General features: G+C 71.3%; 59 protein-coding genes, 1 tRNA gene and 1 pseudogene (1 of these 61 running past the window's edge). 26 read left to right on the top strand and 35 right to left on the bottom strand.

Features of this window, described 5'->3' with window-relative positions; translation table 11 throughout:
- The 3 genes and pseudogenes from LRF89_RS07675 to LRF89_RS13500 form a co-directional block, all read right to left on the bottom strand.
- Positions 1-201, bottom strand: a pseudogene (locus LRF89_RS07675) (ankyrin repeat domain-containing protein); the annotation flags it as partial.
- 330 nt (positions 202-531) lie between these two features.
- The gene (locus tag LRF89_RS07680) at positions 532-786 is read right to left on the bottom strand and encodes a hypothetical protein (RefSeq protein ID WP_238636858.1); all 255 of its coding nucleotides are present in this window, start codon (positions 784-786) and stop codon (positions 532-534) included.
- Complete coding sequence (locus tag LRF89_RS13500; RefSeq protein WP_274522105.1) at positions 783-911, bottom strand: hypothetical protein; 129 nt, start codon at positions 909-911, stop codon at positions 783-785. The genes LRF89_RS07680 and LRF89_RS13500 overlap by 4 nt, the downstream gene beginning before the upstream one ends.
- 146 nt (positions 912-1057) lie before the next feature.
- Here LRF89_RS13500 and LRF89_RS07685 point away from each other — a divergent pair.
- The 4 genes from LRF89_RS07685 to LRF89_RS07700 all read left to right on the top strand — a co-directional run bounded on the left by LRF89_RS07685 (position 1058) and on the right by LRF89_RS07700 (position 5313).
- Positions 1058-1141, top strand: a tRNA-Ser gene (locus LRF89_RS07685).
- Positions 1142-1346: 205 nt separating this feature from the next.
- A complete protein-coding gene (locus tag LRF89_RS07690; RefSeq protein ID WP_201169633.1) occupies positions 1347-2252 on the top strand; it encodes a class I SAM-dependent methyltransferase in 906 nt (301 codons plus the stop codon).
- A gap of 76 nt (positions 2253-2328) precedes the next feature.
- A complete protein-coding gene (dxs, locus tag LRF89_RS07695) occupies positions 2329-4197 on the top strand; it encodes a 1-deoxy-D-xylulose-5-phosphate synthase (RefSeq protein ID WP_370641495.1) in 1869 nt (622 codons plus the stop codon).
- Between the two features lie 12 nt (positions 4198-4209).
- Positions 4210-5313: an RNA ligase gene (locus tag LRF89_RS07700; protein ID WP_238636859.1), complete on the top strand. Its 1104-nt coding sequence runs from the start codon at positions 4210-4212 to the stop codon at positions 5311-5313.
- Here LRF89_RS07700 and LRF89_RS07705 read toward each other — a convergent pair.
- The 4 genes from LRF89_RS07705 to LRF89_RS07720 form a co-directional block, all read right to left on the bottom strand.
- Positions 5310-5546: a hypothetical protein gene (locus tag LRF89_RS07705; protein WP_201241890.1), complete on the bottom strand. Its 237-nt coding sequence runs from the start codon at positions 5544-5546 to the stop codon at positions 5310-5312. The two genes, LRF89_RS07700 and LRF89_RS07705, sit on opposite strands and share 4 nt — an antisense overlap.
- 107 nt (positions 5547-5653) lie before the next feature.
- On the bottom strand, positions 5654-6517 hold the full coding sequence (locus LRF89_RS07710; RefSeq protein WP_238633326.1) for an MlaA family lipoprotein: 864 nt from the start codon (positions 6515-6517) through the stop codon (positions 5654-5656).
- Positions 6514-7974, bottom strand: coding sequence for an FAD-binding oxidoreductase (locus LRF89_RS07715; RefSeq protein ID WP_238634763.1), 1461 nt, complete (start codon positions 7972-7974; stop codon positions 6514-6516). Before LRF89_RS07715 ends, LRF89_RS07710 begins: the two co-directional genes overlap by 4 nt.
- A 16-nt stretch (positions 7975-7990) precedes the next feature.
- A complete protein-coding gene (locus tag LRF89_RS07720) occupies positions 7991-9409 on the bottom strand; it encodes a phospholipase D-like domain-containing protein (RefSeq protein WP_201169624.1) in 1419 nt (472 codons plus the stop codon).
- Between the two features lie 126 nt (positions 9410-9535).
- Here LRF89_RS07720 and irrA point away from each other — a divergent pair, with 126 nt between their 5' ends.
- Positions 9536-9979, top strand: a complete 444-nt coding sequence (irrA, locus tag LRF89_RS07725; RefSeq protein ID WP_201169622.1) for an iron response transcriptional regulator IrrA — start codon at positions 9536-9538, stop codon at positions 9977-9979.
- A 47-nt stretch (positions 9980-10026) separates the two neighbouring features.
- On the opposite strand, the gene gmk is transcribed toward irrA, so the two are convergent.
- The 3 genes from gmk to LRF89_RS07740 form a co-directional block, all read right to left on the bottom strand.
- Positions 10027-10662, bottom strand: a complete 636-nt coding sequence (gene gmk / locus LRF89_RS07730) for a guanylate kinase (protein ID WP_201169620.1) — start codon at positions 10660-10662, stop codon at positions 10027-10029.
- Positions 10652-11533: a YicC/YloC family endoribonuclease gene (locus LRF89_RS07735; protein WP_201169619.1), complete on the bottom strand. Its 882-nt coding sequence runs from the start codon at positions 11531-11533 to the stop codon at positions 10652-10654. Before LRF89_RS07735 ends, gmk begins: the two co-directional genes overlap by 11 nt.
- A gap of 79 nt (positions 11534-11612) precedes the next feature.
- Positions 11613-13211 carry a methyl-accepting chemotaxis protein gene (locus tag LRF89_RS07740; protein ID WP_201169617.1) on the bottom strand — a complete coding sequence of 533 codons (1599 nt, stop codon included), beginning with the start codon at positions 13209-13211 and terminating at the stop codon, positions 11613-11615.
- A 192-nt stretch (positions 13212-13403) separates the two neighbouring features.
- Here LRF89_RS07740 and rph point away from each other — a divergent pair, with 192 nt between their 5' ends.
- From rph to ubiA, 9 genes are all read left to right on the top strand, one after another.
- Positions 13404-14120: a ribonuclease PH gene (gene rph, locus LRF89_RS07745; RefSeq protein WP_238636860.1), complete on the top strand. Its 717-nt coding sequence runs from the start codon at positions 13404-13406 to the stop codon at positions 14118-14120.
- On the top strand, positions 14117-14716 hold the full coding sequence (gene rdgB, locus LRF89_RS07750) for an RdgB/HAM1 family non-canonical purine NTP pyrophosphatase (protein WP_201169612.1): 600 nt from the start codon (positions 14117-14119) through the stop codon (positions 14714-14716). The genes rph and rdgB overlap by 4 nt, the downstream gene beginning before the upstream one ends.
- A gap of 13 nt (positions 14717-14729) precedes the next feature.
- Positions 14730-15956: a radical SAM family heme chaperone HemW gene (hemW, locus tag LRF89_RS07755; protein WP_201169611.1), complete on the top strand. Its 1227-nt coding sequence runs from the start codon at positions 14730-14732 to the stop codon at positions 15954-15956.
- A gap of 36 nt (positions 15957-15992) precedes the next feature.
- A complete protein-coding gene (rpoZ, locus tag LRF89_RS07760; RefSeq protein WP_201169610.1) occupies positions 15993-16364 on the top strand; it encodes a DNA-directed RNA polymerase subunit omega in 372 nt (123 codons plus the stop codon).
- 20 nt (positions 16365-16384) lie between these two features.
- Positions 16385-18574, top strand: coding sequence for a bifunctional GTP diphosphokinase/guanosine-3',5'-bis pyrophosphate 3'-pyrophosphohydrolase (gene spoT / locus LRF89_RS07765; RefSeq protein WP_201169609.1), 2190 nt, complete (start codon positions 16385-16387; stop codon positions 18572-18574).
- A gap of 17 nt (positions 18575-18591) precedes the next feature.
- A complete protein-coding gene (locus LRF89_RS07770; protein ID WP_201169608.1) occupies positions 18592-18984 on the top strand; it encodes a RidA family protein in 393 nt (130 codons plus the stop codon).
- A 9-nt stretch (positions 18985-18993) separates the two neighbouring features.
- On the top strand, positions 18994-21069 hold the full coding sequence (gene recG / locus LRF89_RS07775; protein ID WP_238634765.1) for an ATP-dependent DNA helicase RecG: 2076 nt from the start codon (positions 18994-18996) through the stop codon (positions 21067-21069).
- A 74-nt stretch (positions 21070-21143) separates the two neighbouring features.
- Positions 21144-21686, top strand: a complete 543-nt coding sequence (locus LRF89_RS07780; RefSeq protein WP_201169604.1) for a chorismate lyase — start codon at positions 21144-21146, stop codon at positions 21684-21686.
- A 25-nt stretch (positions 21687-21711) separates the two neighbouring features.
- Complete coding sequence (gene ubiA, locus LRF89_RS07785) at positions 21712-22566, top strand: 4-hydroxybenzoate octaprenyltransferase (RefSeq protein ID WP_201169601.1); 855 nt, start codon at positions 21712-21714, stop codon at positions 22564-22566.
- Positions 22567-22587: 21 nt separating this feature from the next.
- On the opposite strand, the gene LRF89_RS07790 is transcribed toward ubiA, so the two are convergent.
- Positions 22588-23304 (bottom strand): ComF family protein, encoded by a 717-nt coding sequence (locus tag LRF89_RS07790; RefSeq protein ID WP_238636861.1) that lies wholly within the window; start codon positions 23302-23304, stop codon positions 22588-22590.
- A gap of 70 nt (positions 23305-23374) precedes the next feature.
- Between LRF89_RS07790 and bioB the strand changes: the two genes are divergently transcribed.
- Genes bioB through bioD form a run of 5 tightly spaced genes read left to right on the top strand, consistent with a single transcriptional unit; the run spans position 23375 to position 27843 of the window.
- Entirely contained in the window at positions 23375-24355 is a 981-nt protein-coding gene (gene bioB / locus LRF89_RS07795; RefSeq protein WP_201241878.1) for a biotin synthase BioB, read from the top strand.
- Positions 24352-25560, top strand: a complete 1209-nt coding sequence (gene bioF / locus LRF89_RS07800; protein WP_238634766.1) for an 8-amino-7-oxononanoate synthase — start codon at positions 24352-24354, stop codon at positions 25558-25560. Before bioB ends, bioF begins: the two co-directional genes overlap by 4 nt.
- Complete coding sequence (locus LRF89_RS07805) at positions 25557-26276, top strand: alpha/beta fold hydrolase (RefSeq protein ID WP_238633337.1); 720 nt, start codon at positions 25557-25559, stop codon at positions 26274-26276. The genes bioF and LRF89_RS07805 overlap by 4 nt, the downstream gene beginning before the upstream one ends.
- Entirely contained in the window at positions 26273-27160 is an 888-nt protein-coding gene (bioC, locus tag LRF89_RS07810) for a malonyl-ACP O-methyltransferase BioC (RefSeq protein ID WP_201169592.1), read from the top strand. Before LRF89_RS07805 ends, bioC begins: the two co-directional genes overlap by 4 nt.
- Positions 27157-27843 (top strand): dethiobiotin synthase, encoded by a 687-nt coding sequence (gene bioD / locus LRF89_RS07815; protein WP_201169591.1) that lies wholly within the window; start codon positions 27157-27159, stop codon positions 27841-27843. The genes bioC and bioD overlap by 4 nt, the downstream gene beginning before the upstream one ends.
- On the opposite strand, the gene LRF89_RS07820 is transcribed toward bioD, so the two are convergent.
- Entirely contained in the window at positions 27844-28299 is a 456-nt protein-coding gene (locus LRF89_RS07820) for a gamma-glutamylcyclotransferase family protein (RefSeq protein ID WP_201241876.1), read from the bottom strand.
- Between the two features lie 67 nt (positions 28300-28366).
- Between LRF89_RS07820 and LRF89_RS07825 the strand changes: the two genes are divergently transcribed.
- Entirely contained in the window at positions 28367-28996 is a 630-nt protein-coding gene (locus LRF89_RS07825; protein ID WP_201169589.1) for a YbhB/YbcL family Raf kinase inhibitor-like protein, read from the top strand.
- A gap of 49 nt (positions 28997-29045) precedes the next feature.
- Here LRF89_RS07825 and LRF89_RS07830 read toward each other — a convergent pair whose 3' ends face one another.
- The 12 genes from LRF89_RS07830 to LRF89_RS07885 all read right to left on the bottom strand — a co-directional run bounded on the left by LRF89_RS07830 (position 29046) and on the right by LRF89_RS07885 (position 37208).
- Positions 29046-29216, bottom strand: a complete 171-nt coding sequence (locus tag LRF89_RS07830) for a hypothetical protein (RefSeq protein ID WP_201169588.1) — start codon at positions 29214-29216, stop codon at positions 29046-29048.
- Positions 29213-29641 carry a PilZ domain-containing protein gene (locus LRF89_RS07835; RefSeq protein WP_201169587.1) on the bottom strand — a complete coding sequence of 143 codons (429 nt, stop codon included), beginning with the start codon at positions 29639-29641 and terminating at the stop codon, positions 29213-29215. Before LRF89_RS07835 ends, LRF89_RS07830 begins: the two co-directional genes overlap by 4 nt.
- A gap of 18 nt (positions 29642-29659) precedes the next feature.
- Positions 29660-30742 (bottom strand): cell division protein ZapE, encoded by a 1083-nt coding sequence (gene zapE / locus LRF89_RS07840; protein WP_201169585.1) that lies wholly within the window; start codon positions 30740-30742, stop codon positions 29660-29662.
- 7 nt (positions 30743-30749) lie between these two features.
- The gene (locus LRF89_RS07845) at positions 30750-31187 is read right to left on the bottom strand and encodes a hypothetical protein (RefSeq protein ID WP_238634768.1); all 438 of its coding nucleotides are present in this window, start codon (positions 31185-31187) and stop codon (positions 30750-30752) included.
- 10 nt (positions 31188-31197) lie between these two features.
- Positions 31198-32124: a histone deacetylase family protein gene (locus tag LRF89_RS07850; RefSeq protein ID WP_370641497.1), complete on the bottom strand. Its 927-nt coding sequence runs from the start codon at positions 32122-32124 to the stop codon at positions 31198-31200.
- Positions 32118-32804 carry a spermidine synthase gene (locus LRF89_RS07855; RefSeq protein WP_201169579.1) on the bottom strand — a complete coding sequence of 229 codons (687 nt, stop codon included), beginning with the start codon at positions 32802-32804 and terminating at the stop codon, positions 32118-32120. The genes LRF89_RS07850 and LRF89_RS07855 overlap by 7 nt, the downstream gene beginning before the upstream one ends.
- 75 nt (positions 32805-32879) lie before the next feature.
- The gene (metW, locus tag LRF89_RS07860; protein ID WP_425307179.1) at positions 32880-33494 is read right to left on the bottom strand and encodes a methionine biosynthesis protein MetW; all 615 of its coding nucleotides are present in this window, start codon (positions 33492-33494) and stop codon (positions 32880-32882) included.
- Complete coding sequence (gene metX, locus LRF89_RS07865) at positions 33491-34639, bottom strand: homoserine O-succinyltransferase MetX (protein ID WP_201169577.1); 1149 nt, start codon at positions 34637-34639, stop codon at positions 33491-33493. The genes metW and metX overlap by 4 nt, the downstream gene beginning before the upstream one ends.
- 67 nt (positions 34640-34706) lie before the next feature.
- Complete coding sequence (locus LRF89_RS07870) at positions 34707-35012, bottom strand: DUF167 domain-containing protein (RefSeq protein WP_238636862.1); 306 nt, start codon at positions 35010-35012, stop codon at positions 34707-34709.
- Between the two features lie 87 nt (positions 35013-35099).
- Positions 35100-35678 (bottom strand): YggT family protein, encoded by a 579-nt coding sequence (locus tag LRF89_RS07875; protein ID WP_201169573.1) that lies wholly within the window; start codon positions 35676-35678, stop codon positions 35100-35102.
- Positions 35678-36508, bottom strand: a complete 831-nt coding sequence (gene proC / locus LRF89_RS07880; RefSeq protein WP_201169570.1) for a pyrroline-5-carboxylate reductase — start codon at positions 36506-36508, stop codon at positions 35678-35680. Before proC ends, LRF89_RS07875 begins: the two co-directional genes overlap by 1 nt.
- Positions 36509-36521: 13 nt before the next feature.
- Positions 36522-37208, bottom strand: coding sequence for a YggS family pyridoxal phosphate-dependent enzyme (locus tag LRF89_RS07885; RefSeq protein WP_201169567.1), 687 nt, complete (start codon positions 37206-37208; stop codon positions 36522-36524).
- A 160-nt stretch (positions 37209-37368) separates the two neighbouring features.
- Between LRF89_RS07885 and LRF89_RS07890 the strand changes: the two genes are divergently transcribed.
- Complete coding sequence (locus LRF89_RS07890; RefSeq protein WP_201241870.1) at positions 37369-38142, top strand: lytic transglycosylase domain-containing protein; 774 nt, start codon at positions 37369-37371, stop codon at positions 38140-38142.
- Positions 38143-38178: 36 nt separating this feature from the next.
- On the opposite strand, the gene trxA is transcribed toward LRF89_RS07890, so the two are convergent.
- From trxA to gshB, 9 genes are read right to left on the bottom strand one after another with little or no spacing between them, the layout of a single operon-like run.
- Positions 38179-39039 (bottom strand): thioredoxin, encoded by an 861-nt coding sequence (gene trxA / locus LRF89_RS13580; RefSeq protein WP_201241869.1) that lies wholly within the window; start codon positions 39037-39039, stop codon positions 38179-38181.
- A gap of 23 nt (positions 39040-39062) precedes the next feature.
- Positions 39063-40346: a dihydroorotase gene (locus LRF89_RS07900; protein WP_201169558.1), complete on the bottom strand. Its 1284-nt coding sequence runs from the start codon at positions 40344-40346 to the stop codon at positions 39063-39065.
- Entirely contained in the window at positions 40343-41329 is a 987-nt protein-coding gene (locus LRF89_RS07905; RefSeq protein ID WP_201241867.1) for an aspartate carbamoyltransferase catalytic subunit, read from the bottom strand. Before LRF89_RS07905 ends, LRF89_RS07900 begins: the two co-directional genes overlap by 4 nt.
- Entirely contained in the window at positions 41326-41838 is a 513-nt protein-coding gene (gene pyrR / locus LRF89_RS07910) for a bifunctional pyr operon transcriptional regulator/uracil phosphoribosyltransferase PyrR (protein ID WP_201169552.1), read from the bottom strand. The genes LRF89_RS07905 and pyrR overlap by 4 nt, the downstream gene beginning before the upstream one ends.
- The gene (ruvX, locus tag LRF89_RS07915) at positions 41835-42263 is read right to left on the bottom strand and encodes a Holliday junction resolvase RuvX (RefSeq protein WP_201169549.1); all 429 of its coding nucleotides are present in this window, start codon (positions 42261-42263) and stop codon (positions 41835-41837) included. Before ruvX ends, pyrR begins: the two co-directional genes overlap by 4 nt.
- Positions 42256-42834, bottom strand: coding sequence for a YqgE/AlgH family protein (locus tag LRF89_RS07920; protein ID WP_201169546.1), 579 nt, complete (start codon positions 42832-42834; stop codon positions 42256-42258). Before LRF89_RS07920 ends, ruvX begins: the two co-directional genes overlap by 8 nt.
- A 51-nt stretch (positions 42835-42885) precedes the next feature.
- Complete coding sequence (locus LRF89_RS13585; protein ID WP_238636863.1) at positions 42886-43752, bottom strand: energy transducer TonB; 867 nt, start codon at positions 43750-43752, stop codon at positions 42886-42888.
- Positions 43749-44798 carry an FAD:protein FMN transferase gene (locus LRF89_RS07930; protein ID WP_201169540.1) on the bottom strand — a complete coding sequence of 350 codons (1050 nt, stop codon included), beginning with the start codon at positions 44796-44798 and terminating at the stop codon, positions 43749-43751. Before LRF89_RS07930 ends, LRF89_RS13585 begins: the two co-directional genes overlap by 4 nt.
- A complete protein-coding gene (gene gshB / locus LRF89_RS07935) occupies positions 44795-45739 on the bottom strand; it encodes a glutathione synthase (RefSeq protein ID WP_201169538.1) in 945 nt (314 codons plus the stop codon). The genes LRF89_RS07930 and gshB overlap by 4 nt, the downstream gene beginning before the upstream one ends.
- A 47-nt stretch (positions 45740-45786) precedes the next feature.
- Between gshB and LRF89_RS07940 the strand changes: the two genes are divergently transcribed.
- Positions 45787-48351 (top strand): ATP-binding response regulator, encoded by a 2565-nt coding sequence (locus LRF89_RS07940; protein WP_238636864.1) that lies wholly within the window; start codon positions 45787-45789, stop codon positions 48349-48351.
- Here the strand turns inward: LRF89_RS07940 and LRF89_RS07945 are convergent.
- Entirely contained in the window at positions 48348-49070 is a 723-nt protein-coding gene (locus LRF89_RS07945) for a 16S rRNA (uracil(1498)-N(3))-methyltransferase (protein ID WP_238634773.1), read from the bottom strand. The two genes, LRF89_RS07940 and LRF89_RS07945, sit on opposite strands and share 4 nt — an antisense overlap.
- 48 nt (positions 49071-49118) lie before the next feature.
- On the bottom strand, positions 49119-50477 hold the full coding sequence (locus tag LRF89_RS07950; RefSeq protein WP_238636865.1) for an adenosylmethionine--8-amino-7-oxononanoate transaminase: 1359 nt from the start codon (positions 50475-50477) through the stop codon (positions 49119-49121).
- Between the two features lie 178 nt (positions 50478-50655).
- On the opposite strand from LRF89_RS07950, the gene LRF89_RS07955 reads away from it, so the two are divergent.
- The 4 genes in view from LRF89_RS07955 to LRF89_RS07970 are tightly spaced (at most 11 nt apart) and all read left to right on the top strand, a layout consistent with a single transcriptional unit that may run on beyond the window.
- On the top strand, positions 50656-51117 hold the full coding sequence (locus LRF89_RS07955; protein ID WP_238634774.1) for a hypothetical protein: 462 nt from the start codon (positions 50656-50658) through the stop codon (positions 51115-51117).
- A gap of 11 nt (positions 51118-51128) precedes the next feature.
- Entirely contained in the window at positions 51129-52148 is a 1020-nt protein-coding gene (locus LRF89_RS07960; RefSeq protein WP_201169527.1) for a DUF2169 domain-containing protein, read from the top strand.
- Positions 52145-53179: a hypothetical protein gene (locus LRF89_RS07965; protein WP_201169524.1), complete on the top strand. Its 1035-nt coding sequence runs from the start codon at positions 52145-52147 to the stop codon at positions 53177-53179. Before LRF89_RS07960 ends, LRF89_RS07965 begins: the two co-directional genes overlap by 4 nt.
- A protein-coding gene (locus LRF89_RS07970) for a PAAR-like domain-containing protein (protein WP_238636866.1) crosses the window boundary here: on the top strand, positions 53176-54020 show its start. The gene runs 2842 nt beyond the window's last position; 845 of the gene's 3687 nt are visible here — the first part of the coding sequence; its start codon is at positions 53176-53178; its stop codon lies beyond the right edge, outside the window. The genes LRF89_RS07965 and LRF89_RS07970 overlap by 4 nt, the downstream gene beginning before the upstream one ends.

Genomic DNA, 54020 nt, shown 5'->3' on the forward strand with positions numbered 1-54020 from the left:
CATGAGGGCGGTCCAGCCTTCCTCGTCCCGAGCATTGATGTTGACGCCTGCCTCAAGCGCTTCCATTGCGCCTTCGAGGTCGCCTCGCCACGCAGCCTCAAAGAGGAGGCGTTGTGCCGAATCTGCCGCGGGTGCCGAGTGCATGGACATAGCCAGCAAGCATCCGCCGATGAGCATCGAGAGCGAACGGAGACGGTCCATGTGCTCCTCCCTTGGTTCCTTTCGTCCGTGGTTATTGTGGTTATTAAGGGCGCCTCCAAAGAGTCTGGATGCCCGGGTCGACCTCGTATGCTCAGCCTAGCGCATTCGGAACCGTCTCGGTGGAAGAAGGGCAATAGGCGCCTTGGCCTATCTAGGCCCCGTTTACCCAGGACTATATCCCGGGGGAATTCACGCCAGGTGGGGTGTGGGAGGCGCTTTCAGTCCGAAGTGCGACGTCCTTAGGGCGCAGGTGGTATGCGCTGGAGCGTGACCGGCAGGCAAAGCCATCAGCGCCCGGGCCTATGAGCGCGACCAGCAGCTACGCTACCGCTAGAGCGTCGAGCAGGCCCATTCGCGCAGCGCGGTGCCGATAATCGAGCCAGTGACGGGGAAGACGACGAACACGCCTAGACCTATGCCGGCAAGCTGGTAGACATAGTGCCGGTGGGTTAGGGCGTGGCGTCGCTTGCCCAGAGCATCTAGGCCCATAAAGGTGGCCAGCCCCGCGGCGAAGGCCGGGATCACGGTAGCGGCGGTCAGCGCCCAGGCCAGGCCGTCATCGAGGATGCAGTCGAGCCCGGTCATAGGCCGAGCATCAGGCCGAAAACCAGAGCCAGGGTGATGAGGTTGCAGACAGCCATCCGGGCGGGTCGGTCCTCGTTGGCCCACATGTTCCAGATGATGAACCCGAGTACGACGAGGAACTCCACGGCGCTCTCCGTGCCAGGGGGTAGCCTTGGAAGTATGGCAGATGCGAGGGTCGCTGCACTGCTGCACTGGTGCTGCAGCAGAGTGCAGCAGTTCGACCGGTCGGGACTGGTCGGGGTTTGTCGAAAACGTGGAAAAACAGCAACCTGGCGCGTAAGAAATTGATTAAAAAAGGGCCCGAAACGCACTCATAATGCGAAGGTCGGTGGTTCGACTCCACCCATAGCCACCAGATACCTTACCTGAGTCCTCCCCGTTTTATCCCCAAGTAATGGCCCGAGCGGCAAATGGCCAAAACCGCGGGGACGGCGGTGAGGCGTGCGAGGATTAGGGCCATCTGCGCTTTCCACCGCTGAATCTCCCTGTCTGGAGTGGGGCGCCAACGGCTACCAGGCTCCGTAGTATGATCCTGGTATACACGCGTCCGTGAGCCTGGTATGTCCCCACACCCCGCCCCATCCGACGAACGCCGCGGTCCCGCCGGGAGCGCGCTCGGCTATCTGGACTGGCTATTCAACCCCTTTCAGCGCCGCGATGCCCAGGCCGTTTACGACCTGCTCGGCACCGGTGCGATCACCGCCGAGGGACTCTATCTGAACCTGGGCTACTGGGCCGAGGAGGACGACCTGGATGCGGCCAGCGCCGCGCTGGCGCGGCTGGTGGCCGATACCGCCGGCTTCGGTCCGGAGGACACCGTCCTCGATGTCGGTTTCGGGTTCGCCGATCAGGACCTGCTCTGGGTGCGTAGTCACGAGCCGGCCCGGATCATCGGGCTGAACATCACCGCCTCCCAGGTGGCCGTGGCCCGGCAGCGGGTGGTCGAGGCCGGCCTAGAGGAACGCATCGAGCTCTGCGAGGGCTCGGCCACGGCCATGCCGCTGGCCGATGCGTCGGTGGACTGTGTGGTGGCCCTGGAGTCGGCCTTCCACTTCCAGACCCGGGCGGATTTCTTTGCCGAGGCGTATCGGGTCCTGCGCCCCGGCGGACGTCTGGTGACCGCCGACATCATCCCGCTGCCGCCGGCCAAGCGTGCCGTGGATCGGCTGCGTCAGCGCCTGTCCTGGTGGCTGGTGGCGAGCCGTTTCGCCATCCCCGAGGCCAACCGCTACACACGGCTCGCTTATCCCGGGTATCTGACCGCGGCCGGCTTCGTGGACGTGCACGTGCGCTCGATTCGCGAGCAGGTGTACGCGCCGCTGCACGCGTGGCTGCGGGCGCACCCGGAGACTCTCGAGCGGATTCATCCGGTGGCCCGTCTGCCGGCGCGCTGGGCGCGCCGGATGGATGCGGACCGGCTTTACGCCGGGTTGGACTACATCCTGGCCAGCGCCGTCCGGCCCTAGTGGGTGGGGGGCGAGGCACTTCGACGCCGACCCTGGTCCAGGCCACGCCTGAATCGGCTATCATGCCCCGATGACCATGGGAACGCACGACGAGGACAAGGTATTGCTGTCGGCCATCGATGATCCGGAGGATCTGCGGCGCCTGCCGCTGGAGCGATTGCCGGCCGTGGCCCAGGAGATGCGCGACTATCTGGTCGAGAGCGTCTCGCAGAGCGGGGGGCACCTCGCTGCCGGGCTCGGGGCCGTGGAGCTGACCCTCGCGCTTCACTACGCCCTGGATACCCCCCGCGACCGACTGGTCTGGGACGTGGGCCACCAGTGCTACGCCCACAAGGTGCTCACCGGCCGGCGCAGCCAGTTGCCCCGCATCCGCCAGGCCGGCGGTCCCGCCGGATTCCCCGTCCGCGACGAGAGCCCCTACGACGCCTTCGGGGTGGGCCACTCCTCGACGAGCATCAGCGCTGCCCTCGGCATGGCGCTGGCCGAGCGTGCTGGCGGCGAGCACCGGCGTTGCGCCGCGATCATCGGCGATGGTGGCCTCAGTGCCGGCGAGGCGCTCGAGGCGCTTAACCACGCCGGCGACGTGAAGGCCGATTTGCTGGTCGTGCTCAACGACAACGAGATGTCGATCTCGGAGAACGTCGGCGCCCTGTCCAACTACCTCACGCGGCTGCTCTCCGAGCCGCTGGCCGGGCAGTTGCGCCGGGGTGCGCGGGACATGCTCCGCTACCTTCCGCCGATCCACGAGCTGGCGCGGCGCACCGAGGGTCACGTCAAGGGGCTGCTGGCGCCGGCTACGCTCTTCGAGGAACTGGGCTTCCACTACTTCGGTCCGGTGGACGGGCACAACGTCGAGGGGCTGGTCCGCGTGCTGCGCAACCTGCGCGATCAGCCCGGACCGCGGCTGCTGCACGTGGTCACCCGCAAGGGCAAGGGCTACGCCCCGGCCGAAGAGGACCCCATCTCCTACCACGGCGTGAGCTGCTTCGACCCGGCCCGCGGGCTGACCAAGGGGGCGGCGAGCAAGCTCAATTACACCGATGTGTTCAGCCGTTGGGTCTGTCGCGCCGCCTGCACCGACGAGCGCGTGGTGGCGATCACCCCGGCGATGCGCGAGGGCTCCGGTCTGGTCGAGTACGCGCGGCGTTTCCCTGAACGCTACTTCGACGTTGGCATCGCCGAGCAGCACGCCGTCACCCTGGCCGCCGGATTGGCTTGCGAGGGCGCGCGGCCGGTGGTGGCCATCTATTCCACTTTCCTGCAGCGCGCCTACGATCAGGTCATCCATGACGTCGCCCTGCAGCGTCTGCCGGTGCTCTTTGCCGTGGATCGGGCCGGGATCGTGGGTGCCGACGGCGCCACCCACCAGGGCACCTACGACCTCAGCTACCTGCGCTGCATCCCGGATCTCACCGTCATGGCGCCGGCCGATGAGGCCGAGTGTTGGCGGATGCTGGCCACCGGGCTGACCCTCGACGGGGCCGCGGCGGTGCGCTACCCGCGCGGCACCGGCCCCGGCGTGGCACTGCCCGACGACATGGAACCAGTGCCGGTGGGCCGGGCCGAGGTGCGCCGCGAGGGGGGCAGCGGTGTCGCCCTGCTCGCTTTCGGCGCCCTGCTGCCGGTGGCCGAGGCGGTGGGCGAGGAGCTCGACGTCACGGTGGTGAACATGCGCTTCGTCAAGCCGCTGGACGAGGCGCTGCTGCGCCGGCTCGCCGGCGAACATCGGCACCTGGTGACGCTGGAGGAGAACGTCATCGCCGGCGGGGCCGGCAGTGGCGTGGCCGAGTGCCTGTCGAGTGCCGGCGTGCACACCCCGGTCACCCACCTGGGGCTGCCGGACGCTCCCGTGCATCATGGGGCGCGCGGTGACATCCTGGCCGAGCACGGTCTGGATCGCGACGGTGTCCGCAGGACGGTGCAGGGGCTACTCCAGCAATCGTAGCAAGGAGGCGCCATGCCCGAGGCTTTGCTGGTCGACCAGGCGCTGACGCGCAACAAGGCCCGGCATGAGCACTACGCCGGATTGGACTACATCCGCCTGACCGACGGCTTCTCCGGCTGGCCGCGGGGCACCGTGTTCCTCGGCGATCGTGCCGTACCCGGCTACCCCTCCATCGGTCGGGTGCTGAACCTCGAGCAGGGACTGGCGCAGCACTTCCGGGCCCCGTTTCACGCCGAGGAGAAGATCGATGGCTTCAACGTTCGCCTGATCCGTTACCGGGGCCAGGAGCTGGCCTTCTCCCGGGGTGGCTTCGTCTGCCCGTTCACCACCGACCGTCTGCCCGATCTGATCGACCCCGCCGTCTTCGACGCCGAGCCGGATCTGGTCATCTGCGCCGAGGTGGCCGGGCCGGGCAACCCCTACCTGGAGGGGCACCCCCCGGAGATCGACGAGGACGTGGCGCTGCTGGTCTTCGACCTGATGCGCTGGGACCGCGTCGAGTTCATGGAGGTCGAGGAGCGCCGCGAGCTGCTCCGCGCGCATGGGTTGCCGGCGGTGCCGTATCACGGCCGCTTCACCGCCGATCAGGCCGGCGAGCTGCGCGAGGTGATCGCGGGGCTCGATGCCCGCGGGGTCGAGGGCGTGGTGCTCAAGGAGGAGGGCGACCGGCGCAAACGAGCCAAATACGTCACCCCGGCCTCGGTGGTGCAGGATCTCAGCGCCATGGGGGATGCGCTGCTCGACCTGCCCCCCGAGTACTTTACCAACCGGTTGATGCGCCTGGTTCTGATCCTTGAGGAGTCCCCGGAACTCGACCGTGAGACCCTGCGCACCGAACTCGGCGGGGCGCTGGTCGACCCGCTGCTCGATGCCGCCCGCGAACACCGTGAGACCCACAAGGTGGCCCACCACTTCTGCAGCCGGTTTCGCCACCGCGCCAACGCCGAGCGCTTCGCCGAGCACTTGCGCCGGGTGCCGCAGAGCCAGATCCACGCCACCGTGCGCAGCCTGGAGCAGGCCGCCGACGGCTACTGGGAGCTGCGCTTCGACCGGGTTTTCCCGCGCATCAGCGGGCTGCTGGGCAACTTCCTCAGCGGCGGGCAGGTCTACGACTAGGCGTACTCGTCCACCTGATGGTCGCTATCGCCGCTGCTGGACCGTCGCGCGCGGGCACGCTGGCCGCGGCGCAGCCGCTCATCCACCGCGTCCGGCCGCCCGGTCTCGTCGCCGGAGTGGCCGATCGGCTCGATACGTGGGTACGGGGCCACCGGCTGGATCTCAGCGATCCCCTCCAGTTGTCGGAGGCGGATATCGCGCTGCGTATCCCGGATCGGGGGGACATGGAACACGGCACCCTCCTTCGGCCTGGGGCCGGGCTGGTTACTTCCTAACCAGTGTAGCGGCGCCTGCGTCTGTTGACTTGAGTCACACCGGTGGCGAGCGGTCACGGCGTCCGCTACCAGTCCTCCTCTTCGTCCCAGTCCTCGTCATCCCAGTCGCCGTTTTCCCAGTCGTCATCGTCCCAGTCACCCCAGTCGTCTTCGCCGAGGCGCTCGCGACGGTTCTGCAGGTACGACTCGCGCATGAAGATGTAGGAGTCGGTGCCGGTCTCGGCCATGAGTTCGTCCAGCGAGAGCAGGGCTACCCGGGTATCGATGCCGGCGATGATCGGCACGGTGTAACGCTCCGGAGAGGGAATGTCCGCCCAATGTGTGGGGCTGTGGTATTCACGACTGAAATACTGGGCCGCCAGGCCGCTGCTGTCGCGTGCCGTGCTCGGGCCGAGCAGCGGCAGGACCAGGTAGGGGCCCTCGGGGGCGCCCCAATGGCCCAGGGTCAGCCCAAGGTCGCTGCGCTCCCGCTCCAGGCCGGCGGCGCCAGCCACGTCGAATAGGCCCAGCACGCCGATGGTTGAATTGATGGCGAAGCGGGTGACGCTGCGTGTCCCGGCGCTGGCACGGCCTTGCAGCAGCTGGTTGCCGGCGTGAAACGGCTCGCGCAGGTTGTTGAGGAAATTGCTGATCGGGCGGCGCACTCCGCTGGGCACAGTGTCACGGTAGGCAACGGCCACCGGGCGGATGGCGTAGCGGTCGGCGACCTCATTGAAGGCGTGCACCCGGCGATTGAAACCCTCCAGCGGATCCCAGGTGCCCTGATCCCAGTCGTCGTAGGCGCCCCAATCGTCGTCATCCCAGGCCTCATCCTCGGTGGCCCACTCGTCCTCTCCGTTGGGATTGCCCGAATCCCCGGAGCTGGCGCAGGCGCCCAACAGCGGTAGCAGGGCCAGCAGCAGGGCCCCGTGCAGCAAGCCTCGTCTCATGAAGGGTCTCCGCAATCCGGTGGGGCCGGCGCTTGGGCCGCCGCGGCCCCCTTGCCCGGGTTGAGCAGGTTGTCGGGATCCAGGGCGCCCTTGATCCGCTGCATCAACTCCAGGCCCAGGGGGTCGGCGCAGCGGGCGACCTCGTCGCGCTTCGCCTGGCCGACGCCGTGCTCGGCGGCGACCGAGCCGCCATGGCGGCAGACCACATCGTGCACCGCCCGATGGAAGGCTTCGGCGCGTGCGCGGAAAGCCTCGGGCTTGGCGTCCGGCGGCTGGCTGAGGTTGAAGTGCAGGTTGCCGTCGCCCACGTGGCCGAAGATGCAGGGGCGGACGCCGGGGTCCAGCTCGGTCACGGCGGCCAGGGCCTCGGGAACGAACGCGGCGAGAGTGCCGGGGCGCACCGAGATGTCGTGCTTGATGCTCGCCCCGGCGCGTTTCTGACCATCAGGGATGGCCGTGCGCAACCGCCACAGCCGTGCGGCGGCGGCCTCGGTGGGGGCGAGCAGGGCGTCGTCCAGGTCGCCGGCGGTCTCGGCCGGTTCCAGAGCTGCTGCCAGCGCCTCGTCCAGGTCCGCCCGCGGGTCGGCCGTGGCGAGTTCCAGCAGCAGGTACCAGGGGGAACCGGGCAGTGGGTTCTCCGGGGTATCGTCGAGCAGCTGGCCCATCCCCAGGGCCTCGGCGCTCATCAACTCGGCGCCGACCACCGCCTCGCCGCTCTCGGACTGGGCGGCCCGCACCAGGGGCAGGGCCGGCTCCAGCCGCGGCAGGGCGAGCAGCGCCACGCGGCGGCTGCGCGGCGGCGGGAGCAGGCGCAGGGCCGCGGCGGTGATGATGCCCAGCGTCCCCTCGGAGCCGATGAACAGATCGCGCAGGTCGTAGCCGCTGTTATCCTTGCGCAGCCCGCGCAGATCGCTCCAGATGCGGCCGTCGGCCAGCACGACCTCCAGGCCCAGGGCCAGGTTGCGGGCGTTGCCGTAGCGCAGCACGTTCAGCCCGCCGGCGTTGGTCGCCAGGTTGCCGCCGATCCGGCACTGCGCCTCGGAGGCGAGGCTCAGCGGGAAGAAGCGCTGCGCGTCGGCGGCGGCCTCCTGCAGGTGGGCCAGGGTGCAGCCGGCCTCGGCGACCAACAGTCCGTCGTCGGCGTCCAGGCTGCGGATGCGCTGCAGCCGCTCCAGGCTCACCACCACCTCGGTCTCGTGCCGGGGAGAGCCGCCGCCGACGGTGCCGGTGTTGCCCGACTGCGCCACCACCGCGGCGCCGTGCGTTCGGCACAGGGTGACGGCGGCGGCCACGGACTCGGCGTCGGAGGGGCGGACCACCAGTCGCCCGCGGCCTGGAAACTGGCCGCGCTGCTCGGCCATGTAGGGGGCAGTGCGCGTGGGCTCGCTGAGGACGGCATCGGGGCCCAGGCGTGCGCGCAGTGCCTCGGCCAGCGGGTGTTCTGCGGTCTCGACCATGACCGGCATTATGCCGCTAGAGATAGGGGGACGCGAGCCAGCAGGCGGCGTCGCGGACCCGCTCCAGGGGCGGGCGCTGGCGCAGCTCCTCCTCGCTGATGCGGCGCGAGCGGGCTCGGATGCGTTGGCAGTCGGCGGCCATCTCGCCGGCGATGGTGCGGTCGTAGAACTCGGCGTTGAGCTCGAAGTTCAGCCGCAGGCTGCGCGGATCCATGTTCGAAGATCCGACCTGGGCGTAGCGCCGGTCCACGATGAACAGCTTGGTGTGGGCGAACGGCGGTGGCTGGTAGTAGATGTTCACCCCCCAGTGGATCAACTCGCCGAGCATGTGCCGTGTGGCCCAGTGGACGAAGGGCAGATTGTTCTGCTCGGGCAGCAGGACGTTGACCTCCACGCCGCGCAGTGCCGCCGCCTCCAGGGCGGTCATCAGTGAGCGCATGGGCAGGAAGTAGGGCGTGACCACCCAGATCTCCTCGCGGGCCGCCGACAGGGCGCCGATCAGCGTCATGACTAGCCGGTCCAGGTCCTCGTTGGGTCCGTCGGTGATGATCCGGCTCAGGGCGCCGTCCACGTGGGGTCTGCCGCGGTGTGTGGTCCCTCGCTCCTCGCCGGTGGTGAACGCCCAGTCCTCCAGAAAGACCTGCTCCATCTGGCTGACCACGGGGCCGTCGACTAAGAAGTGGATGTCCGCTACGCGGTGCTCGCGGTCGGACTGCAGCAGGTGGCGGTCGCCCAGGTTCATGCCGCCGGTAAAGCCGGTCTGGCTGTCGACCACCAGAATCTTGCGGTGGTTGCGCAGGTTGATCGACAGTTGCGGCGGCAGCAGCCGCGGGGGCAGGAAGCGGGCCACCGGCACCCCGGTGCGACGGAGCAGCCGGCTGGCGCGGGGCCAGGAATAGAGTTCGCCGACACCGTCGATGAGCACCCGCACGTCGACCCCACGGCGGTGCGCAGCGGTGAGGGCACGGATGAACTGCCGCCCGCTGGTGTTGCTCTCGAAGATGTAGGTGCTCAGGAAGATCGTCCGCTGCGCCGCGTCGATCGCCTCGAGCATGGTCGGATAGGCCTGCTCACCGTTGCGCAGGGCCTGGACCCGGTTGCCGTACTCCAGCGGCCGCCCGGTGACGGCATCGGAGATGCGGATCTGCTCGGCGTACTCAGGGCCCAACGAGGGGCTGTGGGTCTCCATGGACGGCCCGGGGCTGGGCGGGATGCGCTCCTCAGCCACCAGCTTGCGGGCTCGGGTCTCGACGCGGTTGATGCCGAAGACGTAGTAGAGGAGGGCTCCACCGACGGGGAAGATGATGCACACCGCCATCCAGGACGCGGCCACCTGGGGCTCGCGTTTGGTCAGCAGGGCGTGTACGGCGGCCGCCGGGCCGACGACCGCGGCGATTACGCTGGCGGCGGCGAGTATCCAGGCTGCGGCGTCCATGGGCGCCTAGTCTCGACCTTTTCGCCGCGGTTGGGAAGACGGGCTGCGCGGTTGAGTGGGCCGTCTGCTTTGGATTAGACTAATTCTGTATTTTTCCGCACTTCCGCCCGCGGACAAGGACCCGAAATGACCCAAACCCGAGACAATTCGATCCTCAGCGAGGAGCAGGGTGCCGGCTATCTGCGTGCGGTGGGGCTGCGCCCGACCCAGCAGCGGTTGGCCCTCGCCGGTCTCCTGTTCTCCGGCGAGGATCGCCACGTGACCGCCGAATCCCTCTACGAAGAGGCCACGGCCCAGGGTGTCAAGGTCTCGCTGGCCACCGTGTACAACACCCTGAACCAGTTCAAGGACGCCGGCCTCCTGCGCGAGGTCATCGTTCACTCTGGCAAGTCGTACTTCGACACCAAGACCGAGGCCCACCATCACCTCTACGACGAGGACAGCGGCGAGATCGAGGACGTCCACCTGCAGGTGGATGAGCAGGAGGTCCGGCGTAAGGTCCAGGTCCCCGAGGGCAAGCAGATCTCTGGCGTGGATATCGTCGTGCGCCTGCGTACGGACCGCGGTTAGCCCGGCCGCCGTTGCCGTTGTGGCCTGCCGGGCCCGTGCCGCCGGGCTCAGCGCGCCAAGAGTTCCGCCAGGCGCTCGGCCTGGAGGCGCTGCTGGCGTCGGCAGGTCAGCCGCTGCGCCTCGACCAGCGTGCGTAGCTCCCCCAGCGCCTGGCCGAAGGTGTCGTTGATCACCAGGTAGTCGTACTCGGCGTAGTGGGCGATCTCGTCCACCGCTTCGGCCAGGCGGCGCTCGATCACTTCTGCACTGTCCTGGCCGCGTTCGCTCAGCCGGCGGCGCAGCTCCGTCCGGGAAGGCGGCAGGATGAACACCGACACTGCCTCGGGCAGCACCGCGCGCACTTGCTGCGCCCCCTGCCAGTCGATCTCCAGAATCACATCCGCGCCGGCGTCCAGGCGCGCCTCGACGGCGTCCTGCGACGTGCCGTAGAGGTTTTCGAAGACCCGCGCGTACTCTAGGAACCGGCCCGCCTCGACCCGCTCCAAGAACTGCGCCTCGTCGAAGAAGTGGTAGTCCACGCCGTCGCGCTCGCCCGGGCGCGGTGCGCGCGTGGTGCTGGAGACTGATAGCTCCAGACCGGGAACCTGCTCGAGCAGGGCCCGGACCAGGCTGGTCTTCCCGGCGCCGGAAGGCGCCGAGACGATGAACAGGTTGCCGCGTGGGGGCGTGGGCTTACTCGACATTCTGCACCTGCTCACGCATCTGTTCGATCAGGACCTTAAGGTCCAGGGCGGCGCTGCTGCTGGCCACATGGCCCGATTTCGAGGCGATGGTGTTGGCCTCGCGGTTGAGCTCCTGCATCAGGAAGTCGAGACGCCGGCCCACCGGCTCGGCGGCCTCCAGCAGGCGCAGAACCTCCTGGAGGTGCGTGCCGAGGCGCTCCAGCTCCTCGTCGATATCCTGTCGCTGGGCGATGTAGGCCAGCTCCTGCTCCAGGCGGCCCGGGTCGGCGGGCGCCGGGAGTTCGTCCAGGCGCGCGGTGAGCCGCTCGCGGATGCGCTGGTTGATCGTGCCGCGCTGCTCGGCCAGTTCCGCGACGATGTCGCGAGCGCTCTCAGCGCGGGCGCGAATGTGCTCGGCCAGCTGCTCCCCTTCGCGTCGCCGGGTGTCGCGCAGCCCTTCCAGGGCGTCGTCAAGCAGGGCGACAGCGGCCTCGCGCACCGGCTCCAGGTCCACCGCCGGCTCGCCGAGCACGCCCGGAAAGCGCAGGATCTCCGCGGTGGACGCCGGCTGGGCCGAGTTCCCGAAACGCCGGCCGATCTCCGCGGCGATCCGTGATAGCTCGTCCACCCGCTGCCAGTCCACGTCCAGCCCGCCCTGGCCGGTGGCCTCGAGGCTGAAGCGCAGGGTGCACTCCAGCTTGCCGCGGCCGAGCCGCTGGCGTGCACGCTCACGCACCTGCGGCTCGATGGCGCGCAGCTCATCCGGCAGGCGCGGGTGGAGCTCCAGATACCGGTGGTTGACCGAGCGCAGCTCCCAGGTCAGGCGGCCGGAGCGCCCCCCCCAGTCCCCCTGCGCCTCGCGTCGTTCGAAGGCGGTCATGCTGTGGATCAACGGTGCGACCTCCGGCCGGCGGGTAGGACGCAAATGCTAATCGCTTCGGTGGTGTCCATGCCAGGGCACGGCCGCGGTGTTACTGCTGATCCGCGAAACGGTGCACGAGCCGCGCGGCGTGGTCGATCTCGCCGGTGAGGATCTCCATCCGCTCGCCGGCGCGGTCGGTGCACTGCTGTACCTGCTGCGCCAGCTGGTCGATGTTGCTGATGTTGCGGTTGACCTCCTCGGCCGTGGCGCTCTGCTCTTCGGTGGCACTGGCGATCTGCATGCTCATCTCCTGCATGGAAGAGACCGCCTGATTGATCGCCTCCAGCGCTCCGCGGGCTTCGTCGGAGAGGGCCAGGGTGTGCTCGGCGCGCTCGCTGCTCTCGTTCATCGCGGCCACGGCCCGCCCGGTGCCCTCCTGCAGGGAGTCGATGATGCCCTTGATCTCCTGGGTCGAGGACGAGGTGCGGTCGGCCAGGACCCGCACTTCCTCGGCGACCACCGAGAAGCCGCGGCCGACCTCGCCGGCCCGCGCCGCCTCGATGGCGGCGTTGAGCGCCAGTAGGTTGGTCTGCTCGGTGATCTGCTGGATCAGGTCCAGGGCGGTGCCGATACGATCGGTCTCCTGGGCCAGTTGATGGGTGATCTCCGAGGAGCCGCGCACCCGCTCGACCAGCTCGCGGACCGCATCGGCGCTCTGCTGCACCGTCTGCATGCCGTGGTGGGTCTGGCTCTGCGCCTGCTCGCTGGTCTCCGCCCCCATGGAGGCGTTACGGGCCACCTCTTGGACGCTCTGCGACATCTCCTCCATGGCCGTGGCCACCTGCTGGGTCTCTGCCGTCTGCCGCTGGGCCTGGCTGCGTGCCTCGCCGATGGCCTCGCCGGCCTCGTTGCGCACCGTCTGCAGGTGATCGGTCACGCTGGCCAGGCGCCTGGGCACGGCGGTCATCTCGGTCTGCAGCTGGAGCATGGCCAGCCGCAGGCGACCAACCTCATCCCGGCGATTGGTGTAGAGTCGCTCGGCCAGCGGATCGTCGACCAGGTGCCGGGCTGCCTCGACCGCCTGGTTCAATGGCCGCCAGAGGTAGGCGGCGCCGCCGGCGGCCAGGGCCGTAGCGGTCAGCGTGACCGCGGCCAGGGCGGCGGTGCCCAGGCCGGCCGCGCTGGCCGCCACGGCGGCTGCGGGGGCCGGCAGGAGCAGGGCGAGTAGCCGCTCGCGGAGTCCGAAACGATGCGCCGGCCGCGGCACCGGGGCGACCTCGCCCTTGTCCGGTTCGGCGGCGCGAACCTGCGCATAGACGGCGGTGGCCCGCTCCACCGCCGCCTCGGAGGGTGGGGCGGTGCGCACCGACTGGATCTCGACGATCTCCCCCCGGGCATCGAGCACCGGGGTCGCATAGGCGTGGACCCAGTAGTGATCCCCGTTCTTGCAGCGGTTCTTGACCAGCCCCATCCACGAGCGCCCGGATTGCAGCGTCGCCCACATCTCGTAGAATGCCGTGCGCGGCATGTCCGGGTGGCGGATCATGTTGTGCGGCTGGCCGATCAGTTCATCGCGGCGGTAGCCGCTGATCTGCTCGAATGTCTCGTTGACGTAGGTGATCCGCCCCTTCGGGTCGGTGGTCGAGAGGATGGTGGCGCCTCGGGGGATGGCCACCCTGCGCTGCGTGACGGGCTCGTTGATGCGCATGGACGCTCCTTGGGAACAGGTGCAGGCGCGCGCCTCCGCCGGCTCTCTTGCGCCGGTGCGGTGCGCCGCCCTGGCACCGGGAGCGCAGCGCCGTAGAAACCCCAGCCAGTATAATCCATTACCCGGGCAACCACGTCCATACTCTCCACCTGGGGCTGCGACCACGCTGCCCCCCCATCAGCAGGAGGCACTATGCGCCCAAGCGGTCGACGGGCCGACGAGCTTCGCCCGATCTCCATCCAGCGACAGTTCACCAAGCACGCCGAGGGGTCGGTGCTCATCGGTTTCGGGGACACACGTGTGCTGTGCACGGCCAGCGTCGAGGCGCGTGTGCCGCCCTGGCTGCGCGGGCAGGGGCGCGGCTGGGTCACCGCCGAGTACGGCATGCTGCCGCGCTCGACCCACACCCGCTCGGATCGTGAGGCCGCCCGGGGCAAGCAGCAGGGACGGACCGTCGAGATCCAGCGCTTGATCGGCCGCTCGCTGCGGGCCGCTGTTGATCTGCAGGGGCTGGGCGAACGCAGTGTGGTGGTCGACTGCGACGTGCTGCAGGCCGATGGTGGCACGCGGACGGCGGCGATCACGGGCGCCTTCGTGGCCCTGACCGACGCCCTCGACGGGTTGGTTCGCCAGCGCGCCCTTTCGGTTTCTCCGCTCCACGGGCAGGTGGCGTCGGTCTCGGTGGGGGTCTATCGCGGCGAGCCGGTGCTCGATCTGGACTACGCCGAGGACGGTGAGGCCGAGACGGACATGAACGTGGTGATGAACGATGCCGGCGCTTTCATCGAGCTGCAGGGCACCGCCGAGGGGCACGCCTTCCGGCGTGACGAACTCGAGCGCATGCTCACCCTGGCCGAGAAGGGCGTCGGCGAGCTGTTGCAGCATCAGCAGGAGGCACTGGCGACATGAAGATCGTGCTGGCCACCGGCAATGCCGGCAAGATTGCCGAGATGACCCGCATGCTCCAGGGCTACGACGCCGAGGTGGTCAGCCAGGGGCACCTGGGTATCGACTCCCCGGCCGAGACCGGGCTGACCTTCGTCGAGAATGCATTGATCAAGGCGCGCCACTGCGCCGAGCGCAGCGGCCTGCCCGCGGTCGCCGACGACTCCGGGCTCGCCGTTCCGTCCCTCGGTGGCGAGCCCGGCATCTATTCGGCGCGCTACGCCGGCAGCGATGCCGGTGACGCCGCCAACATCGAGCGGCTGCTCGCCGAGCTGCGTGAGCGCGGCGATGGCAGCCGGCGTGGTACCTTCCACTGCGTCATGGTCTATCTGCGCCACGCCGCCGACCCCGCGCCGCTGGTCGCTCACGGCAGCTGGACGGGGCGGATCGTCGAGACCCCGCGCGGTCAGCACGGTTTCGGTTACGACCCGGTCTTCGAGGATCCGGAGCTCGGCCGGACCGCCGCCGAGCTGGATGCCCCCGAGAAGGACGCCCGTAGCCACCGCGGCCAGGCGCTGCGCGGGCTGATCCAGGGCATCGCTGCGGAGGTGGCCGGGTGAACTGGTCACGGCCATGACCACCGGCGCCGGGGTGCGGCTGCCGCCGCTGGCGGTCTACATCCACCTGCCCTGGTGCCTGCAGCGCTGCGGCTACTGCGATTTCAATGCCCACGCCTTGCGCGGTGAACTCCCGGCCGGCGCCTATCGGGCCGCTCTGGGCCGGGAGCTGCGCCGCCAGGCGCCGGCGGCGCTCGGCCGCCGGGTGGCCAGTGTGTTCATCGGCGGGGGCACGCCGAGCCTCTTCCCGCCGGCGGTGATCAGCGAACTGCTGGGCGACCTCGATGCGCTCCTCGGCTTCGAGCCGGGGGCCGAGATCACCCTGGAGGCAAACCCCGGCGCCAACGAGACGGCCCGGCTGCGGGGCTTCCGCCAGGCCGGCGTGACCCGCCTGTCGCTCGGGGTGCAGACCCTGGATGACACGCTGCTGGCCCGTCTGGGGCGGATCCACGACGCCGCCGCCGCGCGCGAGGCAGTGGCCGAGGCGCGCAGCGCCGGTTTTAACGGCGTCAACGTCGATCTCATGTACGGCCTGCCCGGGCAGGAAGTCGCCGGGGCCGAGGCCGACGTGGCCGCGGCCATCGAGCTGGGGGTGGATCACCTCAGTCATTACCAGCTGACCATCGAGCCGGATACGCCCTTCGGGCGCCGCCCACCGCCGGGGCTGCCCGGGGAGGACACGTTGCTGGCGATGGAGGTGGCGTGCCGCCGGCGGCTGGCGGAGGCGGGGCTGGAGCGCTACGAGGTCTCGGCCTTCGCCCGTTCGGGTCAGCGTAGTGTCCACAACCTCGGTTACTGGACGTTCGGCGACTACCTAGGGGTGGGGGCCGGGGCGGCCGGCAAGCTCACCGACCCTGACGGCCGCGTGCGGCGCACGCGCCAGCGCCACTCGCCGCGGGCCTGGATGGCCGCCGCCGGCAGCGAGCGGGCCGATGCCGAGTGCATCAAGCTGACGCCGTCGGAACAGGCCTTCGAGGTCCTGCTCAACGGTCTACGCCTGCGGCAGGGGCTCCCAGAGCGTTTGGCCGTGGCGCGCAGTGGCTGCACCCGCGCGGCACTGCGCGCCTGGCTGGCGCCGCTATGCAGCCGCGGCTGGCTGACGTGGAGCGAGGGCCGGATCCGCGCCAGCGAAACCGGCTACGAGATGCTCGATACCCTGCTTTTGGAACTGCTGCCCGGCCCGCCGGATGCGCACCGCGCCAGCGAGAGACCTTCCTCGCAGGGCGGCAACGCGCTAAAATAACATGTCAATCTGCTGAATTGTGTCTGGAGGAGCGCGATGGCTCGCGTCACCGTAGAGGATTGCCTGGACAACGTGGACAACCGCTTCGAGCTCGTGCTCGCCGGCGCCAAGCGGGCCCGGCAGCTGGCCAAGGGCATCGAGCCGTTGGTCGACTGGGAGAACGACAAGCCGACAGTGGTGGCGCTGCGCGAGATCGCCGCCGGCCACGTCACCTCCGAGATCCTGACCGGCGCCGAGGATAACGCGGCGGAGAGCCTGAGCCTGGGTGGCTTCAGCGCCGCCGACGTCGAGGCCGAGGTCGGCGGCGGCCCCGTGCAGCCGGATCCGGGCGCCAGCCAAGAGCGCTCCTTCGACGAGTCGGCGGAGGACGCCGGGACGGGGTCCGGTGATTCCGATCCGACCACCTGAGAGACCGGTCCGGGAAATGTATGGCGCGCGCCGCGAGTGTCATCAACGCCGGTGAATCGGCGTCGGCTTCCGACCCGGAGCGGCGCATCCAGGAAGTCTGTGCCCTGCTCGAGCGCTACCTCGAGCCCCACCAGATCGAACAGGTCCGCGAGGCCTACCGGTTCAGCGCCGCCGCCCACGAGGGGCAGCGGCGCCGCTCCGGCGAGCCCTACATCACGCACCCGATCGCCGTCGCCCGCATCCTCGCCGAGATGCGCCTCGATGCCGAGGCGGTCGTGGCCGCACTGCTCCACGACGTCATCGAGGACACCCCCACCGCTAAAGAGGGGATCGCCGAGCGCTTTGGCGAACAGGTGGCCGAGCTCGTCGACGGGGTCTCCAAGCTAGGCGCCATCGACTTCCAGAGCAAGGAGGAGGCGCAGGCGGAGAGCTTTCGCAAGATGATCCTGGCCATGGCCCAGGACATCCGCGTCATCCTGATCAAGCTTGCCGACCGCCTCCACAACATGCGCACGATCTGGATCATGCGTCCGGAGAAGCGCCGCCGCATCGCCCGCGAGACCCTCGACATCTACGCCCCCATCGCCCAGCGCCTGGGTATCAACAGCCTGCGCACCGAGCTCGAGGACCTGGGCTTTGCCGCCCACTACCCGCTGCGCTACCGGGCGCTCAAGGAGAAGCTCGCCCGGCAGCGCGGGCGGCGCGGCGTGATCCTCGACACCGTTTGCGATCAAGTGCGTACGCGCCTAGAGCAGGCCGGGATCCACGCCGACGTGGCCGGCCGCGAGAAGCACCTGTGGTCTATCTACTGCAAGATGGTCCACAAGCAGCTCAACTTCCGCGACGTCTTCGACGTCTACGGCTTCCGGGTGGTCGTCGACACCGTCGACGAGTGTTATCGCGTGCTCGGCATCCTCCACGGGCTCTACAAACCTCGGCCGGGTCGGATCAAGGACTACATCGCTATCCCCAAGGCCAACGGCTACCAGTCGCTGCACACCACCCTGGTCGGCCCGCACCGCATCCGCCTCGAGGCGCAGATCCGCACCCGCGACATGCACGCCGTGGCCGAGTCGGGCATCGCCGCGCACTGGTTCTACAAGGACGCTGGCGAGAGCGGCAACACGGCCCAGGTGCGGGCCCGGCAGTGGGTCAAGGACCTGCTCGAGATGCAGCGCAGCGTCGGGACCTCCGAGGAGTTCATCGAGAGCGTCAAGATCGACCTGGTCCCCGACGAGATCTACGTCTTCACCCCCAAGGGCGACATCCTCGAACTGCCGAGCAACGCCACGCCCGTGGACCTGGCCTACGCGATCCACTCCGACGTGGGCAACTCCTGCATCGCCGCCAAGGTCGACCACCGCCTTACGCCGCTGCGCACTCCGCTGCAGAGCGGGCAGATGGTCGAGATCATCACCGCCCCGGTGGGGCGCCCCAATCCGGTGTGGCTCGATTTCGTGGTCACCGCCAAAGCGCGCACCGCCATCCGCCACGCGCTCAAGCGGCTGCGCGATGACGAGGCCATCGAACTCGGCCGGCGCATGGTCGAGCGCGCCCTCTCGGCGCTGTCGGTGGACCTCGACGCCCTCGATCCCGGGCGTGTCGACGAGGCCCTGGCCGGCACCGGCTTGGCCAGCCTCGACGACCTATTCCGCGATGTCGGCCTGGGCAACCGGGTCCCGTGGCTGGTGGCGCAGCAGCTCAGCGGCCTGGAGCAGGGCGAGGTCGAGCTCGAAGAGCGCCCCGATGAGCCCGAGCCCCACGGCACCCTGACCATCCGCGGCAACGAGGGCACCGTGGTCTCCTTCGCGCGCTGCTGCCGGCCGATCCCCGGCGACCCGATCGTCGGCTTCGTCAGCACCGGCCGGGGCGTGGTCATCCACCACCGCGACTGCAAGAACGTGGCCAGCCAGCGCAAACGTTCGGAGAGCTGGGTGGATGTGGACTGGGAGGCTGATGTCGACGCCGAGTTCCCCACCCTGATCGGCATCGACGTGGTCAACGAGCGCGGCGCGCTGGCCCAGCTCGCCCACGGCATCTCGGAGCAGGGGGCGAGCATCGAGAACGTCACCATCGAGGAGCGCGACGGTATGATCGCCACCGTCCGCTTCCTGATCCTGGTGCGTGACCGCCGCCACCTGGCGGCCGTGGTGCGCCATCTGCGGGCCATGCCGCCGGTGCAGCGCATCGTGCGCAAGAAAGACGGTTAAGGAGAGAGAGAGCGCCCATGTCCCGAGAAACCATCCACACCGAGGCCGCGCCGGCCGCCATCGGCCCCTACAGCCAGGCGGTGCGGGCCGGGGATTTCGTCTATATCTCCGGGCAGATCCCGCTGGATCCGCAGACCGGTGAGCTCGTCGGCGCCGACATGCACAGCCAGGTGGCCCGCGTCTTCGAGAACCTCGGTGCCGTCGCCGAGGCCGCCGGCGGCACTCTGGCCGACGCCGTGCGCATCGCCATCTACCTCACCGACCTGAGCCACTTCGCCCTGGTCAACGAGGTGATGACCCAATACCTCTCCGAGCCCTACCCGTCGCGGGCCGCCCTCGGCGTGGCCGCCCTGCCCAAGGGGGCGGCGGTGGAGATGGACGCCGTGCTCTACCTGCCCCGGGAGGGCTGAAGCCCGGCCGTGGAAGGGGCACAGCGGCGGCTGACCAGCCTGCCGGGTGTCGGCCCGCGCCTGGCCGAACGCCTGGCACGGCTGGGGCTGCACACGGTGGGCGATCTGCTGCTGCACCGCCCCATCCGCTACGAGGACCGCACCCGCCTGCGCCCCATCGGTGGCCTGCAGCCCGGCGAGCGGGTGCTGATCGAGGGGCGGGTGGAGTGGTCCGAGGTGGCCCGGGGGCGGCGCAAGCGCCTGCTGTGCCGGCTCAGTGACGGCACCGGGCAGCTCGATCTGGTTTTCTTCCATTTCCATCCGCGCCAGGCCGAGCGCCTGACCCGCGGCGTACTCCTGCGCTGCTTCGGTGAGGTGCGGGCCGGTTACGGCGGCCTGCAGATGGCCCATCCGGAGCACCAGCGGGTGGCCCCCGGCGATGCCGACGGTCCCGGTGAGGACGCCCTCACCCCGGTCTATGCCAGCACCGACGGCCTGCATCAGGGGCAGCTGCGCAAGCTGGTCGACGCCGCTCTGGGGCTGCTCCCCGAGGCTGCCCCGGAGTGCTTGCCCGAGGCCGCGTGGGTGGACGGGCAGTGGCCGACCCTCGCCGAGGCCCTGCGCACCATTCACCGCCCGCCGCCGGAGACCGACACCGAGGCGCTGCTCGCCGGCACCCATCCGGCGGTGCGCCGGGTGGCCTGCGAGGAGCTGCTCGCCCACCACCTCACCCTGCGTCGCCGGCGCCAGGCGCTGCGCTCGGAGGCCGGCGCCCCGCCGCTGGACCAGGGCGAGGCGCTGGCCGGGCAGCTGCAGGCGAGCCTGCCTTTCCCGCTGACCGGCGCGCAGCAGCGGGTGGACGCCGAGCTGGCCGCGGACATGGCGGATACGGTGCCGATGCTGCGCCTGCTGCAGGGGGATGTCGGCTCGGGCAAGACCGTCGTCGCCGCCCTGGCTTGCGCCCGGGCCGTGGGCAGTGGCTACCAGGCGGCGCTGATGGCGCCCACCGAGCTGCTCGCCGAGCAGCACTGCCGCAGTCTGCAGGGCTGGTTCCAGCCGCTGGGTGTGGAAGTGGCCTGGCTATCCGGCGGCGCGTCGGCGAGCGAGCGTCGTGCGGCGCGCCAGCGCCTGGCCGAGGGCCGTGCCGGCATCGCCGTGGGGACCCATGCGCTGTTCCAGGAGGAGGTGCAGTTCCGCCGTCTGGGGTTGGTCGTGGTGGACGAGCAGCACCGCTTCGGTGTGCACCAGCGCCTGGCGCTTAAAGACAAGGGCGGTGGCGCCGAGCCCCACCAGCTGACCATGACCGCCACCCCGATCCCCCGGACCCTGGCCATGACCGCCTACGCCGATCTCGACGTCTCTTCGCTGGACGAGCGCCCGCCGGGACGCACGCCGGTGCAGACGGTGGTGGTCGCCGAGCGGCGTCGCGGAGAAGTCATCGAGCGCATCCGCGCTGCCCTCGACGCGGGGCGCCAGGCGTATTGGGTCTGCACCCTCATCGAGGCCTCGGACGAACTGGAGGCGCAGGCCGCTGAGGACACCGCTGCCGAACTCGAGCGGGCCGTGGGCGATGCCCACCGCGTGGCGCTGGTCCACGGCCGCATGACCCCGACCGAGAAGGAACGCACCATGGGGGCGTTCGCCCGGGGCGAGGTGGCGCTGCTGGTGGCCACGACGGTGATCGAGGTCGGGGTCGACGTGCCCAACGCCAGCCTGATGGTCATCGACAACGCCGAGCGGCTTGGCCTGGCGCAGCTCCATCAGTTGCGTGGACGGGTCGGGCGCGGCCGCGCGGCGTCGACTTGTGTGCTCATGTATCATGGTCCGCTGTCTGAGAGCGCCCGGCAGCGGCTCGCCGTGTTGCGGGAGACCGATGACGGATTCGCCATCGCCCGGCGGGATCTGGACATCCGCGGCCCCGGAGAGTTGCTGGGTACCCGGCAGACCGGTGCGCTGAGCCTGCGCGTGGCCGACCTGCGCCGTGACGCGGATCTGCTCGAGGCCGTCCAGCAGGTGGGGGCCGAGCTCCTGGAGCGGGCTCCCGGGACCGCCGAGCAGCTCATCCGCCGTTGGGTCGGCGAAGCCGAGCGCTACGGGCAGGTGTGATCGGCTCCGCAATGACGGGTGGTGGATTCGCAGTGGCAAACGGGGTGAGGGAACGCGCTGTCTGGCATCCCCGGGTGGCAGCCTGGCGGCCGGGGGTGGCCGCGGTCCCGGGGCGGCCGAAACCGGCAGTGCACCGGCTGCTCACCGAGCGCGGCTCCCTGACGGCGCAGCTCGAGCGCTTCGGTCCGGTTCACGTTCACGTTCTGCGCCAGGCCTGGCAGCGGCCGGCCCCGGATGAGGGCGTCGCCCTCGGGTTGCCGGTGGGACGACACGCCTGGTTGCGCGAGGTCGTGCTCGATTGCGAGGGTGGCCCGACTATCTACGCCCGAAGTATCGTGCCGGATCGTTTGCTCGGGCCGCTGGCGAGGCTGCCGCGCTTGGGCGAGCGCCCCCTGGGCCGACTGCTCTTCTCGGCGGCCGATGTGCAGCGCGGTCCGCTGGCGGTGGCCCGGCTGCGTGGACGCGAGCCGCTGGCCGACTGGCTGCGCGCTCACGGTCTGCCGTCGCCGGCCGGGGGCTGGGCGCGACGCTCGACGCTGTCCGTTGCCGGCCGGCGTCTGTTGGTAACCGAGGTCTTTTTCCCGGAGGGTGTTGAGGGTGAGCGGCGAGGTGCATAGCGGGGAGCCATCCGGCCCAGGGGGCGTGAACGCGCGCCTGCGGACCTATGCGCAGCTGACGCGGCTCGATCGGCCCATCGGCAACTTCCTGCTGCTCTGGCCGGTGCTCTGGGCGCTTTGGATCGCGGCTGCCGGGGTGCCGGATCTCGATCTGCTGGTCATCTTCACCCTCGGTGTAGTGATCATGCGGGCCGCCGGGTGCGTCATCAACGACTTCGCCGATCGCCACATCGACGGGCACGTCAAGCGGACCCGGCAGCGGCCCTTCGCCACCGGGCGCGTCTCCGAGCGCGAGGCGCTGGCCCTGTTTGTCGTGCTCTGCCTGCTCGCCTTCGGGCTGGTGCTGCTGACCAATCCGCTGACCATCCTGATGTCGCTGGTAGCGGTGGTGCTGGCGGCGACCTACCCCTTCACCAAGCGCTACACCCACCTGCCCCAGATCCATCTGGGGCTGGCCTTCGGGTGGGCCGTGCCCATGGTCTTCGCCGCGCAGACCGGGGCGGTGCCCGTGGTGGCCTGGCTGCTGCTGATCGCCACCGTGCTCTGGGCCACCGTCTACGACACCATGTACGCCATGGTCGACCGGGATGACGATGTGAAGATCGGCGTCAAGTCCACGGCCATCCTCTTCGGCGACCTGGACCGACTGATGATTGCCATCCTGCAGGCGCTGATGCTGCTGGCGCTGCTGCAGGTCGGCCTGCACCTGGAGGCCGGTGTGGCCTATTACCTGGGGCTGGCCGGGGCGGCCGGGCTGTTCGCCTATCAGCAGTACCTGATCCGCCGGCGTGAGCGCCAGGACTGCTTTCGCGCCTTCCTCAACAACGCCTGGCTCGGCGGCGTAGTCTTTGCCGGCCTGGTGGCCGACCTGCACCTCTAGCCCCTGCACCGGGCGCGATGCCTACGGCGTCCGCGCCAGCGCCCACAGATCGACCCGCTGCACTCCAGCGGCGCGCAGGGTGCGCGCCGCCTCGGCGGCCGTCGCCCCGGTGGTGACCACATCGTCGAGCAGGGCCACGTGTCCCGGCACCCGCCCGGGGCGGGCACTGAACGCGCCGCGGATGGCGCTGCGCCGTGCCCGGGCGCTGCGGGTGGCCTGCCGGGCATCGGCGTCGCGCCGGCGCAGTGCCCGGCACAGGGGCAGGGGAGGGAGCCGGCGGCGCACCGCCCGGGCCAGTTCCGCCGTCTGATCGAAGCCACGCTGGCGCAGCCGCCGAGCGTGGAGCGGGACCGGGACGACGGCCGCGGGCAGTGGCGCCGCGTCCCGGCGGACGGCGTCGGCGAGCAGCGCGCCGAGCAGCTGCCCCTCGGCCAGCCGGCCGTGGAACTTGAAGGCGGTGATCAGGCGCTCGGCCGGTCCCTCGTAGCGCAGCGGTACCACCGCTGCCCGGAAGGGCAGCGGGCTCTGCCGGCAAGGGCACGGCAGGGCGCCGTCCCCCGGCAGGGCGCAGTGCGGGCAGCAGGGGGTGTTCCACGGCAGGTCGGCCCGGCAGCCGCGGCACAGGTCGAGGCCGTCGGCGCCCGGGTCATCGCACAACCGGCAGCGCGGTGGGTAGAGGGCTGGCGGGATAATATCCAGCCACTTGTTGACTGATCGTGCAAGCCTGTAGTTGACCATGGCGGCCTCCTTGCTACCATGAGCGCTTCCTGCGCGGCACGGCCCGCGGCCAATCAGCAGTGAGCCGATCATGACCGAGACCGACGCCCTGAGCTGGGATCCGTCGCAGATCCATACCCTGTTCGAGCTGCCCCTCCCGGAGTTGCTCTTCCGTGCCCAGGAGGTGCACCGCCGCCACTTTAACCCGGGCCAGGTCCAGGCCTGCACCCTGGTCTCGATCAAGACCGGGGCCTGCGCCGAGGATTGCACCTACTGCTCGCAGAGCGCCCGCTACGACACCGGCCTGGAGCGCGAGGGGCTGATCGACGTCGAGGCCGTCCGCGAGGCAGCCCGCCGGGCCCGCGCCAGCGGTGCCACCCGGCTGTGCATGGGCGCAGCCTGGCGTGGTCCCAGGGACCGCGACCTGGGGACCCTGGAAGCCATGATCCGGGCGGTGAAGGAAGAGGGGCTGGAGAGCTGCCTCTCCGCCGGCCTGCTCGCCGAGGGGCAGGCTGAGCGGCTGGCCGAGGCCGGGCTCGACTACTTCAACCACAACCTCGACACCTCCGCTTCGTACTACGATCAGGTGGTTACCACCCGTAGTTACGAGCAGCGACTGGAGACGCTCGAGCGCATCCGCGCCGCCGGGATGCGCGTCTGCTGCGGTGGCATCGTGGGCCTGGGCGAGTCGCGCGCCGACCGCGTCGAGATGCTGGCCACCCTGGCCAACCTACCGGTGCAGCCGCAGAGCGTGCCGGTCAACCGACTGATCCCCATTCCCGGTACCCCGCTGGAGGAGACCGAGGCGGTGGACCCGTTCGAGGTCGTGCGCACCATCGCAGCGGCGCGCATCGTCATGCCCGGCTCCTACGTCCGTCTGGCCGCCGGGCGCGAGCAGATGAGCGACGAGCTCCAGGCGTTGTGCCTGAGCGCCGGGGCCAATAGCCTCTTCCTTGGCGAGCGGCTGCTGACCACCGGCAACCCGGAGACGGACGCAGACCGGCAGCTGCTCCATCGCCTGGGGATGACGCTCGAGCCGCACCCCCACCGTTGCGCCGAGCTGGAGCCGTGAGCGATCCGGCGGCCCGGCTCGATGCGCGGCTGGCGCCGCGGCTCGCCGAGCGCCGCGAGGCGGGGCTGTACCGCCACGCCGAGGTCCTCGACGGCTACGACGGGGCCACCGCCGTCCGGCGCGATGGCCGGCGGTGCACCGTCTTCTGCGGCAATGATTACCTCGGCCTGGCTGCCGACCCGCGCCCGGCCCGGGTTCTCGCCGAGCACGCGCAGCGCTCGGGCAGCGGCGCCGGGGCTGCGCACCTGGTCACCGGCCACCGCCCCGAGCACGAGGCGCTCGAGGCGGAGCTGGCGGCGTTCACCGGCCGGGAGGCCGCGCTTCTCTTCTCCACCGGCTACATGGCCAATCTGGGCGTGATCACCGCTCTGGTCCGGCGGGGGCAGGCGGTGGCCGAGGACCGTTTGAATCACGCCTCGCTGATCGATGCCGTACGCCTTGCTGGGGCGCGCCCGCGGCGCTACCGCCACGCCGACCCCGCGCATCTGGCGGAGCAGGTGGGCGAGCGCGCTGCGCTGGTGGTCACCGACGGTGTCTTCAGCATGGACGGCGACGTTGCCCCGCTGCCTGAGCTGGCCGCCGTCGCCGAGGCCGCCGGTGCGGTGCTGGTGGTCGACGACGCCCACGGCCTCGGGGTGATCGGGCCCGGGGGGCAGGGCAGCGTGCCGGCCACCGGCTGCGCGCCGGAGCGGGTCCCGGTGCTGGTGGGTACCCTGGGCAAGGCGTTCGGTACCTTCGGTGCCTTTGTCGCCGGCAGCCGGACCCTGATTGACGCCCTGCGCCAGTGGGCCCGCCCGTACATCTACACCACGGCACCGCCGGCGGCGCAGGCGGCGGCTGCCCTGGAGGCGGTGCGCATCGCCCGTGCCGAGCAGTGGCGGCGTGAGCGGCTGCAGGCGCTGATCAGCCGCTTCCGCGCCGGCGCCCGGGAGCTGGGCCTGCCGGTGGCGCAACCGCCGGGGCCGCAGACGCCGATCCTCCCGGTGCTCGTCGGCCAAAGCGCCACTGCCAGCGCCTGGAGTGCCGAGCTCGATCGCCGCGGCCTGCGCGTCGCGGCGATCCGGCCGCCGACCGTGCCGGCGGGAACCGCCCGACTGCGCGTCAGCCTGACCGCCTGCCACGGCGAGGCGGACATCGACCGGCTGCTTGAGGCCCTGGATGCGGCCGCTCGTCGCCACCCCGCCACCCCGGAGGCGGTGTCGTGACAGCGCCGCTGCTCCTGGTCCCGGGCTGGTCCTTCGATGCGCGCGTCTTCGCCCCCTTGCGGGCCGCTCTGGAGGTGCCGGCTGACGTGCTTGAGCTGCCGGGCCATGGCGGCTGCGCCGACCCCGGCACGGTGGAACTCGCCGGGGTGGCTGCGCCGGTCATCGATGCCGCGCCGGACGATGCGGTTTGGGTGGGCTGGTCGCTAGGCGGCACCGTTGCCCTGGAGGCCCTGCGCCGAGGCAAGCCCTTGCGCGGTGTGGTCCTGATTGCTGCCACGCCTCGGTTTACCATGGAGGCCGACTGGCCGTGTGCGACTCCGGCGGCAGAGCTGACTGCCATGCAGGCTGGCCTCGGGCGGAGCCCGGCGGCGACCGTGCGGCGTTTTCGCCGGCAGCTCGGGCGGGTCTCGGCGGACGATGCCGCTGCCGTCGCCGACCCCAGTCAGGCCTCCAACGACGGGCTGGCGGCCGGGCTGGCGGCCCTCGCCGAGGCTGACCTGCGCGGGGCGCTTGCCGGGGCGGTGCAGCCGCCGCCGACGCTATGGCTCGGGGGGGGGCGTGATCCTCTGGTGCCCACGGCGGCGCTGCAGCGGGGCGCCGCGGCCTGTGGCGGCCGGGTGGAGATCCTCGATGACGCTGGCCATCTGCCCCACTGCACCCACGCCACCGAAGTGGCACAGGCCATCCACTGCTTCCTCGAGGAGGTCCGATCGTGAACCCAGGCGATGCCCAGCGGATCGATCGCCGTCGCGTGCGACGCAGTTTCGACGACTCGGCGGAGCGCTACGACGAGGTCGCCGTACTCCAGCGCGAGGTCGCCGACCGCCTGCTTGAGCGGCTCGATCCGGTCCGGGTGGCCCCGCGCCGTGTCCTCGACCTCGGTGCCGGGACCGGCTACGCGACACGTGCGCTGATCCGGCGCTACCGCAAAGCCGAGGTCCACGCCCTGGACATCGCTCCGGCCATGCTGCAGCGGGCCCGGCGGCGGGCGCCGTGGCTGCGACGTCCGCGCTGCGTCTGCGCCGATCTTCACGCCCTGCCGTACCCGGACGACACCTTTGAACTGGTCTTCTCCAGCCTGGCCCTGCAGTGGGCGGAGGACCTGCCGGCGGCCCTGCGCGAGCTGCAGCGGGTGACCGCCCCGGAGGGGGCGGTGATGTTCGCCACCTTCGGCCCGGATACACTGCACGAGCTGCGCGGGGCTTGGGCCGAGGTGGACGATCACGCCCGCGTGCACCGCTTTCCCGACAAGCACGACGTCGGCGACCGGATGCTCGAGGCGGGGTTCGTCGACCCGGTGCTCGATGGCGAGCCCTTTAATCTCACCTATGCCCACCCGCGTGCCGTTATGCGCGACCTCAAGGCCCTGGGTGCCTCCAACGCCGCCCCCGGTCGCCCCCGCGGTCTGCTCTCACCCCACCGCCTGGCCCGGGTGGAGGCCGCCTATAGCCTCGCCTGGCGTCAGCCCGACGGCCGCGTGCCGGCCACCTACGAGGTGGTCTACGGCCACGCCTGGGGTATGGCCGGAACCCCGCAGCGCGCCGACGAGACCGGCGAGGTCCGGCTCGATGTCCACGGTATCCGGCGGAGGCGGCGGTGAGCGCGCACCGGGACGGTCTCTCCGGGGTGTTCATCACCGGCACCGACACCGGAGTCGGCAAGACGGTCTACGCCGGGGGGCTGATCCGTCTCCTGCAGCGCAGCGGGGTCCCGGTGGCGGCCATGAAGCCAGTGGCCGCCGGTTGCCGACGCACCGCCGCCGGACTGCGCAACGACGACGCCGAGCAGCTGCAGGCCCTGTTCGATCCGGCTCCGCCCTACGCCACCGTCAATCCGTGCGCCCTGGAGGCGGCGGCCGCCCCGCACCTGGTGGCCGCGGAGGAGGGGCGATCCATCGATGTTGCGGGGTTGGTCGCGGCGGCCCGGGCGCTGGCGCAGGAGCGGTTCACCGTCGTCGAGGGGGCCGGCGGCTGGCGGGTGCCCCTGGGGCCGACGCAGGACGTGGCCGGTCTGGCCCGGCAGATCGGCCTGCCCGTGGTGCTGGTCGTCGGCGTCCGCCTGGGCTGTCTGAACCACGCCCTGCTCAGCGCCGAGGCGATCCGTGCCGACGGCCTCACTCTGGCCGGCTGGGTGGCCAGCGAGCTGGAGGCCGACGACCCGCGCCGCGAGGCGCAGATCGCCAGCCTCGATGCCCGCCTGCCGGCGCCGCGGCTCGGGCGCATCCCCCCGCTGGCCACGCCCGACCCGCAGCGGGTGGCCGACCACCTGGTGTTGCCGCGTTAGCTACGAGGCGCCGCCACGCGGGGCGTAGGGCGGCCGGCTCTGTACGTGGTGGTGCCAGTCGCCGCTGTCGATCAAGCGGGCGTAAGGCGGGACCCGGTTGATCCAGTAGATCTGGCAGGTCAGCGGCGCCTCCGGGGCCGAGGCGGGGTGCGCGGCGACCTGTTCCCGGCGGTACAGCCCGGCCCGCGGTCGCTGCGGATCGCAGTCCTCGTAGGGGTCGAGGACGCGGAAGACCCGGCGAGGATCGAGCACCGTGAGGAGTACCCCGCGCACCCAGGTCTCGCGGGAATCCTGTGGCAGGCGGGGGACCGCGCCCGGGAAGGGGCCCAGGTCGTAAAGGCGCCCACGGATCCAGCCTTCGTCGATGCGTTCGGTGTAGCGCTGGATGGCTGCCTGCACTTGCGGATCGTCGGCCCCCGCGAGGATGGTCCCGTACGCGAACAGTCGCTGTTGCATCGTCACGCTGCGCCTGCCGGCTTTACAATCCCCACGAGGGTAACCCAAACAGCAGGAGGGGCAAGCTATGCGCCTGACGAGTCAGAGCCTGACCGACGGTCGACCGGTCCCGGAGCCGTACGCCTTCGGGATCCCGGATGCCGAAAACCACATGGCCCTGGGCCGGAATCTCAGCCCCCACTTCGCCTGGTCGGATCTGCCGGCGGGCACGCGCTCGCTGGTCCTGGTCTGCCACGACCCGGACGCCCCGAGCCACGCCGGCGACGTGAATCGCGAGGACCGGGAGATCCCCTCGGACCTGCCGCGGGTGGACTTCTACCACTGGTTGCTGGTCGACCTTGATCCGGGGCTGGGCGAGGTGGCCGAGGGCGCCTTCGCCGAGGGCGTGGTGCCCGGGGGCAAGGATGCACCCGAGGGGCCCCACGGCACCCGGCAGGGGGTCAACGACTACACCGACTTCCTCGCCGGCAGTGACGAGATGCGCGGTACCTACTACGGCTACGACGGGCCGTGCCCGCCGTGGAACGACTCCATCCCGCACCGCTATATCTTCACCCTCTACGCCCTCGACGTGGAGCGTGCGCCGGTGGCGGCGGGTTTCCGCGGGCCCGACCTGCTCGAGGCCATTCGCCCGCACATCCTCGATCAGGCCAGCATGACCACCACCTACAGCCTCAACCCCCGCGTCCCGGCGTAAGCGCGGGGCGTCTCTCCCCCGGTGGCCGTCGTGCCCCCGGGGGGGAGCGTCAGTCCTGCCCGTAGGGGTTGTTCATGACGTCGAACCAGCGCCGATGGTGCTCGGCCGCCTGCTCGCGCCAGCGCCGGACCTCCTCGCGGGAGTGCTTCTCGCGGATGCGGTGATCGGATAGCGAACGCGGGTCGTCGTCCTGGGGGTGCTTGTCGGCGTCGGCGCTCATGGCTGTCCTCCTGTCTCGTCCTCGTCGTCCGCCCCGGCCAGCAGGCCGAGGTCGTGGAGCAGGGTCTCAATGGCGTGTCGGGTCCGCTCGTCCGGGTTGGCGAGGCGGAACCCGGTGGCCGTATAGGCCGGGTTCACGTCCGGTGCCGACCAGCGCGCCTCGGCGGTGACGTCGATGCGTACATCGCCAGCGATCTCGCTGCCCGGCTCACCACGGATCTGCAGCTGCAGGCGCTGCCCGGGGGTGAAAGCGCGGTCCCCGATGAGCAGCAGCCCGTCCGGCGAGAGATCGCCGAGGACACCGAGCCGCGTCCCGTCGTTGCCGTCGTGTACCGGTAGATAGTAGAGCAGGTGCGAGCGCTTTTCGCCTCGCCGCAGACGCTGAATTTGCGGCCGGTAGCCGGTCTTGCCGCCGCGCTGGTTCATGGCGATCTCTCCTTGGCTTCAGGGGCGATGGGGCTCGGCCAGGTACTCGTGGCTCTGCATCTCGTGGAGCCGGCTGGCGGTGCGCTGGAACTCAAAGGCCAGCCGCCGGCCGGCGTAGAGGGCCTCCGGCGCTGCGGTCGCCGAGCAGATCAGGTTGACCCGCCGCTCGTAGAGTTCGTCGACGAGCGCCATCCACCGGCGTGCCTCGTCCTCGCGGTTGGCCTCGAAGCGGGGCACGTCGGCGACCAGCACAGTGTGGAACAGTCGTGCCAGCTCGATGTAATCGGAGGCGCTGCGCGGCCCGCTGCACAGCTCGGTGAAATCGAACCAAGCGACGCCATCGGCCCAGCGGCGCGCGCGGATCGGCCGGTCCTCGATGTCCAGGGTGCCGTCGCTCTGCCCGGGCTCCGGGGCGAGCTGCACGAACCGCTCCTGCAGTCGCGCGTCGTGTTCGCCGGCCGCGCCGATCAGGTAGACCGGCGCCTGCTCCAGGCGCTCGAGCCGGTAATCCCGCTCACCGTCCAGGTTCACCACGCGGCAGTGGCGCTTGAGCGCATCGATGGCCGGCAAGAAGCGGGCCCGCTGCAGGCCGTCGCGGTAGAGATCGTCCGGGTGCACGTTGGAGGTGGCCACCAGAGTAACCCCCTCGCCGATGAGCTGCTCGAGCAAGCGGCCAAGGATCATGGCGTCGGCGATGTCGCTGACGTGGAACTCGTCGAAGCAGAGCACCCGATGCTCGGCGGCGAAGTCGCGGGCCAGGTGGCCGAGCGGATCGCGGTGATCGCGCAGCCGGTGCAGCGCGTCGTGGGTACGCCGCATAAAGTGGTGGAAGTGCAGGCGCTGCTTGGCCGCGAAGGGCAGGGCATCGAAGAAGGCGTCCACCAGATAGGTCTTGCCGCGCCCGACCGGGCCGTGGAGGTAGAGTCCGGGGGCGGCGGTGCCCGGGCGCCGGCGCAGCCAGCCCAGCCACCCGGCGCCGGCCGGCTGCGCGAGCAGGTCGTCGTGGAGTGTCTGCAGGGCCTGCACGGCGCGCTGCTGGGCTGGATCGGGGTGGATAACGCCCCGGGCCAGATCGTCCTGGTAGCGAGTCTGAACCGGCATGGGGGGCTTAGATGGTCAGATCCAGGCGGCCGCCGCGGCCGAGGACATCGGGCTGCGACATGGCCTGAACCTCGACCAGTTGCCGCAGCCCCCGGGGCAGATCCTCGGTATCCGGCCGGAGGCCGTGGCTGCCGGCTCCGCCGCTGCGCAGCCCGCCCTCCGGCGTCAGGCTGCGATCCTGGCCCTCGTAGCGGGCGGCGATGAGCTCCGGCGGCCGGAACCCCCCGGCGTCGCCGAGTCGGGGGGTTGGCGGCTGGCCCACGCCGCCACTGGCCAACCCCTCGGCGGCCAGCGGTGTGGGGCGGACGGGTGAGGCGGGGCGAGCGGCCTCCGCGTGGCGGGCAAAGTCGGTCCGCCCGGCAGCCTCGGGCTGCTGGGTGCGTTGGGCCCCGCGCACGCGCTCGGCGGGGTTGAGGTAAGGGCTCCGGTTCGCCTCCACGTGCATGGCCTTTAGCCTACATCATCAGTGCCTCGAGGTGGGCCGCGGCGCAGCGGCCGACCACGGAGGTGTTGTAGCCACCCTCGAGCACCGAAACCACGCGCCCCTGGCAGTGGCGCTTGGCCACGTCCACCAACTCCCGGGTGGCCCAGGCGAAGTCGGTCTCGTCCAGCTGCAGGGTGGCCAGCGGGTCCGAGCGGTGGGCGTCGAAGCCTGCCGAAATCAGGATCAGTTCCGGCTGCAGCGCGTCGAGGGCGGGGAGGATGGTCTGCGTAAAGGCCTCGCGAAACGCCTCAGAGCCATCGCCGTCAGCCAGGGTGACGTTGACGATGTTCGCCGGGTTGTCGCTGCCCGGTGTGCCGGTGCCCGGGAACAGGGGGTGCTGGTGGGTCGAGAAGTAGTGGAACCCCGGCCGGCCGCGGCTGATCTCCTCGGTGCCGTTGCCGTGGTGAACATCGAAATCGACCATCGCCACCCGCTGCAGGCCGTAGTTGGCCACTGCGTGGCCGGCGCCGACGGCGATGTTGTTGAAGAAGCAGAATCCCATGGCCCGATCGGACTCGGCGTGGTGGCCCGGCGGGCGGACCGCACAGAAGACGCGCTGCGCCTTCCCGGAGAGCACGCCGTCGACCCCGTGGCAGACGGCTCCGGCGGCCCGCCGCGCGGCCTCGCCGGTGGCCGGGCAGAGGCGGGTGTCCGGATCGATGTGCCGGGCCCCCTCCGCGGGGACGCTGTCGAGCAGCGAGCGCACGTAGGTCGGGTCGTGGGCCAGCTCGAGCTGCGCGGTGGTGGCCAGCGGCGCCTCCTCGCGCAGGACGTACTCGAAGGTGGCGTGCTGGAGCGCCTGAAGGATGGCCTGCAGCCGCGCGGCGCTCTCCGGGTGGCCGGTGCCGGCGTCATGCTCCAGGCACTGGGGGTGGGTGATCAGCCAGGTTGTCACGATGCCTCCCGCGGGGCGCGCGCCCAGGCAAAGACCCAGGGTACGTCAAAGGACGGTACCTCGGCCTCCCAGTCGCCCCAGTCGGCGAAGGTGTGGGCCAGTCCGGCGCGGATCTCCTCGCGCAGGCCGGGTTCGTCGGCGCCGCAGCACTGCATGGCCATGACCCCGCCGGGGTTCAGTCGGTCCGAGACCTTGGCGAGGATCTCGCGGATATACTCGGTTCGCGGCTGGTCTTCTCGGACCGGATCCATGGTCAGGTCATAGATGATGCCGTCCCAGCGCTCCTCGGCGTCGAGGTAGGCGAAGGCGTCGCCGACCACCACCTCGGCGCCGGGCCGGTCGAAGGCGTCGCCGCAGAGATCCGGCAGGTACTGGCGTGAGAGCTCGATGACGTCGCCGTCGATATCCACCAGCACCGCCCGGCGCGCGCCGGCATCGAGCAGCGCGCGCAGGACGCCGCCGTCGCCGCCGCCGAGGATGAGCACATCGCCCAGTGCGTTGGCCTCGCGCAGCGGCCGGGTGATTGCCTGGTTGTAGGGCTCGTCGGCGTTGGCGATCTGCAGGTCGTCATCGAGGTAGAGCAGGTGCCCCACCGCCGGATCGTGGGCGATGACGATGTCCTGGTAGGCGGAGCGCCGCCGCTCGACGATGGTCTGGTTGTACCGCACGTACTCGGGCTGCATAGACTTCCCGGTTTCCTGCCAGGTGAGATCGCGGGCGGCACCCCGGAGCGGCGACCGCCCGTCCTTGACCGGATTCTACAGGGAGTCGCTGCCGCGTACGAAACGGTAGATGGCCACCTCGCCGAGCAGGTTCGGGGCCAGGTCGATGAACGGTGTCGAGCGGTGGGCGCGGTCGAGCAGGCGCCGCTCGCGGATCTGCACGCCCATGGTGGCGCACAGGCGCTCGAAGTCGCGCACCGTGCACAGGTGGATGTTCGGCGAGTTGTACCAAGCGTTGGGTAGGGCCGGGCTGCGTGGCATGCGCCCCTTGAGCAGCAACTGCATGCGCAGCCGCCAGTAGCCGATGTTGGGGAAGGTGACGATGCCGTGGCGGCCCACACGCAGCATGTCCTCAAGGAGTTTGTCCGGGTAGCGCACCGCCTGGACGGTCTGGCTCATGATGACGTGGTCGAAGCTGTCGCGATGGAAGTCGTCCAGCCCCTCGTCCAGGTCGGCACGGACCACATTGACGCCGCGGTCCATGCATCGGGTGACCTTGCGCGGGTCGATCTCCAGGCCGTAGGCGGTTACGCCCTTACGCTGGACCAGATAGTGGAGCAGTGTGCCGTCGCCGCAGCCCAGGTCCAGAACCCGGGAGCCCGGCTCGATCCAGTCGGCGACGATCTCCAGTTCGCGGCGCAGCGGATTCACGCCCCCACCTCCCGGGCGACGTTGCCCATGTAGGCGGAGAAGGCCTCCAGGTAGCGCTGGATGGGCATCAGGAAGGCGTCGTGGCCCTGGGTGGCCTCGATCTCCATGTAGCTGACCGGCTTGTTGTGTTCCAGCAGCGCGCGGAGGATCTCGCGCGAGCGTGCCGGGGCGAAGCGCCAGTCGCTGGAGAAGGAGAGCAGCAGGGTCGAGCACTGGATGTGCGCGAGCGCCGCGGAGAAGTCGTCGTCGTGGTCGGCGGCCGGATCGAAGTAGTCGAGCGCCTTGGTCATCAGCAGGTAGGTGTTGGCGTCGAAGTCCTGCACGAAGCGCTGTCCCTGGTAGCGCAGGTAGCTCTCGACCTCGAAGTCCACCTGCTCGAAGTCGAAGCTCATGTCGCCGCGCAGATCGCGCCCGAACTTCGCGCGCATGGCGTCGTCCGAGAGGTAGGTGATGTGTCCGAGCATGCGCGCCACCGCCAGCCCACGACGGGGCGAGACGCCGTAATCGTAGTAACGCCCGCCGTGGAACTCGGGGTCGCTCATGATCGCCTGGCGGGCGACCTCGTTGAAGCCAATGTTCTGTGCCGACAGCCGCGGCGCGGCGGCGATGACAATGGCGTGGCGCAGGCGGTCGGGGTAGTCGATGGCCCACTGCATCGCCTGCATGCCGCCCAAGCTGCCGCCGGCCACCGCCGCCCACTGGCGGATGCCCAGCTCATCGGCCAGGCGTGCCTGGCTTCGTACCCAGTCGCGCACCGTGACGATGGGGAACTGGTCGCCGTAGGGCTTACCCGTCTCCGGGTTGATGCTGGCCGGCCCGGTGGAGCCGTGGCAGCCACCCAGGTTGTTGCTGCAGACAACGAAGAAGCGGTTGGTATCCAGCGGCTTGCCCGGGCCGATGCAGGTCTCCCACCAACCCGGCTTGCGGTCGTGCTCGGAGTGATAACCGGCCGCGTGATGGTTTCCCGACAGGGCGTGGCAGACCAGGATGGCGTTGGTGCCCTCGCGGTTGAGCTCGCCGTAGGTCTCGTAGACCAGCTCATAGCGCGGCAGCTCCCTCCCGCAGACGAGCGGCAGAGGCTCCTCGAAGGTCGCCTTGTGCTGGGTCACCAGTCCGACGGAGTCGGTCGGCGGGCTTCTCACCATGATGCTTCCGCTCGCTGAGCAACAGCCGTGCAGTCTAGCGAGCCGGCTATGGCTGGGACAAGCCGCCTCAGGGCGGCGGCGGGTCCTCCGGGTGCGGCAGGCCGGCCGGCCAGCGTTTCGGTGCGCTGACGCGCAGGGTCTTGTCGCGGCTGCGGGCACCGCGAACCAGGGTGATCGCCGACTTGGCTACGCCGAACTGCCGGGCCAACAGCTTGCACAGCGCGGCGTTGGCCTTGCCGTCCACCGGCGGGGTGGTCAGACGCACGCGCAGCCGTTCGCCCTCGACATCCAACGCCTCGCGCTTGGCGCGCGGAGTGACGCGCACGTGCACCAGCCAGGCGTCGTCTTCCGGGTCCGGCGTGATCCAGGCCATGGCGTCGGCAACCGTAGCGGTCGATGGGGGTGCGGGACGGATCACGGCGCCGCCGGACACCCCGGCGACGCCGCGGGGCCGCGGCGGCTACATGGGCAGTGGTACCTGGCCACGCAGCGGGTAGACGGTGAGCATCCGCACCACGTGGATCAGCACCAAGGCGACCAGCGGCGAGAGGTCCAGTCCGCCCATATCCGGCATGAAGGAGCGGATCGGGCGCAGGATCGGGTTGACCAGCTGCTGGAGCAGGTGCAGCCCCGGGTGGCTGGCGGTGGGGTTGACCCAGCTGATGATTACGCCGATCAGGATCAGCACCGTATAGAGGTTCAGCACCAGGCCCAGCAGGCGTCCCACCGCCTCGATCGCCAGCGGCCCGAGCGGCGGCTGCTGCCCGTAGGCGAGCAGGAAGATGATGTAGAGCGCCGCCAGTTGCAGGACGAACATCAGTACGATCGCCGCCAGATCGATGCCGCCGACCCCGGGGATGACCCGGCGCAGGGGGTTGAGCACCGGTGAGGTGGCGCGCACCAGGAACTGCGAGATCGGGTTGAAGAAGTCGGCACGCACCGTCTGCAGCAAGAAGCGCAGCAGGACCGCCAGGATGTAGAGCGAGAAGGCGGTGGCGATCAGGAAGATCAGGGCGTCGGCGAAGTGGTTGGATTCCATTACTGCTCCCCTAGCAGGTTGCCAAGCTCATCGGCGCGGGTCGCGGCGGCTTCGGCCGCCCGCTGCAAGGCACCGCGCAGATCGGACGCTTCCAGGACTTCGAGGGCGCGCTCGGTGGTGCCCCCCGGTGAGGTCACCCGCTGGCGCAGCTGCGCCGGCGGATCGTCGGATTCCAGGGCCATGCGGGCCGCCCCGGTGGCCGTCTCCAGGGTCAGCAGACGGGCCGTTTCGCGGTCCAGGCCGAGCTCCACGCCAGCCTCCTCCAACGCCTCCATGACCAGGAAGAAGTACGCCGGACCGCTGCCGGAGATGGCGGTCACTGCGTCCATCTGCTGCTCGTTCTCCAGCCACCGGGTCTGCCCCACGGCGCGCAGCAGGGTCTCGGCCAGCTCGCGCTGCGCTTCACTGGCCTGCTCGTTGGCATAGAGCGCCGTAGCACCGCTCTGTACCAGCGAGGGGGTGTTGGGCATGGTGCGCACGATGGCCGTTCCGGCGCCGAGCCAGCGCTGCAGATCGCCCAGGCGGATGCCGGCGGCGATGGAGATCGCCACCGCGCCGCGCCGGGCGATGATCGGCCCGAGCGCCTCGGCCACGCCGCGCATGACCTGCGGTTTGACGGCCAGGATGACGGCATCTGCGGCCTCCGCCGCCGCCGCATTGTCGGCGCAGGTCTCGATGCCCAGTTCGCCGGCCAGGCGTTCGCGGCGCTCGGTCTCGGGCTCGCTGGCGACGATGTGCGTGGCCGGGTAGCCGTCGGCGATCAGCCCGCCGATGAGCGAGCGGGCCATGTTGCCGCCTCCGATGAAGGCGATGCGCGCGTGCTGGGCCATAGTGATTCCTCCTCTACATCCGCGGCCCGAAGATCGCGGTACCGATCCGTATGATGGTGGCGCCCTCGGCGATGGCCGCCTCGAGGTCCGCCGACATCCCCATCGACAGCGTGTCCAGCTCGCGGTGGCCGCGCTCGTGGAGCTCCTCGCGCAGCTTGCGCAGCCGGGCCAGCGGCTGGCGCTGCTCGGCGAACGCCTCGGCCGGTGCCGGCAGGGCCATCAGCCCGCGCAGGCGCAGCCTCGGCAGGCCGTCCACGGCGGCGGCGAGCTCGAAGACGTCGTCCGGCGGGCAGCCGGCCTTCTGCGGCTCCTCGCTGATGTTCACCTGCAGGCAGACGTTAAGCGCTTCTCGATCGCTCGGGCGCTGCTCACTGAGCCGGCGGGCGATCTTGGCCCGGTCGACGGTGTGAATCCAGTCAAAGCGCTCGGCCACCTCGCGGGTTTTGTTCGACTGTACCCCGCCGATAAAGTGCCACTGGATGTCCAGATCGGCCAGTTCCGCCTGCTTCTCGGCGGCCTCCTGCAAGTAGTTCTCGCCGAAGGCGGGCTGCCCGGCGGCGTGGGCGGCCCGGATGGCGGCCCCCGGGTGGCGTTTGCTGACCGCCAGGATCTGCACGCTGCCGGCCGGGCGGCCGTGGCTGGCCTCGGCGGCGCGGACGCGCTCCTGCACCGCGGCCAGGCGGCTGGCGATTTCGCTCATGATCTCTCGGATCCCGTCTAGGCTATTGGGAAGAACCGACCCCGGAATGATACGGGGCGCTGCGTGCCGCGTCGAACCGCGCCAGGGGCGAGGCCGTCGGCCGCCTGATACCCGTGTTAAAGTGAGGAAATTGGCAGGGCTTCATGCAAGGGGGTGCGTCATGCGCATGCACGCCAACTGGCTCATCGGCGGCTGTGGTCTGGTGTTCGCCTCGCTCGGGGCGTATCACCTGCACCACTCGCCGTGGGCGGCCGAGCGGGGTGCGGCTGGGGCCGACTGCTCCGAACAGCTCGAGCGCCTGCGCGCCTCGGCCGGGATGCCCGAGGTGTCCCGGGCGGTGGTCGAGACCATCGTCGAGGACCGGCAGGCCGAGCGCGACCAGCCGGTGGGCTCCAACCGGGTGATCCCGCGCGAGCACCTTGACGAGCTGATCGACGAGGCGGCTGAGGTCACCGGCCTGAGCGCCGATCTGATCCGTGCCGTGGTGCGCACCGAGAGCGACTACCGCCCGGGGGTGGTGAGCAGTGCCGGGGCGGTGGGCCTGATGCAGGTCCGCCCGATGGCAGCGGTGGACGTTGGCGAGCGCGTACCGGAGTGGCTCGAGCGCTTCGGCGAGCGCGAGGGCCTGGAGATCGAGGCCGAGGATCTGGCCGACCCGCGGCTGAACATCCTCCTCGGCAGCCATTACTTGGCCCACCTCCACGAGCGCTACGCCAGCTACGGCGAGCCGATGGCCACATGGCTGGCTCTGGCCGCCTACAACTGGGGGCCGGGCAACGTCTACCGCAACTTGCTCTCCAACCCGAACCTGCAGAACCTCGAGGATCTGCGCTGGTTGCTCCACCGCCGGGCCCCGTACGAGACCCGGGCGTTCATCGACCGCGTGCTCGAGCGCAGCGGCAAGCGGGCCGAGGAGGCCGGCGAGGCCATCTGACACCGGCCCGCCGGCCGCACGCCTCCACGCCCCCGCTCAGTGCAGCAGCTGGAACAGCCGCTGGCGGTAGCGGCGCGCCTCCGGGTGCTCGGGGCCGAGCATGCCGAGGACCTGGAGCGCCACCTGGTGGGCCTCGTCACGACGCTCCGGGTCGCGCTGGACGAGGTGGAGCAGGTGGTCCAGGGCCTCCAGCTCGCCGCCGGCTACCACCAGGCGCAAGGCCAGTTCCAGGCGGGCCTGGCCGTCGCCGGCGTCGGCCTCCACACGCTGCTCCAGCGCCTCGAGCGCGGGCAGGTCGCGCACCCGTTCGGCGAACTCCTTGCGCGCGAGGATCCCCTGCGCCCGCGGGTCCTGCTGATCGTTGGCAGACAGCCCCTCAACCAGCGTGAAGGCCTCGTCGGCGTCACCGCTTTGCAGCAGCGCGCGGGCCAGGTCGATGGTGACCCCGGCCTCATCGGGACGCTGTTCCCGGGCAGCGCGCAGGTACGGGACCGCCTCGGTGGAGCGGCCTTCGCTCATCAGCTCCCGGGCCTGTTCATAGGGGTCCGCCTCGGGGGCCTCCACGTACTGGCCCAGCCACTGGCGCAGCTCCCCCTCGGGGACGGCGCCCATGAACTGGTCCACCGGTTGTCCTTCCTTGACCAGCAGGGCGGTGGGTAGGCTCTGCACCCCCACCTGCGTGGCCAGCTGCTGTTGCTGGTCGCAGTCCACCTTGGCCAGGCGGAAGCCGCCCTGATACTCATCGGCCAGCTTTTCCAGCAGCGGGCTGAGGGTCTTGCAGGGCTCACACCACTGCGCCCAGAAGTAGATCAGCACAGGCTGCTGCATCGAGGCATCGATGGCCTGTTCCTTGAAATTCTCGATGGTGACATCGACGACGTTGGGCGAAGCGCTCACGGTTGCCTCCGAATCGGTTCGGTTCACGGGGTGCGGGGATAGACGATGCGCCCGGCGACCAGGGTGGCGGTGGCGCGGCCGGCCAGCTCCTGGCCCAGGACCAGGGAGTTGCGGCCGCGGCTGTGCAGGCTCTCGGGGGTCACCCGCCAGGTCTGTCGCGGATCGACGACCGCCACATCGGCGGCGGCGCCGGGCGTCAGGGTGCCGGCCTCCAGGCCGAGCGCCCGGGCCGGGCCCAGGGTGACCCGGTCGACCGCCTCGGCGATCGACAGCAGCCCCTCGTCGACCAGGCGCAGGGTCAGCCCGAGCAGGGTGTCGACGCCGCTGACACCGGGTTCGCTGTCGGCGAAGGGGCAGATCTTGGCGTCAGGGTCGTGGGGCTGGTGGTCCGAGCAGATGGCGGTGATCGCCCCCTCGGCCACCGCCCGGCGCAGCCCGTCGCGGTCCTGCGCGGTGCGCAGCGGCGGGCGGACGTGGGCGGCGGTGTTGTAGGCGTCGCAGTCCTGTTCGGTGAACAGCAGCTGGTGGATGGCCACGTCGGCGGTCACCGGCAGCTGTGCCCGGCGCGCCTCGGCGACCATGGCGGCGGCGCGCGCCGTGGACAGCCGGCCCAGGTGGACCGGGTTGCCGCTCTCCTCGACGAGGGCCAGGATCCGCCCGACGGCGGCGGTCTCGGTCGCCGCCGGCTGCCCGGGCAGCCCCAGCCGGGTGGCGGTCTCGCCCTCGTGGACGCGGCCGCTGTCGGCCAGGCTCGGATCCTCCGGGGTGAGGACGACCGGCAGCGAGAAGGTGGCTGCATAGTCCAGTGCGCGCCGCAACACCAGGGTGTTGGCGACGGGGCGGCCGCCGTCGCAGACCGCCGGGCAGCCGGCGTCGCGCAGGGCGGCCATCTCGGCCAGGTACTCGCCATCGAGCTCGCGGGTCAGCGCCCCGAGCGGCCGCACGCGGGCGGCATCGGCCACCTGCGCGCGGCTGTGCACCAGCTCCACCACCGACGGCGTGTCCATGGCTGGCCGGGTGTCCGGGGGCAGGAGCAGGGTGGTGATCCCGCCGGCCGCCGCCGCCCGGCTCTCCGGGACGATGCCGCCCTTGCGCGTGGCGCCGGGCTCGCGCAGCCGCGCGGCCAGGTCCACCAGGCCGGGGAGGACCAGCTGCCCGGTGGCGTCGATGGCCCGGTCGGCGGCGAACCCGTCCGGCGCCGTGCCCACGGCGAGAATCCGCCCGTCGGCGATGAATACATCGCGCGGCTCGTCCAGGCCGCTGGCCGGGTCGATGACGTGTCCGCCGTGGATGTGGATGCGGCTCAACTCGACGCCTCCTCGATCGGTTCGGTGGGGATCTCGCCCTGCCCGCCGAGGACCATGGACATGACCGCCATGCGCACCGCGATGCCGTTTGTGACCTGGCGCAGGATCACCGAGCGCGGCCCGTCGGCCACCTGGGGGTCGAGCTCGACGCCGCGGTTGACCGGGCCGGGGTGCATGACGATGGCCTCCGGGTGGGTGCGCTCCAGGCGCCGCTCGGTCAGCCCGTAGCGGGCGAAGAACTCGCTCTCGCTCGGCAGCAGGGCGCCACGCATCCGCTCGCGCTGCAGGCGCAGCATCATCACCACGTCGGCGCCGTCGAGCCCGGCATCCATGTCCTCGTGGACCCGCACCCCCAGCCGCCCGATATCCCGCGGGAGCAGCGTGCGCGGCCCGATCACCCGCACCTCGCCAGCGCCGAGGCCGAGCAGGGCGTGGATCTGCGAGCGGGCCACCCGCGAGTGGAGGATATCGCCAACGATGGCGATGGTCAGCGGCTCCAGTGGGCCCTTTTCGCGGCGGATGGTGAAAGCGTCGAGCAGGGCCTGGGTAGGGTGGGCGTGACGCCCGTCGCCGGCGTTGATCACCGCCACCCCGGGGGCCACATGGCGCGCGATGAACTCGGCGGCGCCGCTGTCGGCGTGGCGGACCACAAAGGCGTCGCACTGCATCGCCTCGAGGTTGCGCAGCATATCCAGCAGGCTCTCGCCCTTGCTGGTGGAGGAGGTGGCCACGTCGATGTTGAGCACATCGGCCGAGAGCCGCTGGGCAGCCAGCTCGAAGGTCGTGCGGGTGCGCGTGCTCGGCTCGAAGAAGAGGTTGATGATGGTCCGCCCGCGCAACAGCGGAACCTTCTTGACCGACTTGCCGAGAACCCCGGAGAACGACTCGGCGGTATCCAGAATGCGGGTGAGCAGCTCGCGGGGCAGCCCCTCGGTGGTGACCAAGTGGCGCAGCTGCCCCTGCGGGTCGAGTTGCACGCTCACGGCGTCTCTCCTTCCAGCATGAAGCGCAGCGGCTCGGGGCCGCGCAGCTTGAGCCGCTGCCCACCGGGGAGTTCGAGCCGGGTCCCGGTGACATCCGGCTGGACCGGCAGCTCCCGTCCACCGCGGTCGACCAGCACGGCCAGGAGCACCTGCTGTGGGCGGCCGTAGTCGAACAGGGCGTTGAGCGCCGCCCGCGTGGTGCGGCCGGTGTGGATCACGTCATCGACCAGCAGCACAGCACGTCCGTCCAGGGTCACTGGAACCTCGGAGGTCTGCACCGCCGCCTTGAGCCCGGAGGTCGCATAGTCGTCGCGGTGGAAGGCGACCTCCAGGGTGCCCACTGGCGGGCGGGCGAGGAGCCGGTCGTGCAGCCCGCGGGCCACCCACACGCCGCCGGTGTGGATGCCCACCAGGATCGGCGAGCGGATGCCGCGGCGCTCCAGCTCGGTGTTGATCTCCGCGGCGACGGTGTCGAGCAACTGCGGGACGTCGATCTCGGCGTCAGTCATGCCACCCCTTGCTGGGCAAAGAAGGTCTCGAGGATGACCGCGGCAGCCTCGGCGTGCACGGCCTGCGGGTCGCGCTGGCGCTGCCGCGGGTCGAGCCGCTCCTCCGCGGCACGCGAGGAGAGGCGCTCGTCGATGGTATGCACCGGTAGCCCGAAGCGCCCGTGCAGGCGGCCGGCCAGGCGCCGGGCCAGGGCGGTGCTGTCGGCATCGCTGCCGTCGGCGTGGCTGGGCAGCCCCACCACCAGCGCCGCCGGCGCCCAGTGCTCAAGCAGCCCGGCGACTGCCGCCCAGTCCGGCTGTCCGTGGCGTGCGCTGAGGGTGGTCACGCCGCGGGCGGTGCCCAACAGGGCCTCGCCGACGGCCACGCCGATGTGCCGCTCACCGGGGTCGAAGCCCATCAGCATGCCGCCGGGCGGCTCAGGCATGCCCGCTTTCCGAGGAGAGCAGGGCGATGTCCACACCCAGGTGCGCGGCCGCGGCGCGCCAGCGCTGGCTGGTATCGGTGTCGAAGATGACCCGGGCATCGGCGGGGCCGGAGAGCCAGGCGTTCTGGGCCAGCTCCTCCTCCAGTTGGCCGGCGCCCCAGCCGGCGTAACCCAGCGCCACCAGGAAGCGCTCCGGGCCCTCGCCCCGCGCCAGGGCGGCGAGGATGTCCCGCGACGTGGTCAGGGCCACGCCCTCGCAGACCGGCGCGGTGGCGTTCCACTCCTGTCCGGCCGGATGGAGCACGAAGCCGCGCTCGCGCTGCACGGGTCCACCGGCGTAGACGACCTGATCCTGCGGGCAGCCGTCGCTGATCTCCAGCTCCAGGTGGCGGAACAGATCGCCGAGGGTGACTTCGGTGGGTCGGTTCACCACGATGCCCATCGCCCCGTCCTCGCTGTGCTCGCAGAGCAGCGTCACGGTCTGTGCGAAGTTCGGGTCGTCCAGGGCCGGCATAGCGATCAGGAACTGACTGCCCAGCTGGTCCCCGCCTTGTCCGGTTTGCTCGCTCATGCGCTCCAGTATCGGCCACCGCGCGCAGCCGGGACAAGGGTGGCAAGGCAGTTATTGAGCGCGCACGCGCCGGCCCTCGATGAATGCCCAGGTCCGGGTGATCACCAGGCGGTCCTGCCCCTCGAGGACCTCCTCGGGTACATCCGGGTACGGGGCACCGAGCCGGACGATGCGCACCGCCGCCTCGTCGAGCAGCCGGTGGCGCGACGGCTGGATGATGCGCACGTCCTCTAGCGACCCGTCCGGCATCAGCGTTACCTCGAGGATCAGTTGCCCGGATAGCCCCCGCTCGCGGGCTTCGCTCGGGTAGTTGAGATTACCCACGGCCTCCACCTTGCGCGTCCAAGCCTCCATGTAGGCGGCGGCCTCGTGGGAGCGCGTGCGGGCGTTGAGAAAGCGCTTGGTCGGCTCCCGGGGCTGGCTCAGCCGCTGCTGCAGCGCCGCCGCCTCGGCGGCGGCCGCCTGGCGCCGGCTGTCGAGCAGATCCTGGAGCGAAGGCCGCTCCTCGGCCCGGGGTTGCTCATCGGCGGGCGGTGTTGGCGTCTCGGCCTGCTCGCTGTCGATCAGAGACTCGGCCCGCGCCTCAGGGGCGGCCGCCGGTTCGCCCGGCTCGGGGGCTTCCACGGCGGGGATCGGCTCGCCGGCCACCGGTGAGGGGATCTGCGCCTGCTCAGCCACGCCCCCGCCGTCCTGGTCCAGATCGGCCAGGTAGTCGGCGTCCTCCGGGGGGGTCTCGGCCTCGTCGTAGGCCAGTGTGACCTCCATCATCGAGGCATCCTGGGGGCGCTCGTCGCCCTCCCAGGTCAGCCCCACGCCCAGGATCACCAGGGCGTGGGCCACCACGGCGAGGAACAGCGCCATGCCCAGACGGTCATCCGTTTGCACCGCGGGGTCGTTCACGGCTGGTGCCTCGCTCACTCGACGTGGACCGTCTCCGGTTCGCCCCGCAACTCAACCCGCTCGGCCATGGCCTCGCTCATCCGGACCACGCCCTCGCGGTCGATGAGCAGCGCATAGCGGATCTCCAGCGCCTCGGCCAGGGCCCGCCAGTCCTCGGGGCCGGCGATGAACAGCGCCGTGGCCGCGGCGTCGGCGTGGACCGGGTCTTCGTGGATCACCGTCATCGAGCGGCTGCCCATGGCCGGGTAACCGGTGGTCGGGTCGAGGATATGGTGGTAGCGGCGGTCCTCGTGGGTGAAGGTGCGCTCGTAGTCGCCGGAGGTGAACACGCTCTCATCGGCGTGCGCCTCGACGGCGGCGAGCACCGTGCCGGCCCGGGGGTCGCGGACGCCCATCCGCCAAGGCCGATCCGCCGGCGCCCCCAGGGCGATCAGATCGCCGCCGAGGCTGATCAGCGCCGTGCGCACCCCTTGCTCGCGCAGGGCGGCCATGGCGCGCTCGCCGGCAAACCCCTTACCGATACCGCCGAGGTCGATGCGCACCGCGTCGTTGCTGCTGGTCACGTAGCGATCGGCATCCCAGCTCAGGTCGGCGATGCGCGGCGCCTGCTCCACCCAGGCCTCGATCTCCTCGGCCGGTGGCGGCTCGGCCAGCGGGCCGTCCTGGGCGGAAAAGCCCCACAGCTCGGTGAGTCCGCCGATGGCCGGGCTGAAGCGCCCGCCGGTGCGCTCCTCCATCTCGCGGGCGCGCTCGAGGATGGCGATCAGCTCCTTGCTGACGGTCATGCCCTCGCCGGCAGCGAGCCGCTCGTTGAGCGGCCCGAGCTCCGAGCCGCGAGTCGGTTCCCAGGCCTCGCTGATGGCGTCGATCTCCGCCCGGGCCGCCTTGGCGGCCGCCTCGGCGTCGCTGTCGCCGGCATCGAGGATATGGATCTCCACCTCCGTGCCCAGGGAGATGAACTGCAGTCGGGTCGAATCCGGCTCATCGGCGCAGCCGGCCAGCCCCATGGCGGCGGCCAGGGCCGCCAGCGCCAGGGCGCGGCCCGCGGAAACCAGGCGTGTCATGCCGAGCCCTCCAGGTGATCGAAGAAGGCGCCGGCGGTGTTGACGCCGCACAGGGCGTCGATCTCGCGAAAGCAGGTGGGGCTGGTGACGTTGATCTCGGTCAGCCGCTCGCCGATGAAGTCCAGCCCCACCAGTTCCAGGCCGCGTTCGCGCAGGGTGGGGGCCAGCTCGGCGCAGACGGCGCGCTCGCGCTCGGTGACCGGTGCTGCCTCGCCGCGGCCGCCGGCGGCCAGGTTGCCCCGCGTCTCGCCCCGCGCCGGGATCCGCGCCAGGGCATGGGGGAAGGGCTCGCCGCCAAAGACCAGTACCCGTTTATCGCCCTCCTCGATGCGGGGCAGGTACTCCTGGGCCAGGGCGTAGCGCCGGCCGCCGTCGGTGAGGGTCTCTAGGACTACGCTGGTGTTCGGATCGCCCGCCTCGAGGACGAAGATCGAGGCCCCCCCCATGGCATCCAGCGGTTTGAGCACCGCTTTGCCCTGCTCGGCGATGAACGCACGCAGCTGCGTCGGGTCGGCGGCCACACGGGTGGCCGGGCACAGGTGGGGCCAGTGCAGGGCGAAGAGCTTCTCGTTGGCATCGCGCAGCGCCGCCGGTCGATTAACCACCCGCACCCCCTGCGCCTCGGCCAGTGACAGCAGCTGCGTGGCGCTGATATAGCCGGCATCCACCGGCGGATCCTCGCGCATGAGGATGGTGTCGAGTTCGGCCAGGGGCATCGGCCGCGGTTCGCCCAGCGTGTACCAGTCCCGCTCGTCGTCGCGGACCTTTGCCGGCCGGCCGCGCCCGCAGGCGGCTCCGCCGTCCGCGTAGAGGTCCGTGGCCAGGAAGTACCAGAGCTCGTAGCCGCGGCGCTGGGCCTCGAGCATCAGGGCGAGGGTGGAGTCCTTGCGGGGGTGGATGGCGGCGATGGGGTCCATCACGACGCCGAGTCGAGCGCTCATGGGCAGATTCACGGCAGCTGAGTGGTTTGTGGCATTGTAACCAACCCATGGATGAGCGACGAACCAAGGCCCTCGGCGTCGACCCCCGGCGCGAGCTGACCCGGCTGCTGCCCGAGCTGCGCGACAGCGTCAGCGCCGCGGCCGTGCGTCTGCAGGAAGTCGGCGACGAGCCCGGCGCGCTGACCGCGCTCCACGGTGAGCTCCAGCGCCTGCATGGCGGATTTTTGTTCGTCGGCGTGCGCGAGCTTGAACACCTCAGCGCCGAGCTGCGTGCCGCCGCCGGCGATCTTGAGCGGGCCTACCAGGCGCCGGAGACGGCCGCGGTGGAGGCCCAACCGCTGCGCGCCGCGCTGATGGACGCCGTCCTGCGGCTGCCGCGGGCCATCGAACGCATCGCCGTCCGCGCCGAAGATCCGGTTGCGGAACTGGCCAGCCTCATCGACGGCCTGCGCCGCGCCCGCGGCGGGCCGCGCTACGACAGCCTGGCGCTGTTGCGCCAGTGCCTCGATCCGGGCGCACCCGAGGCCTCGGGCGGGGCCGGCGGGGAGGCCGTCCGCACCAGTCGCCTGGCCTACCAGCGCGGGCTCCTGGAGCTGATCCGCGGTGATGAGCGCCAGGCGCTGGGGCAGCTGCGTGGTGTCCTTGAGCCGCTGGAGGCCACCCTGGGCGACAGCGCCGCCGGCAGTGTCTGCTGGAGCGCGCTGGCCGTGCTCGATCTGCTCGACCAGGGCGACACCCTGGACCCGGTGCAGAAGCGGGCTATCGCCGCCTACGACCGCGAGCTGCGTCGTTTGGTCGAGCAGGGCGCCGATGGTGGGCTGCCAGAGCCGAGCATGGCCGAGGCGTTGCTTCAGCCGCTGACCGAGGCTCCGGGCAGCGGCCGGGTCGCGCAGGTCCAGGCCGCCGCCCGGCGTCTGCCCGGGGCCACCCTGGCCATGCCGGCGCCCGTCGAGGACGAGGCGGGGTCGGCCGCGCGGGCACTGGTGCGCAGCGACGTCGATCTGCAGGCGCTGTTTTACGCCGAGGTGGGGCCGGCGCTGTCACAGATCGGCGCCGCCCTGCAGCGCTGGCGCGCCGGCGACCCGGAGGCCGGGCTGGCCATCCAGCGCATCCTGCACACCCTCAAGGGCGGGGCGCGCTTCGCCGGGCTCACCGAGTTCTTCAGCCGCTGCCACGAGCTGGAGGGCGAGGTGGCCACCGCCCTGGCCGACGGCGCCACGGCTGAGACCGGGCAGCGCCTGCGCCACGGCCTTGAGCAGCTGGCCGACAGCGTCGGCGTGCTGCGCCGCGAGGTCCTAGGCGGTGGCGCGGAGGCGAGCGCTGGAGCGCAGGCTTACGACTACAGCGAGCTTTGGGCCGGCGAAGACGGCGACGCACAGGCCAGTACCGCCGACGCCTGGGGCCTGCAGAGCGGTACCGGCGCGGAGGTCCTCGGCGATGCGCTGGCCACTGAGTTGGCCGAATCCGCCGAGGACGCGGGCGGTGACGCCTCCACCGGTCCTGCCGGCGAGGCAGCGGCCGAGCCGGGGTTGGACCCCGCGGCGCCACAAGCACCGCAGCCGGATTACGATCCGGCCCCGGGCGCCGACCGGCCCTATGGCTCGAGCCCGGAGCCTGACCCGGCGCCGGCAAGGGCGACCCTAGAGCCGCATGTCGACGCCTTCGATCGCCTGGTGCACGCCACTGCCGGCGAGTGCGGGCGCCGCGTCGAGCTGATGGTCGAGGGGGCGTCGTGCACTTTGCCCGAGGGTCACCTGGTGGCCCTCGGACCGGCACTGGAGCACCTGCTGCGCAATGCCGTGCGCCACGGCATCGAGCCCCCCGAGGCACGCGCCGCCGCCGGCAAGCCCGAGGTCGGCCGGGTCGCCCTGAGCCTGCACCACGGCCAGGACGAGGCGCTGCTGGTGGTCAGCGACGACGGCGCCGGCCTGGATTCCGAGGCGCTGCAGCGCCAGGTCTCCGACTACGACCCCAACGAACCCACGGCGGCGCTCAGTGACGACGAGGCGCTGAGCCTGATCTGTCTGCCGGGCGTCTCCACCCTCGACCCCGAGGGTGAGCCGGGCGCCGGCATGGGCATGGACGAGGTGGCCGGCGTGGTCCACGAACTCGGCGGCACGCTGGAGATGCAGAGCGCACCGGGCGCCGGCACCCGTTTTACCCTGCGCCTGCCGATGCCCGGTGCGTCGGCCCCGGAGCAGCCCGCCGGCGAGGCCTCCGCGCGGCCCCGCGTCCTGGTTCTCGACGATTCGCGCACCATGCGCCGGATCACCGGGCATCGCCTGGCCCGCCAGGGCTTCGACCCGGAAGGGGCCGCCGGGCTCGAGGAGGCCCACCGCGCAGTGGCGGCGGGTACGCCTCGGGCGCTGCTCGTCGATCTGGAGATGGAGATGCTCCAGCACGAGGAAGGCCTCGGCGTGCTGCAGCGACTGGTGGCCGAGGCCGGCATTGACGCCGGCACGCTGGTGGCCGTGAGCACGCGGGCCGTGGATCAGGAGCGGCTCGCTGCCGCAGGGCTGGGTGCCGCCCGAGTGCTGCTCAAGCCCTACGACGAGGGGCAGCTCGCCGACGCCCTGGCCCAGGCGTGCGCCGCCTCGGCGGGCGTCGGCTAGAGCTCGCCGAGGGCCAGGCCTACCGCGGCGAGGGCGACCACCGCAGCGGTCTCCGTGCGCAGCACCCGCGGGCCCGCCCGACCGCGCCGGTACCCGTGGGCCTCGGCCGCCTGGAGCTCTGCCGGGCTCAACCCGCCCTCGGGGCCGATGAGCAGCGAGGTCGCCGCCGTCCCGGTCAACTCGCTGAGGCGCGGCTCCGCCAGCGGGTCCAGGGTCAGGCGCAGCGGATAGCCGTCGCACTGCGCCCAGGCCCGGCCCAGCGGGACCGGTTCGGTCACCCGCGGTGGGGTGTTGCGGCCGCACTGCTCGCAGGCCGCGCGGGCCACCGCCTCCCAGTGCCGCCGGCGCTTGGACGCCCGCTGCGGATCGTTCAGGCGCACCACGGTGCGCTCGGTCATGACTGGCACGATCTCGCTCACGCCCAGTTCGGTTGCCTTCTCCACCGCGGTGTCCATGCGCTCGCCTTTGCCCACGGCCTGCAGGAGCTGCACCGGTGCCGGCAGCTCGCGTTCGGTGGGCTGGTGGGCGCCGACGTGCACCGTCACCCGCCGGCGCTCCACGGCCACCACCTCGCTCGCGTGCTCCCCGCCGTTGCCGTTGAACAGGGTCACGGTATCGCCAGGGCGCAAGCGTAGCGCCCGGGCGTGGGCGGCGGCGTCGGCGGTCAGCTCGATGACGCTGTCGGCCGCCAAGGGCTGGGCGATGTAGAGGCGCGGCATGACGGGGTCTCCGTGCTCGGGGCTGCCCGGTGACCGGGCAGCAGGCGGCTAGTCGCGGGTGGCCCGGTCGATGGCCTCGGCGGCCACTTCGCCAAGCAGTGCGATCTCGTCGGGCTCGATCACGTAGGGCGGCATCCAGTAGAGGACGTTGCCGATCGGGCGCATCAGCACGCCGCGCTCCAGCGCATGGCGGTAGGCGATCAGGCCCCGGCGCTCCTGCCAAGGGAAGGGGGTCTTCAGGCCCGGATCCCGGACCATCTCCATGGCCAGGATCATGCCCTGCTGGCGCACCTCGCCGACGTGCGGGTGCCCGGCCAGGGGCGCGGCGGCCTCGGCCATGCGCTGTGCCGTCTCGCGGTTGCGGGCGAGGACATCGTCGCTGTCGAAGATCCCCAGCGTGGCCAGGGCCGCGGCGCAGGCCAGCGGGTTGCCGGTGTAGCTGTGCGAGTGCAGGAAGCCGGTGAGCCGGGTGAAGTCGTCGAAGAACGCCTGGTAGACCGGCTCGGTGAGCAGGACCGCGGCCAGGGGCAGGTAACCCCCGGTGATGCCCTTGGAGACGCACATGAAATCCGGCGCGATGCCCGCCTGCTCGCAGGCGAACAGGGTCCCGGTGCGGCCGAAGCCGGTGGCGATCTCGTCGGCGATCAGGTGCACCCCGTGGCGGTCGCACGCCTCGCGCAGCCGCTGCAGATAGACCGGGTCGTACATGCGCATGCCACCGGCCCCCTGGACCAGGGGCTCGAGGATCACCGCCGCCGTCTCGTGGCCGTGCTCCTGGAGGGCTGCCTCCATGTGGACGAACATCTGCTCGGAGTGCTCCGCCCAGCTGGTGCCGGGCTCGCGGTGGAAACAGTCCGGTGACGGCACCGTGATCGGCTCCATGAGCAGTGGCTCGTACGCGTCCTTGAACACGCCCACGTCGCCGACGCTCAGCGCGCCGATGGTGTCGCCGTGGTAGCTGTTGGAGAGGTTGATGTAGCGCGTCTTCTCCGGGTGCCCGGTGTTGCGCCAGTAGTGGTGGCTCATCTTCAGGGCCACCTCGATGCTCGAGGAGCCGTTGTCGGTGAAGAAGACCCGCTCGAGTCCCTTGGGGCTGAGCTCTACCAGCCGCTCGGCCAGCTGCACCGCCGGTTCGTGGGAGCAGCCGGCCAGGATCACGTGCTCAAGCCGCTCGAGTTGGCCGCGGACGGCCTCGTTGATGCGCGGGTTGCAGTGCCCGAACAGGTTCACCCACCAGGAGCTGATGGCGTCCAGGTACCACTTGCCGTCGCGGTCCTTAAGCCACGCCCCGCGGCCTTCCTCCACCGGAATCAGGGGCAGGCCGTCGTGGTGGTCCTTCATCTGCGTGGTCGGGTGGAACAGGACGTTCAGGTCGCGGCGGATCAGTTCGCTATTGCGGTCGCTCATGGCGGGGCTCCGGGCAGTCGTGGGTCGCGGCTCGCCGGACGAGAGTCTGCCTCCTGTCGGGAGGTGGGTCTACCGCCCGGGGAGAATCCTTACGTTTTGCACTGTTGACGGCGCACGGGCGGTGGGTGTTCCGTAAAGCTTGCAACCAGGGATGGGATAGCACAGGAGAACGTTCGTCATGGAAGATGAACCGGTCCTTGGCCCCGCCAATGTGGGGCTGTACGCCGCCACCGCCGCCTGCTGGGCGGAGGTTCTCACCACCACGCCGCAGGGCCGGGCCACCCGCGTGGCCGTCGACACCCCGGAGGGGATCAGCGAATGGCCGGTGGCCGGCCACGCCCGCGAGCTGGCCTCGCTCAAGCCCGGCGACCGGGTGGTGGCGCTGCTCGATCCGGCCGATCGGGGACTCTACCTAGTCCATGCCCTCGCCGACGCTGACGAGCCGCCCCGCGCCGCGCTCGAGCGGCGCCCCGACGGCAGCTACCTGCTGCGCGGCGGGCACGGCGGCATCCGCCTGGAGGTGGCCGGCGCCGAGCTGGAACTCGGTGCCGACGGCACCGTCCGCATCGACGCCGAGGCGGTAGAGACCCGGGCCCGCGGCGAGTACCGCATCCGCGGGGCACGCGTCGCCATCAACTGAGGCCTGCGCCGATGCTGTCCGTTTCGGTGCAGGGGCCGCTGGACGCGCGCGCCTGGGCGGACCTCGACGCCGCTGGGCGCCCGGGGATCGTGGTGGCGGTCAAGGCCGGCTTCTTCCGCGGTGGGGCGGCCGGCGCGCTGCACCTCGACGATGCACCACCGGCGCTGGAGCCCGCCGAGCGCTACGCCGGGGATCCCGCCGACAGTGCGCCGGTGGCTGCCTCCGAGTGCGTCCCCTTCAAGCAGGGTTGCGACTGCCTGCTTCACGGTGCCGTGCAGCCGCCGCCGGGCCAGGACTGCGCGACGGCCTGCCTGAGCGTCGAGGACGCCGGCGGCCGGCCCTGCCTGGCGCCCAAGCGGGTCTGGGCCGTCGGCGAGCGGGCGCCGCGCGGGTCCAGCCCGCCCCGGCCCCTGGAGCTCCCGGTGCCGCTCACCTACGAGTTGGCCTACGGCGGGCCACCGGGTGGGCCCCGGCATCGGCGCTATGCCCGCAATCCGGTCGGGCGGGGGCACCGGACCGTGTGGCTGGGTGCCGCCGCCGGGCCGCAGCCCCGGTTGCTGTGGGATGGTCAGCGCGCGACCCGGCGCGGGGCCCCGGCTGGTTTCGGCCCGCTGGCCGCCGCCTGGGCCCCCCGGGCCCGGCGCTTCGGCCAGCTGGACGCCGAGGCCTACCGGCAGGGCCGGCTGCGCTACCGGCGCCTACCGCATCCCGATGCCTGGAACGCCGCCCCTGCGGATCAGCGCATCGCTGCCCCACTGCAGGGCGGTGAGCGCATCCGTCTGCAGGGGGTGATCCCGGATGCGGAGCCGGAGCGCACCGTCACCTGGCGGCTGCCCGGCGGTGGCCCGCAGGTCACCCTGTGCCGGCCCGGGCGTGGGCGGCGGGTACCGGTGCACGCCGACACCCTGGGCATCGACGCCGATGCTGCCCGGGTGTGGGTCGTCTGGCGGGGCTGGCTGGCGGAGCCATCGCCGGGGCCGGGCTGGGCGCTGCGCGTGGACACTGGTGGCCTGGAAAGGGGTGAGCGATGAGCCGTACCACGCCCGCTGCCGTGTTCGTCCAGCCGCTGGCTGTCCAGCACGCCGCCGGCGCCGATCCCGCCACCCTGGCCTGCGCGGTGGTTGATGGCCACCGCATCGCGCAGCCCGAGGTCCTCGGCGAGGCGCCGCAGGAGCCAATCCCGGTGTTCAGCGATCCGGCCCGGGAGGGCGATGGCTACGCGGCACGGATGGAGCGCCTGCTCGGCGACAGCGCGGCCCGGCTCCGCGAACGGCTGGCGACAGCGGAGCCCGCGGCGGCAGTGCTCCTGCCGCCGGGCCCGCACCGGCCCGGGGCGTGCTGGGCACGGCGTGACCGGTTGGTCGGGGAGCTGGTAGAGCGGGTGCCGGCCCTGCGGCGAGTCCGCTGGTGGCGGCCGCAGGGGGCGATGGCGCCCCTGCAGCTGCTTCACCGCGCCGTTCAGGCGGTGGTCGAGCGCCGCCTGACAAGCATCCTGATCGGTGGCTTGGATGCCTGTGCCGCCCCGGCCGCCTGCGCCGACCCAAGGGTCCGTCGCCAGTGTCTCCCTGCCGTCGACGGGCCGGCGGCCGCGGATGGTGCCGCCTTCCTGCTACTGCACGGTGACCGCGGGGCCGGGGCGGCAGATGTGCGGCTCCGGCGTTTTGCCCTGGGCGGTCCGCCGGAGCAGCCGGGAGCCTGGCAACGGGTGCTCCAGACGGCGGTGCCGGAGGCGGAGGAGGGCGGCGACCGGGCCGAGCTCCACGGATTCGGCCGGACCCCGGCCGAACGCCACGCCTGGGCGAACGCGCGCCGCCTAGTGCCCGCTCTGCGCCGGGAGCCCGTCGCGGCGCGCCACCTCGTCTGGCGGGCCCTGGGCTTCGCCGGGGCCGCCACGCTGCCCCTGCAGCTGGTGGCGGCGGCCGGTCTGTTGCGCGTCGCGTCAGGCCCGCAGCGGGTTCTCCTCACGGCCGTGGGCGGCGGAGTTGCCGGCGCCCTGGAACTGCGACGACCCGGCGAAGGTGGGGGAGAGGCTGGCGGGTCGCGCGGGGAGGCATCCGCATGAGCCGGCCCACGGTCACCGCCAATGGCCGCACCCTGGTGCACGCCGGCTCGGGCGGCGAGTTGCTGACCACCGACGTCTGCCGCACTACGGTGGGCAGCTCGACGGTGTCGATCCCCTATCTCAACGTCGCCGAGTCTCGCGACGCCGCGGCCACCGCCGGCACGGTCTTCGTCGAGGGGCACCCGGTTTGTACCGAGGGCTCGCAGTTCGCGCGCTCCCGCGGTGACGAGGGCGGCGATAAAGGGGGCACCGTCTCCGGGACGATCACCGGGCCGGCCACCTTCCTCCCCGGTAGCGGCTCGCCGGATGTCTTCGTCGAAGGTATGCCGGTGGCCCGGGCCCTCGACCCGATGGTAGCCAATCACGAGAACACCCCGCCGGCCCCGCTGCTTCAGGAGCAGCTGCCGCCGAGCACCCTGGCCGGCGGCGACCCGGCCCCGGCCTCCCACCCCCGGCCGCAGACGCGCGTCGACATCTGCGGCGGACCCGATGCCCCTCTGCCCGGGGAGGTGGTGGCCGAGCCCGAGCAGGACGACTGGTTCCGCAGTCGGGCCCTGCGCTGGAGCGTCCACGACGGCGAGGGGTGGGTGGCGCGGATCGAGGAGCTCCCGGAGGGCCCCGGTGCGCTGAGGCTGAGCCTGATCGACGCCGACCGGCACCACGGGTTCTGCAAGATCCCCCTCACCCGTGGGGCCGAGCAGCCGGTCTGGCTCCCGGAGGACGAGGCGGAGGCCGCCGCCTCGCCGCCTACGGTCCTGATGCCCACCCTGGTGCGCTTTGCCCGCAACGCCGAGCTGAGCCACCGGGACGCCGGTTTCGGCTTCGGCGGCTGGCTCTACCT

Source organism: Halorhodospira sp. 9621, from assembly GCF_022228055.1.
GTDB lineage: Bacteria > Pseudomonadota > Gammaproteobacteria > Nitrococcales > Halorhodospiraceae > Halorhodospira > Halorhodospira halophila_A.

What these genes read in the sequence shown, in the direction of transcription:
- LRF89_RS07790 (WP_238636861.1), bottom strand. Translation starts at nt 23,304, where the DNA reads ATGGTCAACTACAGGCTTGCACGATCAGTCAACAAGTGGCTGGATATT.
- LRF89_RS07715 (WP_238634763.1), bottom strand. Translation starts at nt 7,974, where the DNA reads ATGGTCGAGACCGCAGAACACCCGCTGGCCGAGGCACTGCGCGCACGC.
- LRF89_RS07875 (WP_201169573.1), bottom strand. Translation starts at nt 35,678, where the DNA reads ATGGAATCCAACCACTTCGCCGACGCCCTGATCTTCCTGATCGCCACC.
- LRF89_RS07720 (WP_201169624.1), bottom strand. Translation starts at nt 9,409, where the DNA reads ATGGACGCCGCAGCCTGGATACTCGCCGCCGCCAGCGTAATCGCCGCG.
- LRF89_RS07965 (WP_201169524.1), top strand. Translation starts at nt 52,145, where the DNA reads ATGAGCCGTACCACGCCCGCTGCCGTGTTCGTCCAGCCGCTGGCTGTC.
- spoT (WP_201169609.1), top strand. Translation starts at nt 16,385, where the DNA reads ATGGCGCGCGCCGCGAGTGTCATCAACGCCGGTGAATCGGCGTCGGCT.
- LRF89_RS07955 (WP_238634774.1), top strand. Translation starts at nt 50,656, where the DNA reads ATGGAAGATGAACCGGTCCTTGGCCCCGCCAATGTGGGGCTGTACGCC.
- LRF89_RS07960 (WP_201169527.1), top strand. Translation starts at nt 51,129, where the DNA reads ATGCTGTCCGTTTCGGTGCAGGGGCCGCTGGACGCGCGCGCCTGGGCG.
- hemW (WP_201169611.1), top strand. Translation starts at nt 14,730, where the DNA reads ATGACCACCGGCGCCGGGGTGCGGCTGCCGCCGCTGGCGGTCTACATC.
- LRF89_RS07820 (WP_201241876.1), bottom strand. Translation starts at nt 28,299, where the DNA reads ATGCAACAGCGACTGTTCGCGTACGGGACCATCCTCGCGGGGGCCGAC.
- dxs (WP_370641495.1), top strand. Translation starts at nt 2,329, where the DNA reads ATGGGAACGCACGACGAGGACAAGGTATTGCTGTCGGCCATCGATGAT.
- LRF89_RS07835 (WP_201169587.1), bottom strand. Translation starts at nt 29,641, where the DNA reads ATGAACCAGCGCGGCGGCAAGACCGGCTACCGGCCGCAAATTCAGCGT.
- bioB (WP_201241878.1), top strand. Translation starts at nt 23,375, where the DNA reads ATGACCGAGACCGACGCCCTGAGCTGGGATCCGTCGCAGATCCATACC.
- LRF89_RS07920 (WP_201169546.1), bottom strand. Translation starts at nt 42,834, where the DNA reads ATGAGCGAGCAAACCGGACAAGGCGGGGACCAGCTGGGCAGTCAGTTC.
- LRF89_RS07855 (WP_201169579.1), bottom strand. Translation starts at nt 32,804, where the DNA reads ATGCAGCCCGAGTACGTGCGGTACAACCAGACCATCGTCGAGCGGCGG.
- proC (WP_201169570.1), bottom strand. Translation starts at nt 36,508, where the DNA reads ATGGCCCAGCACGCGCGCATCGCCTTCATCGGAGGCGGCAACATGGCC.
- LRF89_RS07680 (WP_238636858.1), bottom strand. Translation starts at nt 786, where the DNA reads ATGACCGGGCTCGACTGCATCCTCGATGACGGCCTGGCCTGGGCGCTG.
- ruvX (WP_201169549.1), bottom strand. Translation starts at nt 42,263, where the DNA reads ATGCCTGAGCCGCCCGGCGGCATGCTGATGGGCTTCGACCCCGGTGAG.
- LRF89_RS07770 (WP_201169608.1), top strand. Translation starts at nt 18,592, where the DNA reads ATGTCCCGAGAAACCATCCACACCGAGGCCGCGCCGGCCGCCATCGGC.
- rph (WP_238636860.1), top strand. Translation starts at nt 13,404, where the DNA reads ATGCGCCCAAGCGGTCGACGGGCCGACGAGCTTCGCCCGATCTCCATC.
- irrA (WP_201169622.1), top strand. Translation starts at nt 9,536, where the DNA reads ATGACCCAAACCCGAGACAATTCGATCCTCAGCGAGGAGCAGGGTGCC.
- gshB (WP_201169538.1), bottom strand. Translation starts at nt 45,739, where the DNA reads ATGAGCGCTCGACTCGGCGTCGTGATGGACCCCATCGCCGCCATCCAC.
- LRF89_RS07870 (WP_238636862.1), bottom strand. Translation starts at nt 35,012, where the DNA reads ATGGCCTGGATCACGCCGGACCCGGAAGACGACGCCTGGCTGGTGCAC.
- LRF89_RS07940 (WP_238636864.1), top strand. Translation starts at nt 45,787, where the DNA reads ATGGATGAGCGACGAACCAAGGCCCTCGGCGTCGACCCCCGGCGCGAG.
- zapE (WP_201169585.1), bottom strand. Translation starts at nt 30,742, where the DNA reads ATGCCGGTTCAGACTCGCTACCAGGACGATCTGGCCCGGGGCGTTATC.
- LRF89_RS07830 (WP_201169588.1), bottom strand. Translation starts at nt 29,216, where the DNA reads ATGAGCGCCGACGCCGACAAGCACCCCCAGGACGACGACCCGCGTTCG.
- rdgB (WP_201169612.1), top strand. Translation starts at nt 14,117, where the DNA reads ATGAAGATCGTGCTGGCCACCGGCAATGCCGGCAAGATTGCCGAGATG.
- LRF89_RS07825 (WP_201169589.1), top strand. Translation starts at nt 28,367, where the DNA reads ATGCGCCTGACGAGTCAGAGCCTGACCGACGGTCGACCGGTCCCGGAG.
- pyrR (WP_201169552.1), bottom strand. Translation starts at nt 41,838, where the DNA reads ATGACTGACGCCGAGATCGACGTCCCGCAGTTGCTCGACACCGTCGCC.
- LRF89_RS07950 (WP_238636865.1), bottom strand. Translation starts at nt 50,477, where the DNA reads ATGAGCGACCGCAATAGCGAACTGATCCGCCGCGACCTGAACGTCCTG.
- LRF89_RS07845 (WP_238634768.1), bottom strand. Translation starts at nt 31,187, where the DNA reads ATGCACGTGGAGGCGAACCGGAGCCCTTACCTCAACCCCGCCGAGCGC.
- LRF89_RS07690 (WP_201169633.1), top strand. Translation starts at nt 1,347, where the DNA reads ATGTCCCCACACCCCGCCCCATCCGACGAACGCCGCGGTCCCGCCGGG.
- LRF89_RS07885 (WP_201169567.1), bottom strand. Translation starts at nt 37,208, where the DNA reads ATGAGCGAAATCGCCAGCCGCCTGGCCGCGGTGCAGGAGCGCGTCCGC.
- LRF89_RS07890 (WP_201241870.1), top strand. Translation starts at nt 37,369, where the DNA reads ATGCGCATGCACGCCAACTGGCTCATCGGCGGCTGTGGTCTGGTGTTC.
- gmk (WP_201169620.1), bottom strand. Translation starts at nt 10,662, where the DNA reads ATGTCGAGTAAGCCCACGCCCCCACGCGGCAACCTGTTCATCGTCTCG.
- LRF89_RS07710 (WP_238633326.1), bottom strand. Translation starts at nt 6,517, where the DNA reads ATGAGACGAGGCTTGCTGCACGGGGCCCTGCTGCTGGCCCTGCTACCG.
- LRF89_RS07945 (WP_238634773.1), bottom strand. Translation starts at nt 49,070, where the DNA reads ATGCCGCGCCTCTACATCGCCCAGCCCTTGGCGGCCGACAGCGTCATC.
- LRF89_RS07930 (WP_201169540.1), bottom strand. Translation starts at nt 44,798, where the DNA reads ATGACACGCCTGGTTTCCGCGGGCCGCGCCCTGGCGCTGGCGGCCCTG.
- rpoZ (WP_201169610.1), top strand. Translation starts at nt 15,993, where the DNA reads ATGGCTCGCGTCACCGTAGAGGATTGCCTGGACAACGTGGACAACCGC.
- metX (WP_201169577.1), bottom strand. Translation starts at nt 34,639, where the DNA reads ATGGTGAGAAGCCCGCCGACCGACTCCGTCGGACTGGTGACCCAGCAC.
- LRF89_RS07700 (WP_238636859.1), top strand. Translation starts at nt 4,210, where the DNA reads ATGCCCGAGGCTTTGCTGGTCGACCAGGCGCTGACGCGCAACAAGGCC.
- LRF89_RS07740 (WP_201169617.1), bottom strand. Translation starts at nt 13,211, where the DNA reads ATGCGCATCAACGAGCCCGTCACGCAGCGCAGGGTGGCCATCCCCCGA.